Genomic DNA, 57,169 nt, shown 5'->3' on the forward strand with positions numbered 1-57,169 from the left:
GCGTCCGAGGGGTTTCGTCGTGGTGTTCGACATGCCTACATCGTACACCTGTTCGAATAGAGTTGGAATGGTGTGAACGGACGAATGTCGTTTGTGGACAACCGAATTGGTTACTCGCGGGTTGTGGAGAACGGGTGGTCGGGTGGCCGTGGATTGATGCCTTGGTTTCGGCGCGTACGCCCTCGTCCCTCGGGCGTTCGGCTCAACCAGCGGCGCCCTGTTGTGGAGAATGCGTGGTCGGGTGGCCGTGGATGGTGCCGTGGTTTCGACGCGTACGCCTTCCTTCGTCAGGGCGTTCGGCTCAACCAGCGGCGATGCGTGCGCCCTCGTCCCTCCGGGCGTTCGGCTCAACCAGCGGCGCTACGTACGCCTCGTGCCCCGGGCGTTCGGCTCAACCGGCGGTGCTCACGATCAAGGCCCGGACAGTACGGTGAGCGGGTGCGATTCGTCCTTGCTTCTGCCTCCCCTGCCCGCCTGGCAACCTTGCGCTCGGCCGGCGTCCAACCGGAAGTCCTCGTCTCCGACGTCGACGAGCCGGCGGCGACCGCCGAGGCCGAGAAGCGGTACGGCGCACTCGAACCCGCCGGTGTCGCGTTGATCCTCGCGCGTGCCAAATGCGAGGACGTTGCCGGTCGGGACGAAGCGGACGACGCGCTCGTGCTCGGCTGCGACAGCGTCCTGGAGTTCGAGGGGGCGGCCCACGGTAAGCCGTCCGACTCGAGCGATGCGATCGCCCGCTGGCAGCGGATGCGCGGCAAGTCGGGCATCCTGCACTCGGGCCACTGGCTGATCGACAACCGGGACGACGGCACGGGTGCCACCTTCGGTGTCACCGCGAGCACTGTCGTGCACTTCGCCGACATCGACGACGAGGAGATCGAGGCGTACGTCGCCACCGGCGAACCTCTGTACGTGGCAGGCGCATTCACCGTCGACGGACTCGGCGGTCCGTTCGTCACCAGCATCGAGGGCGATTACCACAACGTCGTCGGAGTCAGCCTGCCCGCTCTACGCGAACTGCTGCAGGAGATCGGCATCTCCTGGCACGAACTGCGCCCTGCACCAACAGAATCTGTGTGAGGTTCCACCCTTCGCGGGAGAACCTCACGCGGTCCACGGCTTCGTCGCGCCGCCCGCCGGAACGTGGACGACACCGAAGCTATGGACCCTCGGTCACAAAGTGAAGCTAGTCACCCGTCCAAGTTCCGATCGTCCCGCTGGCGGAACACCCGGGACGGCATCTCCTGGGTCTCGCCCTCGCGCAGTTGCTCTTCCTGGTCGGCTCGTCGGCGCTGCGCGCGTTTGACCTCGAAACTGACGTCGATCTCCTCGAAACCCTTGGCGCGCATCGATTTGGCCTGGCCGACGTAGGCCTTCTGGTCGCCCTCGGTGAGCTCGACGTCATCGGTGAACGGAGTGAGCAGCGCCCGCGGGTACAGATGCTTACGACGCACCACGTCGATCTCCAGGGACAACACGATCAGTGCGGCAGCCGCATAGATGAACGCGATCATGCCTAGCAGGAACGCGAAAATGCTGTTGATGGCAGACGCCTGCTTGATGACGGTGTTGACGTAGGTGGCTCCGTAGGTCTTCAGCGCCTCCCACCCGATCGCCGTGACCACCGCACCCACCCAGAGGTCAGCCAGACGCAACGAAGCGGCGGTGGCCATTTGGTAGGCGGCGAGGAACACTGCGGTCGACATCAGCACGCTGAGCAGGTGGATTGCGAGCGTCGCCGGTGTGCCCGAGATGTACCGCGTCACGAAGATCGAGGCTGCGGTGGTCAGCAGTAATCCGAAGCCGGCCGTGACCAGCAGGATGAACGAGCGGCCGCGCGCCGCAAACGGGTTGGGACGGCTGTTGCGCGGCACCTGCCAGACGACGTTCGCCGCGTACTGCAGAGCTTGTGCGGCGCCCAGTGCTCCATACAGCGCACCGAGCACACCGATGACCACGGCTCCCGTTCCGCCGTCCAGGGCTGCCGGTGCCTTGAGTTGGTCACCGATCACCGGGAACTCCCCCAATGCCGAGTTGAGCAGCGTGTCCTGCCACTCCGGTCGGCCACGCAGGATCCAACTGAGCACGGTCGAGGCGAGCAACAGCACGGGGAACAGGGAGATGAATGCGTAGTAGGTCAGCAAAGCCGCCAGGTAGGCGCCGAGATCGTCGAAGAACTTGTAACCGACCGCGATCGGGTAGCCCAACACCGGATAGCGGCGTTGGATCGCGTCGACCCGGTCGGAGAAGGACATGCTGGCAACCTATCCCGGGGACGCCACTGGCCTGCGCTGGGCGATCGGGTCGCGTAGCGTGTCCAACGAGTCGCACCAGGAGCGCGCTGCACCGCTCTCACCCCAGAAATGGTTTGGATTCCTCGATGCCTGATCTGCACGACCCCGACAAGACCGGGCCGGTCGACGACGACCGGCCCGGCATCATGGACTTCTTCGACTCCGATTCCGGTGATGACCAGGAGTACGCGGGCGAGCAGTACTACGCCGAGGACGACGACGCGCAGGGCGGCGGACGCTATTCCGCCGGCGGTGGCATCAGTCCGGCACTCGCCGCCGCTGCCGGCGTGCTGGCTCTGCTGCTCGCAGGATTCACCTGGTGGGCCGGGCGCGCGAGCGCGTCCGGGGACGGGGAAGCGTCCACCACCGTGACCCAGCCGGCGCAGACGGTGACGGTGAGCCCCTCCGGACCATCAGCCCCGACCTCCACGAGCGCCCCGTCGACCACCCGGCCGGGTGCCGCGCCGAATGCAACGACTGTGACCACGACGGTCGTGCAGCCGGGTGGCACCGTCACCCGTACCGTGCCGGCCCGCACCGTGACGCGGCCAGGTTCCGTGCGCACCGTGACCAGCAGTGCCGCCGCTACGACCGTCACCACGACGGCGACCGCTGCGCCTCAGGTGAGCACGGTGACCACGACGCAGACCGTCACCGCACCGGCGCCGCCACCACCCCCGCCGGCCAGCACCGTGACGGTCACCACGACGGTCGTCGTGCCCCCGGGGCAGAACTGACGCATACGTACGACGCCCCCGCTCGATCGAGCGGGGGCTTTCGTGCTTCGCCGGTCAGACCGGTGGGATCGAACGGCGCCGGGTGCTGAAGTGTCGGTCGCGGCCGGCCGCGTACCGCAACCGGTGCAGCAGTTCGGTGCGCAGCGAGGACGCCTCGACGACGCCGTCGATCACCAGATCCGCGGCCAGACGTTCGAGGTCGACGTCCTTGAGGTACTCCTCGCGGCGGGCTCGCACGAACGCCTCGCGCTCGGCCTCGTCCTCGATCGCAGCGATCTTGTTGGCGTAGACGGCGTTGACCGCGGCCTCCGGACCCATCACGGCGATGCGCGCGGTGGGAAGTGCGAGCGTGGCGTCAGGACCGAAGCCCGGGCCACCCATCGCGTACAGCCCTGCACCGTAAGCCTTTCGGATCACAACACAGAACTGCGGGACGGTCGCCGACGACACTGCGGACACCATCTTCGCGCCGTGCCGGATGATGCCACCCCGCTCGACCTCGGATCCGATCATGAAGCCGGGCACATCGGCCAGGTACAGGATCGGGATGTTGTAGGCGTCGCACATCCAGATGAATCGCGCGGCCTTGTCGGCGGAGTCGGTGAACAGCACGCCGCCTTTGACCGCCGAATTGTTGGCGAGGATGCCGACCGTGCGGCCCTCCATCCGACCGAACCCGACGACGAGCTCGGGGGCGAACAGCGGCTTGACCTCGAAGAAACTGTCGTCGTCGACCAGGCCGTCGATCACCTCGTGGACATCGAACGGCTGGCTCTCGACCTCCGGCACAGTGTCGTCGGTGAGCGGTTCGCTCGGCTCCTCCGGGTGGTACACCGGCCCCTCGGAGTGCCAGTTCAGCGGGAGGTAGGAGAAGAACAACTTCGCCAGTTCGATGGCCTCGGTGTCGTCCTGCGCGAGCAGGTCACCGACGCCGGACTGTGTGCAGTGCATCCGTGCGCCGCCCAGGTGTTCGAGTGAAACCTTCTCACCCACAACCATTTCGGCCATACGCGGCGAACCGAGGTACATCGAGGCGTTGCCCTCGACCATGATGATCAGGTCGGTGAAGGACGGGATGTATGCGCCACCGGCGGCCGACGGGCCGAACAGGCAGCAGATCTGCGGCACCTTTCCCGACAACGCGACCTGGTTGTGGAAGATGCGTCCGGCCCCGCGGCGCCCGGGGAACATCTCGACCTGGTCGGTGATGCGTGCACCGGCGGAGTCGACGAGCCAGAAGACCGGGAGATCCTCGCGCAGCGCCATCTCGGTGGCCCGGACGATCTTTTCCACGGTGCGCGAGCCCCACGACCCGGCCTTCACGGTGGGGTCGTTGGCGATGACGATCGCCGGACGCCCGTCCACCGTGCCGCGGCCGGTCACCACACCATCGGCGGGAAGACCGGTCGCCGTCGCGTTCGCATACCGCCCGTCCTCGACGAACGATCCTTCGTCGAAGAGCAGCGAGATGCGTTCTCGCACATAGAGTTTGTTCTGCGAGTCGAGCTTGGCCCGGGCTGCTTCCGAGGGCGCGTCGGACGCTTCGTACGCCGCCTTCAGCCGACCGCGGACATCCTCGACCCGTGCGTCCTTGGGGTGGGTCACGACGGCAGTCCCAGACCACGGGCGATCAGCATGCGCTGCACCTCGGAGGTGCCCTCACCGATCTCCAGGATCTTCGCGTCGCGGTAGAACCGCGCCACCGGGTACTCCTCCATGAAGCCGTTGCCACCGAAGATCTGCGTCGCGATGCGGGTCGCCGTCACGGCGGCCTCGGACGAGTAGAGCTTGGCGATGGACGCGGCCTGCTTGACCTCACCGAGGCTGCGACGTCCGGCCTCCATCTCGTCCTTCAGCCAGGCGGCCTTGTAGGTCAGCAGGCGCGACGCCTCGACCATCACGGCGAGATCGGCAACCTGGAACGAGACGCCCTGGTTGACGCCGATCGGACGGCCGAACGCGATGCGGGTCTTGGAGTATTCGGTGACCGCTTCCAGACACGCCTGGGCCAGGCCGACAGCGAGCGCCGAGATGGCGATGCGTCCATCGTCCAAGGTCTTCAGGAACTGCTTGAACCCGTGACCGCGTTCGCCGAGCAGGTTGTCTTCCGGCACCACGCAGTTCTCGAACGTGAGCCCGTGGGTGTCGGAGATGTGCCAGCCGAGCTTGTCGTACGGCGGCCCGACGGTGAATCCCGTTGTGCCCGAGGGGATCATGATCGCGCTGATCTCAGCCTTGCCGTCCGCGGTCTCACCGGTCCTGGCGGTGACGGTGACGACGGAGGTGCGGTCGGTGCCGGAGTTGGTGATGAAGGCCTTCGCACCGTTGACGGTCCATTGACCGTCGGCCAACGAGGCGCGCGTCTTGGTGGCGCCGGCGTCCGAACCTGCCTCGGGCTCGGTCAGGCCGAAGCCGGCGAGCGTCCTGCCGGTGACGAGGTCGGGCAGCCACTGCTGCTTCTGTTCCTGCGTGCCGTACGTGAGGATGGGGTTGATTCCCAGGCCGACTCCCGCCGACAGCGTGATGCCCATCGACTGGTCGACACGGCCGAGTTCCTCGATCGCCAGACAGAGGTAGGTGAAGCCGCCCTCGTCCAATCCGGCCCCGCCGAACTCCTCCGGCACCACGAGCCCGAACAGGCCCAGCTCGCCCATCTGCGGCACCAGCTCCGACGGAAAGTGGTGCTCGCGATCCCACTGCGCGACATGCGGCGCGATCTTGGCCTCGGCGAAGTCACGCACGAGGCGCCGGAAATCCTCGTGGTCCTTGGACAGCTCGAACATCGGGTGCGGCCTTTCACTTGTGGTGTGGGTCACGATTGCGCGGTGTCGTCAAGGTAACAGCGGTCCCTCGCCGCCTGCCCACCTGCCCGAGGGCTGCCGCCGACCGGACCAGTGCAACCGCAAGGGCGCGATACCCAGCAGGATGGGAGGCATGAGTGACACCTTCAGCAGCGTCGACGACTCCCGCGAGCGTCTGGCCGGCACCGGCTACCTGGCCTCGGACGCGATAGCGACCACCGTCTATCTCGCCGCTGCGCTCGGCCGTCCGATCCTCGTCGAGGGGCCCGCGGGCGTCGGCAAGACCGCGCTCGCGAAGGCCATGGCCACCGCGACGGGTCGTGACCTCGTCCGGCTGCAGTGTTACGAGGGCGTCGACGAAGCGCGTGCGCTGTATGAGTGGAACCACGCCAAGCAGTTGCTGCGCATCACCGCCGAGAAGGACGCCGATTGGGAGCACGTGCGCACGGACGTCTTCGGTGAGGAGTTCCTGCTGGAGCGGCCGCTGCTCAAGGCCGTGCGCAGCGACGCCCCCGTCGTGCTGCTGGTCGACGAACTCGACAAGGCCGACGAGGAGATGGAAGGCCTGCTGCTGGAGCTGCTCTCGGACTTCCAGGTGACAATTCCGGAACTCGGCACGATCGCAGCCCGCCATCACCCTCTGGTCGTCGTGACGAGCAACGCGACGCGTGAACTGTCCGAGGCCCTGCGCCGACGATGCCTGTTCCTGCACATCGACTACCCGAGCGCCGAGCTCGAACAACGGATCGTGGAACTGCATGCTCCCGGCATCAACGAGGCCACTCGTGACTCGCTGGTGCGCGTGGTGCGCGCGCTGCGAGAGGGCAATCTGCGCAAGCCGCCATCCGTCTCCGAGACCGTGGACTGGGCTCGCACCCTGCTCTCGCTCGGCGCCGACGAATTGGACGCAGAGTTCGTCGAGGCCACGCTGGGGGTGCTGCTCAAGCACCAGGACGACATCGAATCCGCCCGAACCGCACTGAAATTGTGAGCCTTCCGCGAAACCTCGTCGGCCTCGCCGAGGCGATGCGGACGCATGGTCTGCAGGTGGGTTCGACCGAGACGACGACCGCCGCACAGGCGATCGAGGTGCTCGGTCTGGACGACCGCCGCACACTGCGGGAGGCGCTCGCCGCGACGATGGTGCGCTCGGCCGACGGCCGCCCGGTCTTCGATCAGCTCTTCGACCTGTGGTTCCCGTCCGCCCCCGGCGCCCGCGCCACTGATCTCGCGGACGCCGACGTCGACGCCCTGCGCGAGGAGCTGACCCGGGCACTCGCCGACGCTGACGAGCGACGGATGGACGAGATCGCCGCGGCCACACTCGAACTGCTCGGCCGGGTCTCCCCCGACGACGAATCACGGGGCTGGTCATCGGCCCAGGCGGTCGACGCGCTCGCGCCGCAAAGGCTCATCGCGCCGGCCCAGGAACTGGGGCGCGGCAACGGGGACGAACAGGGCGAAGGGCAGGGGTCAGGTTCGGGCGGGTTCACCGACCGCATCGACCGCGATGAATTACGTTCTCGGGTCGCCGGATTCAAGCGGCGTGTGGAGTCGGAGGCGCGTCGACGGAATACCGCGGTGCGTCCGAAGGAGCGGATCGCGCGGTACGGCGTCGACGGGCCGGCCGACCAGCGCGACTTTCTCGCGATGTCCAGCAAGGACCTCGACGCCATGAAACGCGAGCTCGATCCGCTGGCCCGCAAGCTCGAAGCCAAGCTCAGCAGGAGGCGCCGGGCCCACCGGGGCGGCATCGACGTCCGGCGCACCCTGCGTACTGCGATGGCGACCGGCGGCGTCCCGCTCGACCCGGTGTACGAGCAACGCAAGCGGCACCGTCCGGACATTGTGCTGATCGCCGACATGTCGGGGTCCGTGGGCGGCTTCAGCGGGTTCACCATGCTGCTGATGCAGGCGATGCAGAACCAGTTCCGACACGTGAAGATGCTCGGTTTCGTCAGCAGCGCGGCCGACATCACGCACGTCGTGAAGGACGCGCCCCCGGGCGTCTCGCTCACCTCGTGGGCGTTGTCCCAGGCGGCTCTCACGGCGCGTGGACGCAGCAGCAGCTACGGCACCGCGTTCGCCGACGTCCTGGCCGAACACGGTGATGCTATCGGCCATCGCACCACCGTGCTCGTTCTCGGTGACGGACGCACGAACTACGCCGACCCCGGCGTGGACGCCCTGCGGGAGATCGGCCGGAAGTCACGAACCACGGTGTGGCTCAACCCGGAACGCAGTTCCTCCTGGGGCACCGGCGACTCCGCGGCCGATGTCTATGCACGGGTGATCACCATGCACGAGTGCCGCAATGTCGCGCAGTTGCGCCTGTTCGTCGAACGTCATCTGGTGTGAGATCCACGCGCCGGTCAACGGATCTCAGGCGTCCGCGGGTCATACTGTGCGCGTGCGTTTCCGGAAGTCTGCTGCCGCCGTTCTGACCAGTGCCGCCCTCGTCGCAACCGGCACTGCACCCGCGCATGCCGCGATCGAACCGCAGGCGTACGGCACGTCCGGCAAGCAGGTGACTCTCGCGACCGACAAGACCGGGGGCCCGGAACTCAAGGCGGGTCTCTACCAGGCCGAACTCCCCAACGACGGATCCCCGCGCACCTTCACGATCAACCGCAACCAGATGCGCACCTTCCTGGCGAGCGTGCTCACCGACGAACGCGAGGGCAAGGCGCTCAAGGCAACCGGTGAGCACAAGACCAAGGTGTCGATCCTCGACGCCAAGGGCGACGATTGCACCTCCGACACCGGCACGTTGAGCAAGGGCGCCGCGCTCACCTTCATCAACGTGAACGTCGGGGTGGACGACGACGAGGACCTGTCCCGCGGCAATTACCTGGGCGGCACCTGCCGCGAATCGACCAAGCTGTCGATATCGATCGAGCACACCGGCATTCCCGCGAACGGCAGGACGAAGGCCGAGATCCTGCTCACCGACGAGCCCAAGGGCACCGGCAGCGTCGGGTCACCCGCGACGGTCGCCCAGACAGCCACTTTGAAGGCACCGGACGGGACAGTCCGGGGCGAGGTCGCACCCGGAAAGGGTTTCGGCGACGCCGCGACCCTGGTTGCCGGCACGCATTCACTCAAACTCGGCGTCGGTACGCAAGCCTTCTACAAGGTCCGCCTCGACTGGGGACAGCGCCTGGCCGCCACCCTGCGCGTGCCCGGCAAGGACACCAACTTCGCCTCCCCGATCGCTGTCGAGGTCTCGACGAGGATCTGGACGCCCCAGCGGATCGCCCTGGACGCGAACCCGAAGGATTACCAGTACTCCGACTCCCTCTCGATGTCGGCCAACAGTTCCAAGGGCGCGACGATCGGCACCTACACCGCACCTGTGCTGTGGGCCAATCGGTCTGCGAAGTCGGAGTCGGGCAACGAGGTGCCGCAGGCCAGCCTGCAGTGGACGACCACGCCGGGCTGGTACTACGTGACGGTGTGGACCCGTCCGGCGTCCTTCTCATCCAGCGATGAGCCGATGCCCGACTCCGTGCCCCCGATCCCAGCCGACCTCAACATCGCTGTGGTGGGCGACGTCCAGCAGGGGCCGACCTTCGTGAACAAAGGCGGCGCAAAGCTTGCTCAGCCGGGCAAGGGCGAGATGAGCATCGGCCAGGGGGTGCAGACCGGGGCCCCGTTCCCGTGGGCGAAGGTCGCGCTCAGTGCGCTCGCCGTGTTGGCGGCAGCGATAGCAGTGTTGTGGGCCCTGCGTTCTCGGCGGCAGGCCTGAGCCTCAGCTCGTAGCGGTCCAGACGTACTTACCGTCCTGCTCCGAGCAGGTGCGCAGCACGCCGTTCTGGTCGCGTTCGGACGTGCCGACGTCCGACCAGATGCACTCGGCGCCGAGGCGGGCCTTGCCCGGCTCGTCCGTGGGCCCGTTGTCCTTGGGGACCCAGATCGCGGTCAGCGCCGCTGCGGCGACCAGGGGCGCACCGACGAGGACCGCAACGCGCTGAAGATTCTTGGCTCGTGCGGCACGATCGACCGCGCGGTGTGCACGATTCGTCGACTGCGCGGGCGCTGCGACATTGCCGGCCATCGGCATCGCCGCGGTCGGACGCCGCATGACGGTGTGATCGCCGCCGAGGGGCGCGGTGCTGCCGTCGATCGGTCGGAAATCACCGGCTGCTTCTCCGATGGGTGGCAGGTCGCTGCGGACGTCGATCGCCGACTGCTTCTCCCACGCCACCGGCTCGATGGCCCGGCGCGCTTCGGCCGCACTGGCCGGACGACGGTCGATGTCCGGGTCGGCAAGGCGAATCACTGTGTCCCACAAGGCATCCGGGACACCGTCCGGTCGCGGCGGCAGGTCGAGCGCGTCGGTGCGGACGTGTGCCCGCGGCTTGTGCCCGGTCAGCAACTGGATGCCCATCATGCCGACGGCGTACAAGTCGGACCTCGGGTCAGGGTCGTAGCCGCGCAGCTGCTCGGGGGCGAGATAGCCGGGGGTACCCATGACGATGCTGTGGCTGGTCAGACGGGGCGCGTCGACGGACACGGCCACGCCGAAATCGGTGAGCCACAGGTGCGGCTTGTCGGTGCCGGTCGCGGACAGCAGCATGTTGGCCGGCTTGATGTCGCGGTGCACGACGCCCTGCTCGTGGACGGCGGTCAACGCATCTAGCAACTGACGCAGCAACTCGGCCGCATACGGTGCGGGCAGCTTGCCGTGCCGGTGGGCCAGCCCCGAGACGGATCCACCTTCGACCAGCGGCATCGCGATGAGCACGCGGTCGTCGACACCGGCCCAGCTGAGCGGCGTCACCACATTGGGGTGGTGGATGCGCATACCCTGCTCGCGCATGAACCGCAGTAGCGAACCGGCGTCGGACTGGCGTAGCACCTTCGCTGCGACCACGGTGCCGTCGCGTAGGTCGTACGCGCGCCACACTCCCCCCATGCCGCCTTCGCCGATCATGTCGATCAGCTCATAGCGGCCCGCAATCACTTCTCCCACGAAGCAGAACCTTAGGCGAACCGCCGAGTGGCCGGGCTGTGAACCAGCGGCCGGGTCATACCCCGGCCACCGGTTCATAACCCGGCCACTCGGTGAGAAGAAGCAGAGATCAGGCGTTGAACTCCGCCGGATCCGGGCCGAGACGCTTGCCCGAATCGAGGGCTTCGATCGCATCCATCGCAGCCTTGGAGAGCTCGAAGTCGAAGACGTCCAGGTTCTCGGCGATGCGTTCCGGCGTCACCGACTTGGGGATCACGACATTGCCGAGCTGCAGGTGCCAGCGCAGGATGACCTGGGCGGGCGTCTTGCCGTACTGCGACGCGATATCGGTGATCGTGGCGTCGGCGAGGATGTCGCCGCCCTGACCGAGCGGGCTCCACGCCTCGGTGACGATGCCGAACTTGTCGTGGAACTCGCGCAACTGCTTCTGCTGGAAGTCCGGGTGCAGTTCGACCTGGTTGATCGCGGGATACTCGCCGACCGCGTCGTGCAGCTCCTGCAAGTGTTCGATGTTGAAGTTGCAGACACCGATCGCTCGCACCTTGCCCTGGTCGCGCAACTGCATCATCGCCTTGTACGTGTCGACAAAGGCTGCGTTGGACGGCACCGGCCAGTGGATGAGGTAGAGGTCGATCGGCCGGCCGAGGCGTTCCTGCGAGGCGTCGAACGCCGCGAGGGTCTTGTCGAAGCCCTGGTCGTCGTTCCACACCTTGGTGGCCAGGAAGACATCGGACGGCGCCAGTTCGCTGTCGGCGAGCGCGCGGCCGACGCCGGCCTCGTTGCCGTAGATGCGGGCGGTGTCGATGCTGCGGTAGCCAACGCGCAGGGCCTCGGCGACGGCCGGGGCGGCGGCGTCGTCCTCGACCTGCCAGACGCCGAAACCGAGCTGCGGCATCTCGACCGAGGTGTCGCCGGCGCGCAGGGAAATGTTGGGGATGGTGGGGTTACCAGTCATGCCCGGTGCAGCGATGCATCGCCTCCCGATATTTCCTACCATTCGGTTTTGCCCCTCGAATGTGGCCTCGCCCACATCCGGATAGGCTCAGGCCATGCCCGAACTGCGCAAGGTTCTCATCGCCAACCGTGGCGAGATCGCCGTCCGAATCGCCCGCGCCTGCAAGGACGCCGGCATCGAATCGGTCGCCGTCTACGCCGAGCCCGACCGTGACTCGCTGCACGTCAAGGTCGCCGACGAGGCATACGCCCTCGGCGGCTCGACACCGGCCGATTCCTACCTCGTGCAGGAGAAGTTGCTCGAGATCGCCGAGCAGTCGGGTGCCGACTCGGTGCACCCCGGCTACGGCTTCCTGGCCGAGAACGCCGACTTCGCGCAGAAGGTCATCGACGCCGGCCTGATCTGGATCGGTCCGGGCCCCGAGGCGATCGACAGCCTCGGCGACAAGGTGAAGGCGCGTCACATCGCACTGGCCGCCGACGCTCCGCTGGTGCCCGGCACCAAAGATCCAGTCGAGGGCCCGGACGAGGTCGTCGAGTTCGCCAAGGAACACGGTCTGCCGGTCGCGATCAAGGCGGCGTACGGCGGTGGCGGACGCGGGTTGAAGGTCGCCCGCACCATCGAGGAGATCCCCGAACTGTTCGACAGCGCGGTCCGCGAAGCGGTCACCGCGTTCGGTCGCGGCGAGTGCTTCGTCGAGCGCTTCCTCGATCACCCGCGCCACGTCGAGACCCAGTGCCTGGCCGACCAGCACGGCAACGTCGTGGTCGTCTCCACCCGCGACTGCTCGCTGCAGCGCCGCAACCAGAAGCTCGTCGAAGAGGCACCGGCTCCGTTCGTCACCGACGAGCAGCACGCCGAACTCGTCCGCGCGAGCAAGGAGATCCTGCGCAAGGCCGGTTACGTCGGCGCGGGCACCTGCGAGTTCCTGATCGGGCCGGAGGGCCACATCTCCTTCCTCGAGGTCAACACCCGCCTCCAGGTGGAGCACCCGGTCTCCGAGGAGGTCACCGGAATCGACCTGGTCCGCCAGCAGTTCCGGATCGCGGCCGGCGAGGCGCTCGACTTCGACGACCCCGAGCCGCACGCGCACTCCTTGGAGTTCCGCATCAACGGCGAGGACGCCGGCCGCAACTTCTTCCCCGCCCCCGGCACCATCACCAAGATGGTCGTGCCGAGCGGCCCCGGCGTGCGGTGGGACGCCGGCGTGGTCGAGGGCGACACTATCGCCGGCGCGTTCGACTCGATGATCGCCAAGCTGATCGTCACCGGCCGCACCCGCCAGGAAGCGCTCGAGCGGTCCCGCCGCGCGCTGGACGAACTCGTCATCGAGGGCATGCCGACGGTCGCGCCGTTCCACCGCGCGGTCGTCTGCGACCAGGCATTCGCACCGAACGACCCGGACGAGAAGTTCACGATCCACACCCGCTGGATCGAGACCGAGTTCGACAATCAGATCGAGCCCTTCGGCGGCGCCGCCGGCGAGGCTCCCGAGGCCGCACCGCGGCAGTCGCTGATGGTCGAGGTCGGTGGCAAGCGCATCGAGGTGTCGCTGCCCGGCGACCTGCAGCTCGGCGCTGGCGGCGGCGCAGCAGGCGGCCCGAAGAAGGCCCCGAAGCGCGGCCGGTCCAGCGGCGGCGGTCAGGCCGCGAGCGGCGACTCGGTCACCGCTCCGATGCAGGGCACGATCGTCAAGATCGCGGTCGAGGACGGTGCCACCGTCTCCAGCGGCGACACGATCGTCGTGCTCGAAGCGATGAAGATGGAGCAGCCGATCACCGCCCACAAGGACGGCGTCGTCTCGGGCCTCAAGGCCAACATCGGCGAGACCGTCAGTGCAGGCGCCGTGATCGCGCAGATCAAGGACGCCGAGTAACCACCTGCGCGACTCCGGTCGCTATGACGACCAGGTCTCTTGACTACGCCCGTAGTCAAGGGCCTGGTCGTTATTGCGCTCAGTCAGTCTCCAGGTCGGACATCGCCTTCACCAACAGCGAGACGGTGCTGGCGAGATAGGCCTCGCGTTCGTCCGCGGGCAGGCTCAGCGAACCGATCGCAACACCTTCAAGGGCCGCGACGACGGTCTGCGCGCGCTGGTGCGATGCGCCCTTGTGCTCACGTTCGACGACACTACCGACCAGGTCGACCAGCCCGCGCCGCCAGGCACGCATCGAATCCTGCAACGAGGGGGTGCGGACGGCTTCCAGGCTGAGCTCGCTGATCGTGAGCAACAGAGCCGGGTCGCGAACCCAGCCGAGCAGCAACTGCGTCGTGCCGTCGATCGCGCAGGTCGGGTCGTCCGTGCCCACCGGCAGTGAATCGGTGAGCTGCTGGACGTCGTGCATCAGACGTCCGGCGACGTGGTCGGTGAGAGCGGTGAGCAACGCCAGCCGGGTTCGGTAGTACACCGAGCAGCTGCCCTCGGGCAGGCCCGCGGCGCGGTCGAGTGCTCGGTGAGTCAGGCCACGCAATCCTGATTTGCCGACGACTCCGATCGCTGCGTCGAGCAGATGGGTCTGGCGGGCGACGGTTCCTTCAGGTCGTGGCGTGGTCACCGCAAGAGACTGTCACAATCGACGAGCCGACACCCGTCAGGGTGACCGGTCGAGACCGAGACGAGGTAGCCGATGTCCTGGGGCAACGTGATCCCACTTCTGTTGTTCACCGCTGTCATCGCGGCGGTGCTGTTCGTCGCCGTTCCCCGTGCCCGGCGCAACCGGCACAAGGTGTGGGAGGACGCCGGCCTGATGCCGCACCAGATCGACCACGAGGCACCGTCCGGCCGGACCGAAGACGCGGAGGCGGACGACCCCGGCCGGGACCGTCGATGAAGACCGTCACGACGACGCAACTGCGGTCGCGGCTGTCGATGCTCCAGGGACGCCCGAGGGTTGTCGTCAGCGGCAACCTGGCCACACCGTGGACGGCCGTCGAAGCCCTCGACCACGCGGTGCCGACCTACATCCTGAACATCCTCAACGGCGCCGAGGGGATCCCGACCCGCGAGGGCGTCATCGCCGAGACCTGCTTCGTCGGAGCCGGTCAGCGCCACCACCCGGCACTGTCCTACGTTCCCTGCCGCCTGTCGATGGTGCCGGACGCGACGCTGGCCGCACTGCGTGACCGTAAGGACCTGCGCGTCTGGACGGAGATGTTCTCCGACGGTGTCCTCGATCTGGAGGAACGCGGCGCCATGGACCACACCACGCCGATCATCACCTCGTTCGTCGCCGGTTCGCAGCGCTTGTACGACTGGCTGAACGGCAACCGTCGCGTGCTCATGCAGCGCACCGAGCGCACGAACGACCCGGCGCTCATCGCACGACAGCGCGCGATGGTCAGCATCAACACCGCGCTGCAGGTCGATCTGTTCGGCCAGGCCAACGCCTCCCGCATCAACGGACGTATCCATTCGGGGTTCGGCGGTCAGACCGACTTCATCGTCGGTGCGATGCACTCCACCGGCGGACACTCGTTCATCGCGCTGCGCTCCTGGCACCCCAAGGCGGACATGTCGACCGTCGTCCCCCGCCTCGCGGACACGACGACGAGCTTCCAGCAGAGTGCGATCGTGACCGAACAGGGCATCGCGTTCCTGCTCGGTAATGACGAGAAGCAGCAGGCGACCGAGATCATCGAGAAGGCAGCACACCCGGACGTTCGGGATGAATTGCGTTCCGTTGCAGCAGAATTCGGGCTGGATAACCCGACCTATTGACCGCCATGGCGAGTCCGCACCGCGCGTGACCGAGGTCACGCGCCGTTCGCTTCGACCTCGCTCACTACAGGTGTAGTGTTGTATGCAGATCGAGCACTACACCTGTAGAAAGGCAGTCGTCATCATGAACATGATCCCCGGCTTCTTCACCGGTTTCACCATCATCACCGCCATTGCGCTCGTCGCGATGATCGCCGTCCTGGGCACCTGGACGGTGCAGTTCTTCGCCCGCAACCGTCAGCAGCGCGTGGCCACCCGTCAGCCCCTGGTCCGCTACTACAGCAACCTCGGCCAGCACTCCTTCTCTCACTGATTCTCAGCTGACTCAACCACGGTAGGAACAACGAGAACCCAGCCACCTCCGCTGGTTGAAACAACGAGAACCCAGCCCGACGTGGCTGGGTTCTCGCGTTGTCGCACCTTGGTTTCGGCACCTGCGGATTCCTTCGTCATCCGTAGGGCTCAACCAGCGGCATTCGTCGGTTCTCGCCTTGTTCGTGCCTCCCCGCGGGACCGGCCTCAGATCTCCGACTGGTGCAGTCGGCGCGCGGCCTCGGCGATCGAACCGGTCATCGACGGGTAGACCGAGAAGGTCTGGGCCATCTGATCGACAGTCAGGCGGTTCTGTACGGCCAGGCCGATCGGGTAGATCAACTCGGACGCCTGGGGCGCCACGACCACTCCACCGACGATCGTGTTCGAGCCGGGACGGACGATCAGTTTCACGAAGCCGTCCTTGATGTTGCGCATCTTCGCGCGCGGGTTGGTCGACAGCGGCAGCGTGACCACGCGGGCCTCGATCCGGCCCTCGTCGACGTCCGCCTGGGAGTAACCGACCGTGGCGATCTCGGGGTCGGTGAAGATGTTCGCGCAGACACCGCGCAGGTTCAGCGGGGCGACCGCGTCGCCGAGTGCGTGCGCCATGGCAATTCGTCCCTGCATCGCGGCCACGGACGCCAGCGGCAGCACGCCGGTGCAGTCGCCGGCGGCATAGATACCAGGCACGGAAGTGCGGGAGACACGGTCGACGCTGATGTGACCCGACGGCGTGAGGTCGACACCGACCTCCTCGAGTCCGATGCCCCTGGTCTGCGGAATCGAACCGACGGCCAACAGCGCGTGCGAACCCTCGACCGTCCGGCCGTCCTCGAGGGTGACCGTCACCTTGTCGCCGTCGCGCACCGCGGACTGGGCACGCGAGCGGTTGAGCACCTGCATGCCACGGCGACGAAAGACGTTCTCGATGACCGTGGCGGCGTCGGCGTCCTCGCCCGGAAGCACGCGATCGCGGGAGGACACCAGCGTCACCTTCGAACCCAGGCCGAGGTAGGCGTGGGCGAGTTCGGCACCGGTGACACCGGAACCGACGACGATCATGTGCTCCGGCAGTTCCTTCAGGTCGTAGATCTGCTGCCAGGTCAGGATGCGTTCGCCGTCGGGCATCGCCGACTCCATCACCCGCGGTGTGGTGCCGACCGCCAGCAGGATGACGTCTGCCTTGATCTCCTCGGGTTCGGCGTCCTGCCGCACCAGGCGCACGGTGGAACTGTCGACGATCGAGGCCGAACCGTGCACGACGCGGCAGCCGACGCTCTCGACCTGAGCACGGATGTCGTAGCTCTGTGCCTTGGCCAGCTTCAGCACGCGGCTGTTGACCTCGGTGATGTGCGCCTCGGCGTGCTGGTCCTCCTCGTGCCCCTCGAAGTGCACACCCAGACGTCCGGCCGCCTTGAAGCGCGACATGAAGTCGGAGGTCGCGATCAGCGTCTTGCTCGGGACGCAGTCGGTGAGCACCGCAGCGCCACCGAGTCCGTCCCTCTCGACGATCGTGACGGCGGCGCCGAGTTGCGCGGCCACCAACGCGGATTCGTAGCCACCGGGACCGCCGCCGATGACCACCACTGACTTCTGTCGACCAGTCACCCGCCCATCCAACCACGCAGTAGGTCGTGTGTTCCGGGGGTCCGGCTGGGTACTGTGGCGGCCGTGACGAACATCAAGACGCAGACCGCCGACTTCGCCGACGTCGACCCCTTCGAGCTCGCCGATCAGGCGGCACGGCGGATCCGGGAGCTGTCCGGCGTCGACAAGCACGACGTGGCGCTGGTGCTCGGTTCCGGTTGGGGTGACACCGCCGACCGGCTCGGCGAAACCGTCGCCACGATCGACAACGAGCAGGTGCCCGGATTCGCCAAGGCCGCCGTCGCCGGCCACAAGGGCACGATGCGATCGATCCGCATCGAGGGCACCGACAAGCACGCGCTGGTCTACGGCACCCGCACGCACTACTACGAGGGACGCGGGGTGCGCGCGGTCGTGCACGGCGTCCGCACCGCCAAGGCCGCCGGGTGCGACACCGTCGTGCTGACCAACGGCTGCGGCGGGTTGAACCCTGACTGGACTCCCGGCACGCCGGTGCTGATCAGCGATCACCTGAACCTCACCGCGAACTCGCCGCTCGAGGGCGCGACCTTCGTCGATCTCACCGACCTGTACTCCTCGCGCCTGCGGGAGTTGGCCCGCACGGTCGACCCGGACCTGCCCGAGGGTGTGTACGCGCAGTTCCGTGGGCCGCACTACGAGACGCCCGCCGAGGTACAGATGGCCAAGGTGCTCGGCGCCGATCTGGTCGGCATGTCGACCGCGCTCGAGGCCATCGCCGCGCGCCACGTCGGCCTGGAGGTCCTCGGCATCAGCCTGGTCACCAATGCGGCCGCCGGCATCAGTGAGGTGCCGCTGTCGCACGAGGAAGTCATCGACGCCGGCAAGGCTGCAGCGAGTCGCTGCGCCGACCTGTTGTCGCAGATCGTCCGCAAGCTCTGAGCGAGGTTCCGTCATGACCCAGGTGCACGACGACGTCCGCGAGTGGATCGCCGACGACCCCGACGCCGAGACCGCTGCCGGCCTGACCAGCCTGCTGGAGCGCGCCCAAAGCGGCGATGAGAGCGCGGACGCCGAGCTTGCCGACCGGTTCTCCGGTCTGCTCGAGTTCGGCACCGCCGGGCTGCGCGGCGCGCTCGGTGGCGGACCGAACCGGATGAACCGCGTCGTCGTGCTGCGTGCTGCTGCCGGCCTGACCGCGTACCTGCAGGAATCGCAGGGTCGCCCCGACGTGACCGTGGTGATCGGATTCGACGCCCGCCACAACTCAGACGTCTTCGCCCGCGACACCGCGGCCGTCGTCGTGGCAGCCGGCGGACGCGCGCTCGTGCTCAGCCATCCGTTGCCGACGCCGTTGTTGGCGTTCGCGATTCGCCACCTGGGCGCCGACGCCGCAGTGATGGTGACCGCCAGCCACAACCCGCCGCAGGACAACGGTTACAAGGTCTACCTCGGCGACGGCAGCCAGATCGTTCCACCCGCGGACGCCGAGATCGCCGCTGCGATCGACCGCTTCCCGCGCGCGGCCGATGTCGCTCAGGCCGACGGCGGCTGGGAGACGGTCGACGACTCGATCATCGACGACTACCTGGCGTCGGTGACGTCGGTCGTCGAGGCGGGCGGCCCGCGCGACCTGCGGATCGTGCACACCGCATTGCACGGCGTCGGGTCGGCCACGATGATCGACGCCCTGCACCGCGCCGGCTTCACCGACGTCCAGCCTGTCGCCGAGCAGGCGGAGCCGGATCCGGAATTCCCGACCGTCAGCTTCCCCAATCCAGAGGAGCCGGGAGCGATCGATCTTGCGCTCGCCGAGGCGCGGAAGGTGGGTGCCGACATCGTCATCGCCAACGACCCCGACGCCGACCGGTGCGCCGTCGCGATCGAGGACGCCGGCACCTGGCGAATGTTGCGCGGCGACGAAGTGGGTGCGCTCCTGGGTCACCACTTGGTGCAACGCGGTGTCGCCGAAGGCTCGGTGTTCGCCAACTCGATCGTCAGCTCTCGTCTGCTCGGCGCAATCGCCCGCGCCGCGGGCATCGCCCACGAGGAGACACTCACCGGGTTCAAGTGGATCAGCCGCGTCCCCGGTCTGCGGTACGGCTACGAGGAAGCGCTCGGCTACTGCGTCGATCCCGCAGGCGTCCGGGACAAGGACGGCATCAGTGCCGGTCTGTTGATCGCCGAATTGGCTGCGGAATTGAAGGCCACGGGGCGTTCGATCCCCGACGTCCTCGCCGAACTCGCCCGCACCCATGGCGCCCACCTCACCGACAGCTTCTCGGTGCGGGTCGATGACCTGTCGATCATCGGACGCATCATGCAGCGACTGCGCGACAACCCGCCGGAAAACGTTGCCGGACAGTCGGTTTCCCGCAGGGAGGATCTTGCGGAAGGGTCGGACGCGCTGCCCCCGACCGAGGGCCTGCGCTACTACCTGGCCGACGACACACGCATCATCGTACGACCGTCAGGCACCGAACCGAAGCTCAAGATCTACCTCGAAGCCATCGGTGACGACGCTGCCGAGACCGCGCAACGACTCGCGGCCGTCCGGGCCGAGATGGAGGGTCTCACCACCGCCTGACCGGGACGGTTCTCGCCTTCCACCGAACCGCATAAGGCCTCGATCGCGGCGCTCGCACCTGCTCGACCCGCCCTCGTCCGAAGCGGCCGACTACAGGCTGAGGAAGCCGATCACGACGGCCAGCAGGCACGCGGCCCAGCCTGCTGCGGCCACCGGCGAGACGGTGCGGTGAATCTCGGGCTTCTGTTCGGCGATCGCACCCTTGGCGACGGCTCGCTCGTAGTCGGCCTTGGCCTCGTCGATGGCCGAGGCGACCGCGCCGGCGGACCCGGACCGGTGCTCCTGTCCCATCGGCACATCGGTGCCGGTGGTCGGGAGCAACTGTCCACCCGGCGTCGGGGTGACACCCCCGGTCATCTTCGGACGCTGCGCCGAGACCGCCCAGGAGGAGTACGCGTCGCCTTCCGGTGAAACCACCTTGAGGTTCCAGCGGGCCTCGGTCATGTCGACCGCCGGCCACGTCATCCGGATGTCACGGACGAGATTCTCCAGACGGACCCCGTCGGCGCTCAACCGCACTGCGGGACGGACGAGAATCAACCAGACCACCCCCGCCGCAGCCAACAGGAACGCGGTGGCACCCACCTCGAGCCCGGACGCGACCGCGAGCGCGACGAGCACGACCAGGAAGACGCCGACCAACACCCAACCGGTCACGTACGCACCCCGCTGGCGGAAAGTGCGGACGGGGTTGCCCGGATTCTTGTCCTGTGACACTGAGGTCAGGCGTCGAAACCGGCGAGCACGGACTCGGTGCCGGACAGACCGAGGCGGTTCGCGCCCGCCTCGATCATCTCGGCAGCGGCTTCAGGGGTGCGAATGCCACCCGACGCCTTGACGCCGAGACGGTCGCCGACGGTCTCGCGCATCAGCCGCACCGCGTGTGCGCTCGCGCCACCTGCCGGGTGGAAACCGGTGGACGTCTTCACGAAGTCCGCACCGGCGCGCTCGGACGCCTGGCAGCACGCCACGATCTGCTCGTCGGTCAGGGCGGCGGACTCGATGATGACCTTCAGGACGACGTCCGGAGCAGCCTGGCGCACCGCGGCGATGTCGGCCTGGACCGCGTCGAAGTCTCCGGCGTGGGCGGCTCCGATGTCGATGACCATGTCGATCTCCGCGGCGCCGAGCTTCGCGGACTCGGCAGCCTCGGCCGCCTTCACCGCGCAGGTGTGCTTCCCGCTCGGGAACCCGCAGACGACTGCGACGGGCAGCGAGGTCTCCAGCGGCAGCATCGACGGCGACACACACACCGAGTAGACGCCCAGCCGCTCACCGTCGGCAACGAGCGCACGCACGTCGTCCGTGGTGGCTTCGGGCTTGAGCAGGGTGTGGTCGACCATCTGCGCGACCTGGGAACGGTTCGGTTTCGTCACCCGGCCAGGCTACCTGGGGGCTGCCGTATTCTCATCGCGCCACCAGAACGCCCAAGCGATGCTCGAGGAGCAACCCGATCGATGTCCGAACGACGAGCACGCGTGCTGATCCTGTGCGGCCCCAGCGGATCCGGGAAGTCCCGCCTGGCCGAACGCCTGCATCGCTCGTACGGCTGGCCGATCGTGCGCCTGGACGACTTCTACAAGGACGGCGACGATCCGTCGCTGGCGATGTCGTCACTGGGCATCCCCGACTGGGACGTCGTCGGCTCCTGGAACATCGATGCCGCGTTCGCCGCGTTGCAGGATCTGTGCACGACCGGCCGGACCGTGGTGCCGGACTACGACATCTCCACCTCCCGGGCGGCCGGGCACTCGACCGTCGAACTGGCGAGCGCCGACACTGTCGTGGCCGAGGGGATCTTCGCCGCCGACCTGATCGCCCTGCTGCGAGATGCGGACTTGTTGCGCGATGCGTTCTGCGTCCGGCAGAACCGCTGGGTCACGATGGGACGCCGGTTCGTGCGCGACGTGTCCGAGCGGCGCAAGTCGGTGCCGGTGCTCGCGCGTCGAGGTTTGCGGTTGGCGATGGACGAGCCGCGGATCGTCGCCGCGCATGTACGGCGTGGCGCGCGTGCAGTCACCCCGAAGCAGGCGGAGCGGGAGGTTAGGGTCGGTGCATGACGAACTGGGCCAGTCCTTCGGGAGAACGGCAGCCTGAGCAGCCGGCGCACCACGGCCCGCCGCCACCCACTCCGCAGTACGGCCAGTACGCACCGGGACGCGGCCCGCAACCCGATCACAGCCAGAGCCCTCGATACGGCCAGCAGTATCCGCCGCCACAAACTGGTCCATACGGCGGTCCACCCTCGCCTCAAGCACCTCGATACGGCCCTGCCCCAGGCTTGTTCGCCCCCAAACCCGGCGTGATCCCGTTGCGGCCGCTCGTGCTCGGCGACATCTTGGAGGGCGCGTTCCGGACGGTCCGCGGCAACCCGATGGCGACCCTCGGCATGTCGCTGGTCATCTCGACGCTGTTCGCGATCCCGACGCTGTTGCTGACGTTGCTCATCACCAACACCGCGTTCGGTGCGGACAACACCGGCGATGCCCTGGTGTCGATCGCCAACTCGGTCGGTCAACTGGTAGGGGTCTTCGCCTCGATCCTGCTGTCGGGCATGTTGATCGTGGTCGTGGCCGAGGCCGTGCTCGGTCACCGCGCATCGATCGGCGAAGCATGGACCCGGGTGAAGCCGCGCATCTGGGCGCTGCTCGGCGCCACCCTGCTGTTGATGCTGGGCGGCATCCTGATCGTTGCGGTCCTGGTCGGCGTGACCCTGCTCGCCTACCTGGCCGGTGGTGAGATCGCTGCCGTGATCGTCGGCATCCTGGCCGTCGTCGCCGGCTTGGCACTGCTGATCTGGCTCGGCACCCGCACGATGCTCTCCCCCGCTGCGGTCACACTGGAGGGCATCGGCCCGGTCCGGTCGCTGAAGCGTTCCTGGGAACTCACCCGCGGCCAGTTCTGGCGGATCTTCGGGATCTCGCTCGTCACGCAATTGCTGGTCGGCATGATCGCCTCGATGATCCTGTTCCCCGCGGTGCTCGTCGGGATGGGCGTGCTCCTCGCGGGCGCCGACCCCGACGCGGGAATTGCGACGCCGTTGTGGTTCGTCGTCTTCATGCAGGTCATGACGATCATCTCCACGGCGATCACCGCACCGTTCAGCTCCAGCGTGACCGGTTTGCTCTACATCGATCAGCGCATTCGGCGTGAGGCGCTCGACCTCGAGCTGATGAAGGCCGCCGGGCAGAAGTGACTCGGATCCTGCACTGACGATGTTCGCCCGCCTCGAGCCGCCCCTGCAGCCGTCGTCCGACGACGCGCGTAGGCAACTCGAGCACGAGTTGAGCAAGCCCAAGTACGGCGACCGGCGCACGCTCCTGCAGAAGTTGATGGACTGGCTGAACGAACGACTGGCCGATCTCACCGACGGCGCCGGCTCGCTGCCGCCCCTCTGGCTGGGCCTGGTATTGATCATGCTGGCGGCTCTGATCGGACTCGGCCTCACCAGGATTCGACGTCGTCAAGGACCCGAACGCGGCTCGGACCACGACGTGGACGAGGTCATCTTCAGCGAACTCGACGCGGACGAACTACGCGCGGCGGGCGACCGCGCGCTGGCGGACGGTGACACTGCCCTGGCCCATGTGCAGTACTTCCGAGCGCTCGCCCGGCGGGGTGTCGACCGCACGATCGTCTCCGCACGACCCGGCGCAACAGCGCACGAGGTCGCGAACGAACTCTCGCACGCCTTTCCCGACCGCCGGGCCGATATCGACGCCGCCGCACGCACGTTCGACGAGGTGCGGTACGGCGGACGTGTGCCGCCACGTCCGGTCGTCGAGGCGATGCGTGACCTCGATGCGTCCCTCGCCCGTAGCCGTCCTGCGCACCCGGCGGTCACGCGGTGACCCGCCGCCGTCTGTTCGCTGCCGTTGCAGTCCTTGCACTCGTGCTGGTCGTGGCCGGCGTCATGTCGATGCTCAACCGCAGCAACGAGATTCCGCTCGATCCGCAGAACCCCGGCAAGGGCGGGTCCGAGGCCGTGGCGAGCGTGCTCGGCGCCAACGGTGTCGACGTGCATCGAGTGACCGATGTCGACGAGCTGCAAGACCGACCGCCGGGCAAGGGCACGACCGTGCTGGTGAGCGACCCGACGTCCGTCTCGGCCGACCGGCTGCGCGAGATCGCGTCTGCCCATCGCGACAGCGCACGACTCATCCTGATCGCACCACACCCGCACCTGCTGAAGGACGCGTTCGAGATCAACACCGAAGCCGGCGGGACGTCGAGCGCGACGGCCGCAGGCCGGGAATGCTCGCTGGCATGGGCTCGCTCGCTGACCATGTCGGCCGACTCGGTCAGCTACGCCGTTCCGGCGGGTGCGACTTCCTGTTTCGGTGACGACTCCGAGGGCGTCGTGTTCGAACTTCCGGCCGCCGACGGGCGTCCGGCACTGCTGATCATCGGCAGCACCGACATCCTCACCAACAGCACGATGAAGGCCGGCGACAACGCCGCAATCGGATTGCGAGCACTCGGACAGACCAGCGAACTCCTCTGGTACTCCGGCGGATTCGATCCGAAGTCGTCCAGTGCGCAGCAGGAGACGGTGTTCCCGAGGTGGGTGATGCCGGCGCTCTGGCTGATCTCGGCCTGCGTGCTGCTCCTGATGTTCTGGCGCGGTCGACGCCTCGGACGTCTGGTGACCGAACCGCTGCCGGTGATCGTCCACGCCAACGAGACCACCGCCGCGCGCGGGCAGCTGTACCGCAAGGCTCGCGACACCTCCCGCACGGCGGCGGTGCTGCGTTCGGCGACCCGCGACCGTGTGCGTCGCTACCTCGGCCTTCCGCCCGGCATCGACGACGAACACCTCGTCCACCAGGTGGCGCTGCACAGCGGACGCGAACCGCATGAGGTAGGCGTCCTGCTGGCCGACGACCCACGAACCATCGACGAATCGACGTTGAGCAAACTGGCCGATGAACTCTCGGCACTCGAAAGGCAGGTCCGCCGCTGATGACCGATCTGGACAAGTCCCAGTCCCCCGACCCGGATGCCGCTCACCCCGAAGCGGCCCGCGAGGCGTTGCAGCGGGTGCGCAGCGAGGTCGCGAAGTCGGTGGTCGGTCAGGATGCCGCCGTCACGGCGATCGTGATCGCTCTGCTCGCGCGCGGCCATGTCCTGCTCGAGGGTGTACCCGGTGTGGCCAAGACGCTGCTGATCCGCACCCTTGCGGCAAGCCTGGCGATCGACTCCAAGCGGGTGCAGTTCACGCCCGACCTGATGCCCGGCGACATCACCGGATCGCTCGTGTTCGACTCGCGCAGTTCGGATTTCACCTTCCGGCCCGGTCCGGTGTTCACCAACCTGCTGCTCGCCGACGAGATCAACCGCACTCCCCCGAAGACGCAGTCGTCGCTGCTGGAGGCGATGGAGGAGCGCCAGGTGTCGATCGACGGCACCCCGCGTGCGTTGCCGAACCCGTTCATGGTCGCCGCCACGCAGAACCCGGTCGAGTACGAAGGCACCTATCCGTTGCCGGAGGCACAGCTGGACCGCTTCATGATGAAGATTTCGATCCCGTTGCCCGAGCGCGACGACGAGGTGCAGGTGCTGCGCCGTCATGCCGAAGGATTCGATCCCAAGGACCTGCGCGCCGCGGGCGTCCGCGCCGTCGCGTCGCCTGCCGACCTGACCGCCGGCGCGCAGGCGGTGCGAACCGTCGAGGTGCGCCCGGACGTGCTGGCCTACATCGTCGACCTCGCGCGCGCCACCCGGCACTCCCCGTCGCTGTCGCTCGGGGTGAGCCCGCGCGGGGCGACGGCACTGCTGTCCACAGCCAGAGGTTGGGCGTGGCTGAACGGCCGCAACTTCGTGACTCCGGACGACGTCCAGACAATGGCCGTGCCGACACTGTCGCACCGTCTCGCGCTGCGCCCGGAGGCCGAACTCGAAGGCGTCACCACCGAGAACGTCCTGCGGTCGGCCATCGGCGCCGTCCCGGTGCCGCGCTGACGACCCGCTGACGACCTGCTGACGACTTGCTGAGGACCCACTGATGGCTGTCACCGGACGCACCGTGCTCCTGGCCCTGCTGGGCCTGGTGTTCGTCGTGCTGCGTCCGCAGCAGTCGTCGGTCTGGCTGTGGCTGGCGCTGGTCGGTGTGCTCGTCGCGCTCGACCTGCTGTCGGCGCCGTCGCCGAAGAAGCTCGCCCTGAGCCGGGAACCCGTCGAGTCGGTGCGGCTGGGCGAGAGCACGACGACGAGTCTGCTGGTACGCAACCCGACCGGTCGGACGCTGCACGCACTGATCCGGGACGCCTGGCAGCCGTCCGCCGGGGCCGGCCGCGACCGGCACGATGCCCGGATACCCGGCGGCGAGACCCGCCGACTGACCACCACGTTGTCACCGACCCGGCGTGGCGACCGGCGAGCCGACCGGGTGACGGTGCGGTCGTTCGGCCCGATGGGCCTCGCGGCTCGACAGCGCTCCTTCGAGCTGCCGGGGTTCGTGCGCTGCCTACCCCCGTTCGCCTCCCGCAAGCATCTGCCGAGCAAACTCGCTCAACTGCGTCAGATCGACGGACGCTCGGCGGTGCGCATCCGCGGCCAGGGCACCGAGTTCGACTCGTTGCGTGACTACGTCGACGGTGATGACGTGCGCAGCATCGACTGGCGAGCCACTGCTCGCCGCCAACACCCGGTCGTGCGCACCTGGCAACCCGAACGCGACCGCCGGATCATCCTGGTGCTCGACACCTCACGCACCAGCGCCGGACGCATTGACGACATGCCGCGGCTCGACTCGGCGATGGATGCTGCACTACTGCTGACCGCGGTCGCCTCCCGCGCAGGCGATCGCGTCGATCTCATCGCAGGCGACCGCACAGTGCGCGGACGGGTGATCGGAAAGTCGGACCGCTCGGAGTTGCTGCATTCGATGGTGACCGCGATGGCACCGCTGGAAGCCGTTCTGCTGGAAGCGAATTGGAACACGCTCGCCGGTGCGGTCAACAGTCTTACCCGCCGCCGGTCACTCGTCGTGCTGCTGACTCCGCTCGAACCGGCCGCCCTGGAGGAAGGCCTTCTTCCGGTGCTGCCCGGCCTCACCAAGCACCACCGGGTCGTCGTCGCCTCCGTGGCCGACCGCTCGGTCGTGCAGGCTGCAGCCCAGCGCGACGGAATCGCGCAGACCTACGAAGCCGCTGCCGCCGAACGCACGATGCAACAGCGTGCCCGCACCACGTCCGCGCTCAGCCGCCTGGGTGCGACGGTCATCGACGAGCCCGCCGACAAGCTGCCGGTCGCACTCGTCGACCACTACCTGCTGCTCAAACGTCAGGGGTTGCTGTGACCACACTGCGAGTCCGGTGAGGATCCTCGGTGCGGGCGTGCAGGCCGACTCCCCGACTGGGTGGCCCAGGCCGCCGAGTCCGCGAACCGCGGTACTCGGCTCTCGATCTGACTCAGCCGCGCGACGGCGCTTCGGCGGTGGCGTCGACCCCGGTGAGGTCGCCGGTGACACCGCGTCGTGCGGCGTCCCTGCCGAGGGTCCACACGTAGACGAAGAACAGCAGTTCGGCGATGACGCCGACGGCAATGCGCGCCCAGGTCGGTAGTCCGGACGGTGTCACGAAGCCTTCGATCAGACCCGTTACGAACAGCACGACGATGAGTCCGAGAGCCAGCGTCATCGTCGAACGCGCCTCGCGGGCGAAGTTGCTCGCCCGGCTGCGGTGCCCCGGCTCGACCCACGACCAGAACATCCGAAGACCGGCGCCCGCGGCGACGAAAACCGCTGTCAGCTCGAGCAATCCGTGCGGAAGGATCATCCCGAAGAACAGGTCGAGGCGGCCGTGATCTGCCATCAGTCCGCCGATGAGTCCGAGGTTGGAGATGTTCTGCCAAAGCATGTAGATGACCGGCAGACCGAGCGCTCCGGCCGCGAGGCAGACGGCGGCCACCCAGGCGTTGTTCGTCCACACACGAGCGGCGAAGTCGGCGTTCGAACTCTCGTGGTAGTAGTTCTCGAAGTCGTGGTTGACCAGTTGGTCGATCTCTTCTGCGGACAACATCGACGACTGGACGCCGGGGTGCGCCATCACCCACCACCCGAGCGCCAGGGCGACCGCGTAGTTGGCGAACATCGTGATCAGCCACCAGCGGCGGGAGCGGTACAACATCGCCGGGAACGTCTCGACGAAGAATCCCGCCACCGCCGTCCACGAACTCGACCGCGTGCCCATCGCCTTGGCCCGCGACTTCGCGAGAATCGTCGAGAGGTACTGGGTCACACCGGGATCGGGCGCGGTGGAGCGGATATGGGACAGATGGGTGGCGGTGCGCTGGTAGAGGTCGAGGAGTTCGTCGGACTCCGACACGTCGAGTCGACGCTTCGTGGTCAGCGCCTGCAGGCGGGCCCACTCGTGTCCGTGCGCCTCCACGTAAGCGTCCAGATCCACACCCGAACTGTACGCTGCGGGTGATGGCGAACTCGACGACTTCCCCCGCCGCACCGAAGCGTGCGCTACGCGGGTCCGACGTCGACTCGATGATCACCGGTGAGGGTGTGCTCATCGATGTGCCCGCGACTTCCGTGGCGTTGCTGATCATTGCCGCGATCATCGATTACATCGTGATCTTCTCCGGGTTCGTCCTCGCCACACTTGCACTCTCCTGGCTGGGCGGCAGCGTGACCGAAGCTCAGGCCGCGATCATCGGGATCCTGCTCACCGTCACCGGTTTCCTGGTGGTCCCGGTGGGTGTTGAGCTGCTCACCCGAGGCCGCAGCCTCGGCAAGCTCGTGATGAAGCTGCGCGTGGTCCGTGACGACGGTGGTCCGATCACCTTCCGGCATGCGTTCGTGCGTGGCCTTGTCGGCATCATCGAGATCTGGTTGCTGATGGGCGTGCCCGCAGTCGTCAGCGCGATGTTGTCCACGCGCGCGAAACGGATCGGCGACCTCGCCGCCGGCACCTATGTCGTACGCGAAGAGACCGCGATGCGCTTGCCGCCGGGCCCGTGGATGCCACCTGCGCTGATTCCGTGGGCGTCCGGAGCCGACATGGGCGCGCTGCCCGACGGCGTCGCCATGCAGATCCGGCAGTACCTCACCCGCACCGACATGCTGAGCCCGGTCGCACGCGAGCAGGTCGGACGCGCGCTGCTGGCCGAAGTGATGCCGCGGGTGTCTCCTGCCCCGCCCCCGGGCGCCCCGATGGACGCCGTGCTCGCCGCGGTGCTCGCCGAACGGCGCAAGCGTGACCGTGAACGCCTCCAGCGCGAAGCCGCCCTACGCGCCCGCGTCCTGCGCTGAGTCGCCATCGCTGGTTGAGCCGCGTGACTGAGGAACGAAGTCACGCGCGCCGAAACCAACGCAACCTGCGACGCCCACCCGACAACACGTGGACGAGCAGCCGTGAACCTCACCGGGTTTCGGCGCACGCTGATTCCTTCGTCATCAGCGTGGCTCAACCAGCGGAAACGTTCGGCACCCGCGGACGGACCTACGCTGCCAGGCTCAACCAGCGGAAACGTTCGGCTCCCGCGGACGGACCTACGCAGACCGGCTCAACCAGCGAAAACGAACTCAGCTCAGGGCGCCGCGGGCCGCCGCTTCGTAACCGGGCTTGATCACGTCGTTGATCAGGGCGAGTCGCTGTTCGAACGGCAGGAACGCCGACTTCATCGCGTTCACCGTCACCCAGCGCAGGTCGTCCAGGTCCCAGCCGGCTTCGTCGACCAGTTTCTGCATCTCCCACGACATCGAGGTATCGCTCATCAACCGGTTGTCGGTGTTCAGCGTGACCCTGAAGTGAAGGTCCTTCAGCATCGTGATCGGGTGTGCCGCAATGGATTCGGCGGCACCAGTCTGGATGTTCGATGACGGGCACATCTCCAACGGGATGCGCCGGTCGCGCACGAACGCCGCCAGCCGGCCGAGTTTCGGATCGGTCTCGGAAACATCGATGTCGTCGACGATTCGCACGCCGTGACCGAGGCGCTCGGCACCGCACCACTGGATGGCTTCCCAGATGCTCGGCAGGCCGAACGCCTCCCCGGCGTGGATGGTGAAGTGTGCGTTCTCTCGGCGCAGGTACTCGAACGCGTCCAGGTGACGGGTGGGCGGGTAGCCGGCCTCGGCCCCAGCGATGTCGAACCCAGCGACCTCCTGGTCGCGGTAGCGCACGGCGAGTTCGGCGATGTCGCGGCTCTTGGCAGCGTGCCGCATCGCGGTCAGCAACGCACGAACCCGGATCGGGTGGCCGGCCGAGGCGGCACGCGCCTCACCGTGGCGGAATCCCGCGTTCACCGCCTCGATCACCTGCTCCAGGGTCAGACCCTGTTCGAGGTGCTGCTCGGGTGCGTAACGCACCTCGGCATAGACGACTGCGTCGTCCGCAAGGTCCTGGGCGCATTCCGACGCCACCCGGAACAACGCGTCCCGGGTCTGCATCACGGCGACCGTCTGGGCGAAGGTCTCCAGGTAACGGACGAGCGAGCCGGAGTCGGCGCTATCGCGGAACCAATCCGCGAGTCCTTGGACGTCGTCGACCGGCAGACCGTCGTACCCGACTTCCCTGGCCAGTTCGAGGACGGTCTGCGGACGCACCCCACCGTCGAGGTGGTCGTGCAGCAGCACCTTCGGCAGGGCCTTGATCTTCGGACGAACCTCGTGCATCGCTCAGTCCTCCCGGTTGACGGTGTCGGGGCTGAACGCCGGCAGACAGACCGCGATGTACTCCGCACCTTGATGTCCACAGGAGTAGCGAATGCGTTCGCCGGCAACGGTTTTCACTGACTCACCAGCGTTGACCTCCAACCGGCCACCGTCGTGGTCGACGATCACGGTGCCCTTGAGCACGATCGTGTACTCGTCGAACTGCGGGGTCTGGAAGGGCTCGTCCCAACCGGCGGGCGCGACCATGTGCGCGACCGAGATCGACGTCTCGCCCGTGCTCGCCGCACCGATGTGCTCGTCGATGATCTTCCCGCCCGGGACGGGGATCCGGATTGCTTCGTCGTAGTGCTCAACCATGTCGTCGTCCTTCTAGGAAATTCGATCGATGATGAGGTCGGGGCGGTCGTCCGCCGACTCCCCGATGGCCCATTTGCCCTCGAGAGCCTCGGCCGCGCGCTCGAACTTCTCGGGGGTGTCGGTGTGCAGGGTCAGCAACGGGTCGCCCTTGCGGACGCGGTCGCCCGGCTTGGCGTGCATCTGGACGCCGGCCGCCGCCTGCACCTTGTCCTCCTTGCGGGCACGTCCGGCGCCGAGCCGCCAGGCGGCCACACCGACCGCAAGCGCGTCGAGTTCGATGACGACACCGTCCGCGTCGGCCTCGATGACCTGGGTCTCCTTGGCAGTCGGCAGTTCGGCGTCCGGGTCACCGCCCTGGGCGGCGATCATCGTGCGCCACACGTCCATCGCCCGGCCGTCCTTGAGTGCGTCGGCGGGGTCTACGTCGTCCTTGCCGGCGGCCTTGAGCATCTCGCGGGCGAGTTCGACGGTGAGTTCGACGACGTCGGACGGACCGCCACCGGCGAGGACCTCGACCGACTCCTGCACCTCGAGCCCGTTGCCGGCGGTGAGGCCGAGCGGCGTCGACATGTCGGTGAGCAACGCGACGGTGGTGACGCCTGCGTCCTTGCCGAGTTGCACCATGGTCGAGGCGAGCTCGCGGGCGTTCTCGACGTCCTTCATGAACGCACCCGAACCGACCTTCACGTCGAGCACCAATGCGCCGGTGCCCTCGGCGATCTTCTTGCTCATGATCGAACTCGCGATCAACGGGATCGCCTCGACCGTGCCGGTCACGTCGCGCAGCGCGTAGAGGCGCTTGTCGGCCGGTGCCAGTCCGCTGCCGGCGGCGCAGATGACCGCGCCTATCTCCTCCAGCTGATCGAGCATCGCCTCGTTGCTGAGCGAGGCTTGCCAGCCGGGGATCGCCTCGAGCTTGTCGAGCGTGCCGCCGGTGTGGCCCAGGCCGCGACCGGACAGCTGCGGTACGGCAACGCCGCACGCGGCCACGAGCGGCGCGAGCGGGAGCGTGATCTTGTCGCCGACGCCACCGGTGGAGTGCTTGTCGGCGGTGGGACGCGACAGCGAGGAGAAGTCCATGCGCTCGCCGGAGGCGATCATCGCGTTCGTCCAGCGGGAGATCTCCTCGCGCGTCATTCCGTTCAGCAGGATGGCCATCGCCAGCGCCGCCATCTGTTCGTCGGCGACCACCTCGCGGGTGTACGCGTCGACGACCCAGTCGATCTGTTCGTCGCTCAGCGTCTGCTTGTCCCGCTTGGTGCGGATCACGTCGACGGCATCGAAACGCTCACTCATGCATCGATCCAACCATGTGCAGCTGGACGCGGTCATCGCGGAACCATCAGGGCGGGGTCCGCGTCACACGCCCAGTGCGCCGAGTCATCGGGCTACAACTAGGACCATCAACGCCACTGGCCTGCCTCCCGGAGGAACACTATGTCCCGCAAGCGTTCTTTGTCGCTGTCTGCCGCCGCTCTGTTGCTCGCTGCTCCTCTCGGACTCACCGGGTGCGGCATGCTGGGCGACGATTCCAAGAACTCCGAGCCGGCGACGTCTTCGCAGGCAGACAACGGCGACAAGAGTGACGGTGGTTCGAGCGAGTCGAGGTCGCCTGAGTCGAGTGCTCCCGGCGAATCCAACGATCAGGCGGCCGGCAAGCCCTCCAAGGACGAGGTCAAGAACGGTCTGAAGCAGTACTACCAGGGCCAGCACATTCCCGGTCCCGCCGCCGACAAGCTTGCCGGGTGCATGGTGGACGAGGGCTACGACAGGTTCTCGGCCAAGACGTTGAACGCGATCAAGAACGGCAAGCCCGGCGAGGTCGATCCGGCCGACTCGCAGACGTTCACCCAGGTCAGCGGTACGTGCGCGTCCAAGAGCTTCAACGGCTCCATTCCGACCGACCTGCCACTGCCGAGCTGATCGGCTCTTCAGCGACCACGTTTCGAGTTCGCCGGTTGGAACGTTCGGTTCGACGGACGGTTTTGTATCCCCTTCCGGCCGTCGGCTTCTCGTGGCGTCCGGTCCTGAAGCGGCTTTGAAGTAACCGGGTTTGGGGCTTCCGCTGCTTTCTCGCCTTTGCCGTCGGCAACGATGCGCACCGTAGGTACAGATGCGCTGGTTACGTACAGGTGCCCGCGCTGCATCCGGATACGCACGTTATAACGTGCGCATCCGGACGTAACCCGGGCCTTTGTACGTAACTGCGCAAACTTCGAACTCCCCGTCCCAGGAAAGTGCACCGCCGGAAGGCGATACGGAACCGCCTGACAACGACCGGCCCTGGGCGGTCATCTCACCGGGTTTCGGCGCTTGCGGATTCGTTCCTCATCCGCAGGGCTCAACCAGCGGTCAGGTGAGGTTGTCGGGGCCGAAGGCCTGCGGCAGCACCTCAACCAGCGGTCAGGTGAGGTTGTCGGGGCCGAAGGCCTGTGGCAGTACTTCGGACATCGGCTTCACCCCGAGCGGGGTCTGCAGCAGGCACGCCGGCCCCCCGTGTTCCCACAAGAGCTGCCGGCAGCGTCCGCAGGGCATGAGCGCGGACTCGTCACCGCCGACGCAGTAGACCGCGGTCAGGCGTCCACCGCCGGTGCGGGCCAGTTCACTGACCATCCCGCACTCGGCACACAGGCCGACGCCGTAGGACGCGTTCTCGACATTGCAACCCGACACGATGCGCCCGTCGTCGACCAAGCCGGCGACGCCGACCGGGAAATTGCTGTACGGCGCGTACGCGCGGCGCATCGCCTCGATCGCCTTGCGGTGCAACACTTCCCAGTCGATGTCAGACATCAGCCGGCCTGTCCCTTCCGATAGACCTGCCCGTCGGCCGCGGGCATTCGTAATCGCTGCGAGGAGACGGCCATCACCAACAAGGTGGTCACGTACGGGGTCATCGAGGTGAACTGGGTGGGCACCGAGTCACTGGTGAAGTAGTAGTACAGCAGCGCGGCACCGAGCACCAGTCCGAGGACACCGGAGATGATCCGCTTGTTGCGGATCAGCTGCCACAGACCGATCAGGATCAGCGTGACGGAGACCGCGAGCAGCAGCGCGTGCAGCGTCGGGCCACCCTGACGCAACTGGATCGCGTCGGTGTAGCCGAACAGCAGTGCTCCGACGGCGAGGCCGATCGGCTGCCAGTTGCCGAAGATCATCGCGGCAAGGCCGATGTAGCCACGTCCACCGGTCTGTCCCTCGACGTAGCCGTTGCCGGCGACCATCGCCAGGAACGCGCCGCCCAGGCCGGCGAGGCCGCCGGAGATCAGCACGGCGATGAACTTGTACATCAGGACGTTGATACCGAGAGTCTCTGCGGCCCAAGGGTTCTCACCACAGGAACGCAGGCGAAGACCGAAGGTGGTGCGCCACAGCACGAAGATCGAGCCGATGACCAGTGCCACCGCGAGCACGGTGAGCATCGACAGGTTGGTGCCGAGGCCGCCGAGGATGCCGGCGACGTCGGAGACGAAGAACCAGTGTTTGGCCTCGATGTCCTTCAGCGCGTCCACCCCCGGGACGCTGAACGACCAGACGTCGTCCAAGGCCGGCGACTGCGTCGGACCGCCGCCCTCCATCGTGGAGAAGACACGGTCGGCGAGGTATTTGGCAAGACCCAGGCCGATGATGTTGATCGCGACGCCGGAGACGATGTGGTCGACGCCGAACACCACGGTCGCGAGGGCGTGCAGTGCGCCACCGAAGGCGCCGCCGAGGATGCCGCAGATGATGCCGACGACCACGCCACCCTTGATCGTGCCGAACGCCGCCGCCCAGGTGCCGAGGATCATCATTCCCTCGAGACCGATGTTGACGATGCCGGCCCGCTCCGCCCACAGACCACCGAGCGCGGCGAGCGCGATCGGGACGGCCAGAGCGAGGGCTGCGGCGATCGCACCGGAGGAGTCCATGTCGTTCGCGCCGGAGATGGTGCGCAGGATCGACAGCAGCAGGACGACCGCGAAGATCGCCAGGCCGGCCCGCGCCCACTTGCTCGTGGGCAGTGCGAAACGCGAAGGCGTACCGGTGTCGCGGCGCTTGCGGGTCAACGTTGCCGAGCTCATGCCGAGGCTCCTTGTGCTGCGACGGGCGACGGGGTGGCGGCCAACTGCTGGGCCACCTTCCTACGCTCGGCTCGAACACCGATGCGACGGACGATCTCGTAGGCGATGATCACGGCGAGCACCATGATGCCCTGGATGATGTTCACCAACGCCGGGCTCACTCCGGCGTTGATCTGCAGGCTGTTCGACTGCGCGTTCAGGAACGCCCAAAGGAACGCACCGAAGGCGATACCGACCGGGTGGTTACGACCGATCAGCGCGACCGCGATGCCCGCGAAGCCGAGGCCTGCCTGGCTGTTGGTCCCGTACGCGTAGTCATTGCCGAACAACTGCGGCATGCCGATCAGACCGGCCACCGCGCCGGAGATCACCATCGCGGTCAGCGTCATCTTCTTGACGTTGATGCCGCTGGCGACCGCGGCCGTCTCGGAAGACCCGGTCGTGCGCAGATCGAAGCCGAACCGGGTGCGTCCGAGGACGAACCAGTAGAGGACGCCGACCACCACCGCGAGCAGCGACAGACCGAACACATTGCTGAAGTCGGTGTTCCAGAACGGCAGTGCGGGCACGTGCGAGCTCTCCGGGATCCGCTTGGTGGACGTGGCGTTCGATCCCTCCACCGACGTGGCGGTGCGGGTGAGCAGCCAGGCCACCAGGCCGGTCGCGATGGAGTTCAGCATGATCGTCGAGATGACCTCGGAGACACCACGCTTGACCTTCAGGATGCCTGCGATCCAGGCCCAGAACGCGGCCGCGATCATCGCGACGACGATCGCGACGATCACGTTGAGGGGACCGGGCAGCCAGGCGTTGCCGGCGAACCACGCGGCCGCGAACATACCGACGCGGTACTGCCCGTCGACGCCGATGTTGAACAGGTTCATCCGGAACCCGATCGCGACCGCGGCACCGGACAGGTAGAGGACGGCGGTGTCGTTGAGGATCGTGGCCGGCATCCCCTCGGCGGGCGTCGACAGGAAGACCTTCCACACCGGCCCGATCGGGTCGCCGGAGATCAACAACACCAGCGAGGTGATGACGACGGCGACGGCGATCGCCAACAACGGCGCGAGGACGGCCAGTCCGATCTTCTGCCAGTCGACGGTCTTCCTTGACACGTTCGCCGGCTCGGTCTTCGTGCCGGTCTTTGCGTCGGACGTCGGGCTGTTGCTCACGAGGCCCTCTCTTCGTCGTGCGAGGCGCCGGTCATGGCGGCGCCGAGGTCTTCGGCGGTGACCTTCGAGGGCTCGAACTCACCGGACAGGCGTCCACGCAGGATGACTCGGATGGTGTCGGACAGACCGATCAACTCGTCCAGGTCGGCCGAGATCAGCAGCACCGCCAGGCCTTCGCGGCGCGCGTCGCGGATGTGGTCCCAGATCGCGGCTTGCGCGCCGACGTCGACACCGCGGGTCGGGTGGGCGGCGATGAGCACCTTGGGGTTGTGGCTCATCTCGCGCCCGACGATCAGCTTCTGCTGGTTACCGCCGGACAGCGAGCTCGCCATCACGTTGATCGAAGGGGTGCGGACGTCGTACTGCTCGACGATCCGGACGGTATCGGCCTGAGCTGCCTTGGGAGACAACATCATTCCCTTGGAGTTCGGTTCCTCGGTCTGGTGCCCGAGCATCCGGTTCTCCCACAACGGGGCTTCGAGCACGAGTCCGTGACGGTGACGGTCCTCGGGGATGAAGCCCACGCCCGACTCACGGATGCGGCGGGTGTCCCAGTCGGTGATGTCCTGGCCGAGGTAGGTGATGTGCCCGGCGCTGGGTTCGCGCATGCCCATGATGACCTCGACCAACTCCGCCTGGCCGTTGCCTTCGACACCCGCGATGCCGAGCACCTCTCCGGCGTGGATCGTAAGGTCGATGTCGCTGAGCACCGGCGCGACGCCGAGCTCGCGCAGGCTGAGGCCGCGGACGTCCAGGACGACCTTGTCTGTGACCGTCGACTCGGTGGTCTCGGGTGTCGGAAGCTCGGAGCCAACCATCATCTCGGCGAGTTGCCGCGAGGTGATCTGCTTGGGATCGGCGGTGCCGACGGTGGTGCCGCGACGGATGACAGTGATCTCGTCGGCGACCTTGCGCACCTCGTCCAGCTTGTGCGAGATGAAGATGACCGTCAGGCCTTCGCCCTTGAGCCCGATGAGGTTGTCGAAGAGTTCGTCGACCTCCTGCGGCACGAGCACCGCGGTCGGCTCGTCGAGGATGATGATCTTCGCGCCACGGTAGAGCACCTTGAGAATTTCCACCCGCTGGCGATCGCCGACGCCGAGCTTCTCGACCAGGTCACCGGGACGGATGCCGAGGCCGTAGGTCGCCGAGATCTCCTCGATCTTGGCGCGCGCCTTGGCGCCGATGCCGTGCAGCTTCTCGGCGCCGAGCACGACGTTCTCGAGCACCGTCAGGTTGTCGGCAAGCTTGAAGTGCTGGAACACCATGCCGATGCCGGCGGCGATGGCATCCGAGGGGCTGTTCAGCGGGACGACCTTGCCGTCGATGGCGATCGTGCCCTCGTCCTGTTTCTGCACGCCGTACAGGATCTTCATCAGCGTGGATTTACCGGCGCCGTTCTCACCGACGAGCGCGTGGATCGTGCCGCGGCGCACGGTGATGTCGATGTCCTTGTTGGCCACGACGCCCGGGAAGCGCTTGGTGACGCCGCGAACCTCGACGGCATTGTCGATCCCGGTGGACGGTGTCGGGGACGGACGGTCCTGCGGAGCGTCCTTGCTCAACTCGGCGATGATGCACTCTCCTGCTCGGTGCCCGAAGGCAGCCCGTGACCGGCCTCACAAAAGCCGAAGCCCGGTGCGCACCATATACGACGCACCGGGCCGCGGCCATTTGCTCATTAACTACTCGGACGACAGCTCGCAGGTCATCGTCCGAACGAGTCGTCTCAGGCGGACGGGACCTTGATGGAGCCGTCCTCGATGCCCTTCTTCAGCTCGTCGAGCTTGCCCTGGATGTCCTTGATGTGGCCACCCGTGGTCGACAGCGAAACGCCACCCTCCTTGAGGCTGTAGACGCTGTTGCCGCCCTTGAACTTGCCCTCGTGCACAGCCTTGAGGAAGTTGTACACACCGACGTCGACACCCTTGACCATCGAGGTCAGGATGATCGGCCGCACTGCTGCCGGGGCGGTCAACGCCTGGTCGGAGTCGACACCGATGGCCCACTTGCCTGCGCCGGCCGCCTTGGTCGCCTCGAAGACGCCGTCACCGGACTTGCCGGCAGCGTGGTAGACGATGTCGGCGCCGTTCTGGAACATGCCCTGCGCGGCGGTCTTGCCCTTCGCCGGGTCGGCGAAGCCGCTGAACTCCGGCGGCTGGGTCAGGTAGGTGCGGTCGATCTTGATGTTCGGGTTGACCTTCTTCGCACCAGCGACGTAGCCGGCCTCGAACTTCTTGATCAGCGGCACCTCGACGCCGCCGACGAAACCGATGTGTCCGCTCTTGCTCTTCAGCGCGGCGGCGGCACCGGCGAGGTAGGAGCCCTCGTGCTCGGTGAAGGTGATCTGGTCGACGTTCGCACCCTTGGAGTCGGGCGAAGCGTCGTCGACCATCGCGAAGCTGACCTTGGGGAACTGCTTGGCGACCTTGCCGATGGCCGGCGCATAGGCGAAGCCGACGGCGACGATCGCGTTGTTGCCCGACTGCGCAAGCTGCTGCAGACGCGAGACGCGTGCGGCGTCGTTCTCACCGTGGTTGGCCGAGACGTCGGAGGTGGTGAGGTTGAACTCCTTCTTCGCCTTGTCGACACCCGCGGCGGCGGAGTCGTTGAAGGAGTGGTCACCGCGGCCACCCACGTCGAAGGCGAGGGCGACCTTGAGGGCACCCTTCGAGTTCGAGGCCGAGCCGCTGTTCGAGCCCGCGGGGGCCGAGCTGTTCTCGTCGCTCTTGTTTGAGCCGCAGGCGGTCATGCCGAGCGACAACATCGTGACGGCCGAGGCGACCGCAAGCTTCTTCACCGTGCGCACGGTGTCTCCTTCTGGTTCTCGGGGGTTTCCCGGACGCGACGTGTCATCGCATCCCGGGACCGCCGGCCCGCATGATGTACCGGGCAAGCGGTCCGAACTCTACCCCCGGGTAGAAGCCCGGTCAGTCCGTTCCCGGGGAACCGTTACCGAACGGTCACCGGCCGTCCAACCAGGTCTGCTATCGCCGGTTCAGTGCTCGGTCGGACGCACCAGCGCGGCCCCGGCGAGCAGCCGAGCGCCGATCCCGATGGCCCGTTCGTCGACCACCAGATCACCCTGGTGCAGCTCGAACGTCTTGCCACCGGGAGTACGTGTGCCCAGGCGTGCCATGGCTCCGGGACGGTCGCGCAGCATCCAGCTGAAGTCCTCACCGCCCATCGACTGACGGGTCGGGACGACCGAGTGCGGCCCCACAGCGCGCAGGCTCGCCAGGCTCAGCGCGCTGACCGCGTCCGCGTCGTTGACGACCGGCGGGACGCCGCGGACGTGACGCACCTCGACCTTGACCTTGTAGGGCGCGGCGATCTCGTGGATGGTCGGCTCGATGAGCGCCCCGACCTCGTCCCACGCCTGGGCGTCCAGGATGCGCAGCGTGCCGTGTGCCTCGCCGACCGCAGGGATGACATTGCTGGCGTTACCAGCGTGCACCTCGCCCCAGACCAGGGTGGCCCCGGCGCGAGGGTCGATCCGGCGCGAGATGACGGCGGGCAGTTCGCTGATGATCTTCGCGAGCGCGAACACGACGTCCTGGGTCAGGTGCGGGCGGCTGGTGTGACCGCCCCGTCCGCTGACCATGACGTGGATGCCGTCGCACGCCGCGGTGATCGGGCCGGCGGCCAATCCGACCGTGCCGACGTCGATGTGCGGGTCGCAGTGCACGGCGAACACGCGGTCGACGCCGTCGAGTGCGCGCTCTTCAAGGACGGTGTGCGCGCCTCCGGGCACGACCTCCTCGGCCGGCTGGAAGATGAACCGGACCGCTGTGCCGAGCTCGGTGAGTTCGTCCTCGTGCTTCTTCATCGCCAGCGCCGCACCCAGCACCGCAGAGGTGTGGACATCATGACCGCACGCGTGGCAGATGTTCGCCGAGCGGGACGCGAACTCCAGACCGGTGCGCTCCGGGATCGGCAGCGCGTCCAGGTCGGCGCGCAGTGCGGAGCGGAAGGACGGCTGGGCCGGGCCGACCTCAGCGACCAGACCGGTGCCGTCGAACTCGCGGACGCAGATGCCCGCGGCGACGAGGGTGTCGCGCACCCGCTGGGTGGTGTGGTGCTCCTGGAACGCGATCTCGGGGTGCTGGTGGAAGTGGCGACGCACTTCGATCAGCTCGGGCTCGAGCGCGGTGACCTGCGCAGCGAGCCGGTCGATCAGGGTCGCGGTGGCAGAAGCAGTGGTGGTCACAACCGATGGAGTCTACGGCTTGTCGGTGTCGCGACCGGCAGCGCCCGAGGTCGCGACGACTACGAACGGCTGCGGACCGAGGTCCACCCGCTCGGTGAAGATCTGCCGGACGACCTCCAGATCGTGCTCGGCAAGGTGATGCGCACCGTCGAACACCACCAGGGTGCCGGGCTCGTGCTGGATGTCGTCGATGCAGTCGGCGAGGGCGTCCCAGTTGTGCCCGAACCAGTCCGGCAGGTCGAATGCGTCCGCGCACTTGTCGAGGAAGGCGGCCTTGTCGGTCGGTGCCTCCAGAGCAAGGCCGACCACGGTCCAGCCGGCCCGCTCCCCGACAGCCGCGATCTCCCGCACGCTGCGCTGCGAGCGCAGGACGGCGGACTCCTTGCGCGCCAGCGTGACGGTCAGGCTGCTCATCGGATGATCCTCCGGAAGCTGTCGTAGTGGTCGGACGTGTAGTACATCGTGCCGTCCCTGCCGGCCACGATGCGCCGGGCGCCCCGGTCGGACTCACCGGGCGTCCTGACCGTGTACTCCTTGTAGTAGCCGGCCTTCTGCTTGGGCAGGTGCCCTTCCAGATTGCGGTAGGTCTTGCCGTCGTCGCGGGGGTAGGGGAACGGGCCGCCGTCGTCGATGAGTTTGATCGTCGCCTTGGCCTGGGTGGGCAGCTCGGCATAGTCGACCGTGCGCAGGCCGTCTTTCGCGGTGGAGGTCGTGGACGTGCTGGTGGTGCGTTCGTAGCTGCGCGTCGAGGCCGCGTCCTTGCTGTCGCTGCCCTGGCAGTTGGTGAGCAGCGTCGCAGCAAGCACGAGCATCAGCAGACTCAAGCAGATCGCCATGAAGTGACTGCCGAAGAAGGACGCCCTACGTCGGGTGCCGCTGACCAGGTCTCGCATCAGAACTGTTCGCGCGGGACGTACATCCCCCAGACATCGCGCAGCGCGCTGCTGACCTCTCCCCCGGTGGCGCGGGCGGCGAGCGCCTCGCGCATCGGGAAGAGGACGTTGTCGGTGCCTTCGGCAGCCTTGCGCAGAGCGTCCAGACCCTTGGTGACGGCGGCGTTGTCACGCTCCTTGCGCAACTGTTCGAGGCGCGCAGCCTGCTCGGCCTCGATGGCCGGGTTCACACGCAGCGGTTCGTACTTGTCGTCCTTGTCGATGGTGAACCGGTTGAGCCCGACGACCGTGCGCTCCTTGCTGTCGATCTCGAGTGCTATCGCGTAGGCCGAGCGTTCGATCTCCGACTTCTGGAAGCCCTCCTCGATCGCCTTCACCGCACCGCCCTTGTCCTCGACCTGCTGCATGAGCGCGTTGACGGCGTCCTCGATGTCGTCGGTGAGCGCCTCCACGACGTAGCTGCCGGCGAACGGGTCGACGGTCTTGGTCACGTCGGTCTCGTAGGCGATCACCTGCTGGGTGCGCAACGCGAGACGAGCGGCCTTCGCGGTCGGCAGTGCGATGGCTTCGTCGTAGGAGTTGGTGTGCAGCGACTGGGTGCCGCCGAGCACCGCACCCAGGCCCTGCAGGGCGACCCGGACCAGGTTGACCTCGGGCTGCTGGGCGGTGAGCTGGACGCCGGCGGTCTGGGTGTGGAAGCGCAGCATCTGCGACTTGGGATTCTGAGCGCCGAACTCCTCCTTCATGATCCGCGCCCAGATGCGGCGGGCTGCGCGGAACTTCGCGACCTCCTCCAGCAGCGTGGTGCGGGCGACGAAGAAGAAGGACAGGCGGGGTGCGAAGTCGTCGACGGCGAGGCCGGCGGCCAGGGCGGCACGGACGTACTCCTTGGCGTTGGCGAGGGTGAACGCCACCTCCTGCACGGGCGTCGCACCAGCCTCTGCCATGTGATAGCCGCTGATCGAGATGGTGTTCCACCTGGGAATCTCGCTGTGACAGTAGGCAAACACGTCGGACGTCAAGCGCAACGACTCGGCCGGCGGGTAGATGTACGTGCCACGGGCGATGTACTCCTTGAGCACGTCGTTCTGGATCGTGCCGGTCAGCTTGTCGGCCGCGATGCCCTGTTGCTCAGCAGTCAGCTGGTACATCAGGAGCAGGGTGCTGGCCGGGGCGTTGATGGTCATGCTGGTGCTGACCTCATCGAGCGGCAGCCCGTCGAAGAGCAACTGCATGTCGTCGATGCTGTCGATCGCGACGCCGACCTTGCCGACCTCGCCATGGGCCAGTTCGGCGTCGGAGTCGTAGCCCATCTGGGTCGGCAGGTCGAACGCGACCGAGAGGCCGCCGGTGCCGTTGGCGACCAGTTCCTTGTACCGCTCGTTCGACTCCTTGGCGGTGCCGAACCCGGCGTACTGGCGCATCGTCCACGGGCGCCCGGTGTACATGCTCGGGTAGACGCCGCGGGTGAACGGGTACTGCCCCGGTTCCCCCAGCCTGGTCGCCGCGTCGAAGTCGGCGAGCGCGGACGCGTCGTAGAGCGCCTCGAACGGCAGATCGGACTCAGTCGTGGCCATGATCACAGCCTAGTCAGCGGGGTTCTTCGGCTGGATCGAGTCGAGGCGAACGGTCGGGACGGCTCGCCGAACGGAGTCCCCCTCACGAGTGTCAGACCGTTTGCGTCCCGCACGACGCAATGGGTCTGACACTCAGCACGGTCAGTCTGTCCATCCCCCAGCACGTAGTGCTCGAGCCAGTTGCTCGTAGAACTCATCGGCGCCCGTCCGCACAGCAAGCGTCGTGAACTTCAGAACGCGTTCGTCACGAAGCGTCGACTCGTTCTGCTTCAGCGCGTCCGAGGTCGCCCGTTCGGGAAGCTGATGCTGGACACCGTCCACCTCGACGACGACCCCGAACTCAGGCCAACGGACGTCCAGGAACCACCGACCGCCCGGACGCTTCAAGACCTGCTGTCGGACGGGTTCGGGTAGACCGCGGCGACGACACTCGCGCGCGAAGTCGATCTCACCGAGGGCTTCGCAGCCGCCGGCGATCTCGTCGACCAAGGCTCGGATGAAGCTGTTGCGACGGTGCCGCGGCAGGGACGCTGCTGGTTGCCGCAGGTCCTCGGCTCGTATGAGCCGCTGCTGCACGGACATGGCGAGGACGGTCGCGGCGGCACGGTCGCTGATGGCCCATCGTGCCGCACGCACCGCCGCGATCTCAGGAACTACGAGGCGTAGACCGTCGAGCTGGACGACGTCCACTGGATCCCAGCACCGAAGGACGTGGACGCATGAATCGCGCCGCCTGCGCACCTTCGCTCCTCGGGCAGCAGAGACATGTACCTGGCCGTCGTCGAAGTTCTCCAGGCCGAAGAATCGCAATGCGGTCAGCCCGTCCAGGGCACAGTCAGGAGAACTGTTGGACAGAAGCCGCCGCCATTCGCCGCGTTCGCTCAGCTGCTGGCCGACGACCCTGATCGCCCGCCCGTCGACGACTACTCGCCCTTGCGCCCGCTCTTTGCGGATCGCCTGGGCGTCCATCCCGAGTCGAGCGGCGTCCGCGCGTGTCAGAACTCCGTCCTGATCCTCCGCCATGCGAACGGCGCGGCGACGAGCGTCCAGATTCTTCGCAGTACCCATGCGTAGAACGTCGTGGTGTGGCGAGCGCCCCGAAACCCATGCAGCCGACCCTGTGGATGACCGCGTCCGACAAGCGCCCCTGTGGACACCGAGTGTCAGACGATGAACGTCGCCAACGACGCGAAACGCCTGACACTCGGGAAGCGGTCAGCCGAGAGCGCGGTTAAGGTCGCCGACCAACGCCGGACCGCCGTAGATGAAGCCGCTGTACACCTGGATCAACGACGCGCCCGCATCGATCAGGGCCTTCCCGTCGTCTGCGGTCATCACCCCGCCGACGCCGATCACTGGCAGAGACGATCGGGACGCGACCCGCTCGACGACGTAGCGGGCGCGGCGAGTGAGGGGAGCGCCGGAGAGGCCGCCGGCCTCGCTCGCGAGGGGCAGGTCGCCGTCCGCCAGTCCGTCGCGCGAAAGCGTGGTGTTGGTGGCGATGAGCGCGCTGACGTCGGCCCGCTGGGCGACCTCGAGGACGTCGTCGATCGCTTCGTCGGTGAGATCCGGGGCGATCTTGAGGAAGATCGGCGTCGGCTTGGCGCGCTTACGAGTCGATGCCAATCGCGTTGTCTCAGTGACGAGTTCGGCAAGCAGCTCCGCGAGCGGTTCCTTGTCCTGCAGCGTGCGCAGCCCGGGAGTGTTCGGGCTGGAAACATTGACGGCGATGTAGTCGGCGTACTCGTCGACCGCGCGCAGCGAGGTCAGGTAGTCCTTGACCGCCTCTTCCACCGGGGTGACCTTCGTCTTGCCGATGCTCACGCCCACCGGGATCGGAAGCTTGCCGGCGAGCGCCAGGGCGTCGGCGAGGTGCTGTGCGCCGAGGTTGTTGAACCCCATCCGGTTGATGATCGCTTGGCTCTCGGGCAGCCGGAACAGGCGCGGCTTGTCGTTGCCGGGCTGCGGCTGTGCGGTCACGGTGCCGAGTTCGGCGTGCCCGAAACCGAGCGCACCCCAGGCCTTCGCGCCCACACCGTCCTTGTCGACGCCGGCTGCCAGACCGACCCTATTGGGGAACCGGATACCGGCGATCGTCACGGGCGCCGTCTGCACCGCCGTCGCCCGGGACAGTGCCTTGAGCGCCGAGGGACGGCTGCTCAAAGCCTGGATCTGCTTCAGCGTCGCGTGGTGGGCAGTCTCGGCGTCGCCGTCACCCATCCGGAACAGCACCGGACGCATCAGCTTGCGATAGCCCAGATCGAACACTCGCGCGCGTGTGTCAGCCATGGTCACCGAGCGTACGACGCGTACCGGAGGGATCGGGAAGTGGTGGCTACTGCAACCACTTCCCTCGACTACGGGTGTAGCTCAGGTGAGGTCTTCGCGGCCGGACAGTTTCAGCTTCTCGACGATCTTCTTGACGTCCTGGGCCCGGTCACGGGTGGTCACCAGGACGGCGTCCGGGGTGTCGACCACGACGATGTCGTCCAAACCGAGGGCCACAACCGTGCGCCCCGATCGGGGGGCGACGACACCGGTGGAGTCCTGCATGAACACGAGTTCGCTCTCGCCGAGCACCTTCACGCCGGGCGCATCGGCCGATTCCACCAAGACCGAAGCGAGAGAGGCGAAATCGCCCACGTCGTCCCACCCGAAGGCGCCTGGGACCACCGCGACCTTGCCATCGACGGCGGCCGGCTCGGCGATGGCCGGGTCGATCGCGATCTTGGTCAGGCGCGGCCAGAGCTCGTTGAGGCGCATCGGGTTGTTCGCGATTGAACGCAGATGGTGGGCCATGACCGGCTGGTACTGACCGAGCATGTCGAGCAACACGGACGCCTTGACCACGAACATCCCTGCGTTCCAGCGGTATTCGCCGCTGGCGACGTACTGTTCCGCAGTTTCTCCGTCGGGCTTCTCCACGAACGCCTTCACACTCAGCGCAGACGGCGCGCCCTCGATTCCGAGTGCCTCACCGGTCTGGATGTAACCGAATCCCGTTGCCGCGTGGGTGGGCTCGATCCCGATCGTCACCAGCTTGCCGGTGCGGGCGACCTCGACCGCCTCACGAACGCACTGGTGGAACTCCTCGTCGTCGGTGATGACATGGTCGGCCGCGAACGAACCGATCACCGCTTCGGGATCCACCTGCTCCAGCAACGCCGCGGCCAGCCCGATCGCAGGCATCGACTCACGCGCAGACGGCTCGACCAGTAGGTCGTCCGGCCCGAGTTCGGGCACCTGCTCACGCACCGCCTCGGCGTGCCGCGCCCCGGTCACGACCATCATCCGCGGACCGCACAACGGCGTCAGCCGGTCGACCGTCGACCTGATCAGCGACTTGCCCGATCCGGTCAGGTCGTGCAGGAACTTCGGCGAACCGGCACGCGACAGCGGCCACAGGCGCGTCCCGGACCCCCCGGCCGGAACAACAGCGAAAAAGCCCGGGATCTCGCCGGGGCTCAGGTCAGTCATGCCCGAACGCTAACCCATCCCGTTCACCTGACTCTCACCTAGCCGTCGACCCGTCTGCGTTGTGAGTCCACTCACGTCCAGCACTGTGTAAGTCGTGCGAGTTGCGATCGTGACCGAGTCGTTCCTGCCCAGTCTCAATGGCGTGACCACAAGTGTCTGTCGGGTGCTGGATCACCTGGCCGACCGTGGCCACGAGGCCGTCGTCATCTGTCCCGGCCCGGCTCCGGAGTCGTACCGCGGTTTCCCCGTACGCACTGTCCAGGGCCTCACCCTTCGCCAGTTCCGCGTCGGCCTACCGACGACCGATCTGGAGCGCATCCTGCACGAGGTCCGGCCGGACGTCGTCCATGCGGCATCCCCGTTCGGCCTCGGCTGGCGAGGGCTTGCTGCCGGACGCAACCTCGGAATTCCCACGGTGGCGATCTACCAGACCGACATGCCGAGCTATCTCGCCCAGCACGCAGGCCCGTTGCGTGGCAGGATCTCCAACGTCTCCTGGCGCTGGATCCGCCACCTGCACTCACTCGCCGACATCACCCTGGCGCCTTCGTCGGCGACCCTCGCCGAGTTGGTCAAGCACGGCGTTCCCCGCGCCGCGTTGTGGAGTCGCGGTGTCGATACCGCGCTCTACTCCCCCGAACTCAAGACGTCGGACGAGGTACGCGCGTTGCGCGCTTGCGTCGCAGCGAACGGAGAGACGATCGTCGGCTATGTGGGACGGTTGGCGCAGGAGAAGCAGGTACACCGCCTCGCTGAAGTCGCCGACCTACCGAACACGTCGCTTGTCGTCGTCGGCGACGGTCCGTCACGGGAGAAGCTCGAGCAACTGCTGCCGAAGGCGCACTTCCTCGGTTTCCGCCAGGGACTGCCTCTGGCACAGGCGTACGCCGCGCTCGACGTCTTCGTCCACACCGGCGTGAACGAGACCTTCGGGCAGACGCTGCAAGAAGCGATGGCTGCCGGGCTCCCGGTCGTTGCTCCTGCAGCGGGCGGTCCGCTCGACATCGTGAAACCGGGCGTCACGGGGTACCTGTTCGACCCTGACGCAGCAGGAGCACTACGCGCGAGCGTGAACAGCCTGGTGATCGACCCTGCCCTACGCGAGCGGATGGGTGACAGCGCACACCGCAAGATGGAAGCCCGATCCTGGTCCGGAGTGGTCGATGAACTGATCGGTTACTACGGAGCGGTCGTGACGCCGTCCTACTCTCGTCCGGCTGCCTGACACGAAAAGCAACCGGCCGGCAGATCGATCTGCCGGCCGGTCAAATGCGCAATCGTCAGGCGTGCTTCTTGGCCTTGCGGAAGTCCGCGTTCAGCTGGCTGATGACGTCCAGCGGGATCTCCTTCGGGCACGCAGCGGCGCATTCACCGATGTTGGTGCAACCACCGAAACCGTCATGGTCGTGCTGATTGAGCATCGACACCACGCGCGAGTCGCGCTCGGCCTGGCCCTGCGGCAGCTCACCGAGGTGGGTGACCTTCGCACCGAGGAACAACATGCCGGACGCGTTCGGGCAGGCCGCCACGCACGCGCCACAGCCGATGCAGGTCGCGGCGTCGAACGCACGGTCGGCGGCGACCTTCGGCACCTGCATGTTGTTGGCTTCGACGGCAGCACCGGTTTTGACCGAGATGTAGCCGCCGGCCTGGATGATGCGGTCGAACGCGGAACGGTCGACCACCAGGTCACGCACCATCGGGAACGCGGACGCGCGCCACGGCTCGATCGTGATGGTCTCGCCGTCGCGGAACGAGCGCATGTGCAACTGGCAGGTCGTCGTGACCTCCGGCCCGTGCGCTTCGCCGTTGATCATCAACGAGCACGCGCCGCAGATGCCCTCGCGGCAGTCGCTGTCGAAAGCGATCGGCTCCTCGCCCTTGGCGATCAGTTCCTCGTTGAGCACGTCGAGCATCTCCAGGAACGACATGTCCTCGGAGATGTTCGTGACCGGGTAGGTGACGAGTTCGCCCGCGGTGTCGGGGCCGTCCTGGCGCCAGATCTTGAGAGTCAGATTCATTACTTGTAGCTCCGCTGCTTCAGCTCGATCGAGTTGTAGACAAGGTCTTCCTTGTGCAGGATCGGCGCGTTCGGGCCGCCGGAGGGCTCGCCCTCGAACTCCCAGGCCGCGACGTACAGGAACTCGTCGTCGTGACGCAGCGCCTCACCGTCCTCGGTCTGGCTCTCCGCTCGGAAGTGGCCTCCACACGACTCGCGTCGGTGCAGGGCGTCGATGCACATGAGCTCACCCAGCTCGAGGAAGTCGGCGACACGGCCGGCCTTCTCCAGCGACTGGTTGAGCGTGTTGGCCGAACCGAGCACCCGCACATTGCGCCAGAACTCCTCGCGCAGACCGCGGATGAGGTCGATCGCCTTGCGCAGACCTTCCTCGGAGCGCTCCATGCCGCAGTACTCCCACATGATGTTGCCGAGTTCCTTGTGGAAGGAGTCGACGGTGCGCTCGCCGTTGATCGACAGCAACTTCTGGATTCGACCTTCGACCGACTGACGCGCCTCGACGACTGCGGGGTGGTCTTCGGTGACCGGCTCGAAGGGTCCTTCCGCGAGGTAGTCGCGGATCGTGTTGGGCAGCACGAAGTAGCCGTCCCCCAGGCACTGCATCAGCGACGAGGCACCCAGCCGGTTTGCACCGTGGTCGGAGAAGTTGGCCTCGCCGACCGCGTACAGACCCGGGATCGAGGTCTCGAGGTCGTAGTCGACCCAGAGGCCACCCATCGTGTAATGCACAGCCGGGTAGATACGCATCGGCACCTTGTACGGGTCCTCGCCGGTGATGCGGGCGTACATGTCGAACAGGTTGCCGTACTTCGCCTTCACCGCAGCCTCACCCATCCGCGAGACGGCATCGGCGAAGTCGAGGTAGACGCCGCGACGGAAGTCACCGACCATCGGGCCGACGCCGCGTCCCTCGTCGCACATGTACTTCGCCTGGCGCGAGGCGATGTCACGCGGGACGAGGTTTCCGAACGCCGGGTAGATGCGCTCGAGGTAGTAGTCGCGGTCTTCCTCGGGGATGTCGCGCGGGTCCTTGTCGCAGTCTTCCTTGCGCTTGGGCACCCAGATGCGCCCGTCATTGCGCAGCGACTCCGACATCAGCGTCAGCTTCGACTGGTGGTCGCCGGAGACCGGGATGCAGGTCGGGTGGATCTGCGTGTAACACGGGTTGGCGAAGTAGGCACCCTTGCGGTGCGCGCGCCAGGTGGCCGTGACGTTGCAGCCCATCGCGTTGGTCGACAGGAAGAACACGTTGCCGTATCCGCCGGTGGCGAGCACGACCACGTCGGCCAGGTGGGTCTCGATCTCACCGGTGACCATGTCGCGCGCGATGATGCCGCGAGCCTTGCCGTCGACAACGATCAGCTCAAGCATCTCGTGGCGCACGTACTCCTTGACCGTGCCGGCCGCGACCTGACGCTCCATCGCCTGGTAGGCACCGATCAACAACTGCTGACCGGTCTGACCACGGGCGTAGAACGTGCGGGCCACCTGCACACCACCGAACGAACGGTTGTCGAGCAGGCCGCCGTAGTCACGCGCGAACGGAACACCCTGCGCCACGCACTGGTCGATGATGTTCGTCGACACCTCGGCCAGGCGGTAGACGTTGTTCTCGCGGCTGCGGTAGTCGCCGCCCTTCACGGTGTCGTAGAAGAGTCGGTAGACCGAGTCGCCGTCGTCGTTGTAGTTCTTGGCTGCGTTGATGCCACCCTGGGCGGCGATCGAGTGGGCACGACGCGGGCTGTCCTGGTAGCAGAACGCCTTCACGTTGTAACCGGCCTCGCCCATGGTGGCGGCGGCGGAGGCTCCGGCCAGGCCGGTGCCGACGATGATCACCGACAGCTTGCGTCGGTTGGAGGGGTTGACGAGCTTGTTCTCGAACTTCGCCTTCGTCCACCGATCCCCGATCGGAACGTCGGTGGGCGCCTTGGTGTCGGCGATGTTGTCGCCGAGGCGGTACATGTCGTCGATGAGCGTGTCAGTCATATGAATTCGAAGTCCCTTAGTCGATCACGCCGAAGAGGATGAACAGCGGCGGCAGCGCGAACCCGACGGCGACGATCAGCGCGATCGCGGTGGCCGCGGTCTTCGCGATCTTGCGAGCCTGCGGGGTGCTAGTGAAGCCGAGCGTCTGGCAGGCGCTCCAGATGCCGTGGTGCAGGTGCATGCCGAGCGCGACCATCGCGAGGATGTAGATCAGCACCATCCACCAGGCGCCGAAGCTGTGCACGACGAGCTGGTAGGGGTTCTGGGTGATCGCAGCGGCCTGGCCGCCCTCGCCCACGTTGATCTTGCCGATCGTGAAGTGCAGCAGGTGCCAGATCACGAACAGCAGCAGCGCAACGCCGCCCCAACGCATCCATTTGGAGGAGAAGGAGGCAGCGACGGTCTTCTTGACCGCGTACTTCTGCGGACGCGCCTGGTTGGCGCGCTTCCACAGCTGCGAGGCGCTGTAGACGTGCGCGATCAGAGCGAGCAGCAGGACGACGCGGAAGATCCACAACAGGCCGCCGTACGGGAGCATCGGCTCACCGAAGGTACGCAGGTGGTGGGCGTAGGTGTTGAAGGCCTCTTCGCCCGAGAACACCTTGAGGTTGCCGTACATGTGCAGCAGGACGTAACCGACGAAAATCAGCCCACTGACGGCCATCAAGGTCTTCAGGAAGATGGTGCTGCCGGCCTTGCCTGTGCGCTTCGCAGGAAGGGTTTGAGTTGCCACGATGGCAGGGTATCGCCAGGCTGAACGTGTCGTCGGGTAAGGGGCACCTTTCATCGCGGCGCTGCGCCGGGACAATGCTGGAACGCCGAGTGGCCCGCAGCGGCGATGGACTGATTGGGGCTCAACCTGGCGTCCGAAGAAAGCGGACCGGGCCGGCGCACCCTCACCGCGTGCGTGGGCGGCTCCCACCATCGCGTTGACCGGGGCCGCTCCTGCTTTGTGGCGTCGGCGTACCCCGCAGGTCAGACTGCAGTCGTCTCAGCCACCCTGCGGTGCCGAGCCGAACTCGAAGCGGTCGACCGAGCGCCAGACACCGTCCGGGCCGTGCTCGTACAGGTCGAAACCGACGACGTCGAAGGTCGCCTTGAAATCGGCCAGTTCGTCGAAGGCCTCGTCCAGGGCGACGTCGTTCAGGTGGTGCGCGATGGTCACGTGTGGGTGGTACGGAAACTCCAGCTCGCGCTCGACGGGTCCTTGACGCACTCGCGACTCGAGTTGCTCGCACTCGCCGATTCCGCGCGCCACCTGTACGAAGACGACCGGTGAGATCGGGCGGAAGGTGCCGGTGCCGCGCAGGATCATGCGGAACGGTTTCGAGGTCGCAGCCACCGTGCGCAGGTGCTCACCGAACGCCGGCAAATCGATCAGGCGCACGTCGGTCGGCGGCATCAGTGTGATGTGCGGGGGGACGGCGTCCGCGAGTGGATCACCCACTGCCTGGCGGACGGTGCGCAGCTGGCTCGCGTACGGAGTGGGAATCGGGATGGAGACGCCGATGGTCTTCATGTCTGCGGCTCGAATCATCGGGTTTGGATGAATCCCACCGCGTCGTAGACACGTGAGAGGGTCGGAGCAGCGATCTCACGGGCCCGCTGTGCGCCACGCGCAAGGATCTCGTCGAGTTGAGCCGGATCATCCATGTAGGTGTCGACCTTGTCCTTGAACGGCTCCTGCACCGAGCGGAAGAGGTCGGCGACGTCGGTCTTCAGCGCCCCGTACTTGTTCTCGCCTGCGTAGCGCTCGACGAGCGCGTCGATCGACTCGCCGGAAAAGGCATGGTGGATGCGCAGCAGGTTGGCGATACCGGGCTTGTTCTCGGGGTCCCAGCGCACCGCGTTGTCGAGGTCGGTGACGGCCGACTTGATCTTCTTGCTGTTGGCCTTCGGCTCGTCGAGCATCATCAGGTTGCCGCGCTGGTCGTCGGCCGACTTGCTCATCTTCGCGGTCGGTTCCTGCAGGGACATGATCTTCGCCGAGTCGGCCGGGATGTGCGGCTCGGGCACGACGAAGAGGTCTCCGTATCGCGCGTTCATCCGCTGCGCGAGGTCGCGGGTCAGCTCCAGGTGTTGACGCTGGTCCTCCCCCACCGGCACCTTCTGCGCGTCGTACAGCAGGATGTCGGCGGCCATCAGCATCGGATAGGTGAACAGGCCCACGTTGGTGCCCTCGGCGCCACGCTTGCCCGACTTGTCCTTGAACTGCGTCATCCGGCTGGCTTCGCCGAAACCGGTGAAGCAGTTGAGGACCCATGCCAGCTGCGCGTGCTCGGGCACCTGCGACTGCACGAAGACGGTGGAGCGCTCGGGATCGATGCCTCCGGCGAAGTACTGCGCCGCGGTCACCCGGGTGCGAATACGGAGCTGTTCCGGATCGGGTACGACGGTGAGTGCGTGCAGATCGACGACGCAGAACAGTGCATCGAACTCTTCCTGCATCTTCACCCAGTTCACCTGCGCGCCAAGGTAATTACCGAGGTGAAGTGAGTCGTGGGTGGGCTGCATGCCCGAGAGGATGCGGGGTCGAGCGGAGTTCATGCCGAGCATTGTGTCAGGCATTTCGAGTGCGTTACTCCGACGGTCGATCCTCGGCGGGGGCGAGTTCGTCGACCAGCGGAACGACGTCGGCGATCGAGTCACAGATGAGCGTCGGCACGAAGGGATACCGGTCGACCTTCTCCGGACGTGTCGAACCGGTGAGCACCAGGATCGTGCGCAGGCCCGCTTCCAGTCCACTGCGAATGTCGGTGTCGAGTCGGTCGCCGATCATCACCGTCGTCTCCGAGTGCGCCTCGATCTGGTTCAGGGCGCTGCGCATCATCAGCGGGTTCGGTTTACCGACGTAGTACGGCTCGACGCCGGTCGCCTTGGCGATGAGCGCAGCGACCGCACCGGTAGCCGGCAGCTTGCCCTCGGTCGACGGTCCGCTGGCGTCCGGGTTGGTGCAGATGAACCGGGCACCGTTCTCGATCAACCGAATTGCCCGGGTGATCGACTCGAAGGAGTAGGTGCGGGTCTCCCCCAGCACCACGTAGTCCGGGTCGCGGCTCGACATCACGTAGCCGATGTCGTGGATCGCAGTGGTCAACCCCGCCTCACCCACGACGTACGCGGATCCACCCGGACGCTGGTCGTCCAGGAACTGTGCGGTCGCGAGGGCCGATGTCCAGAGCGCGTCCTCTGGCACCTCGATCCCACTGGCGCGCAAGCGTGCCCGGAGGTCGCGGGGCGTGTAGATCGAGTTGTTGGTGAGGACGAGAAAGCGGCGTCCGCTGTCCTGGAGCGCCTTGATGAACTCGGCCGCGCCAGGAATCGCGTGTTCTTCGTGCACGAGCACGCCGTCCATGTCGGTGAGCCACGTCGCCACAGGCTTGTCGTTCGTCATGCGTCCAGTATCCCGACGCCGACGCTGGCGGGACAGCTTGTGCTGTGGTGAGTCAGTTCACGAGTTCGTCGACGGCTCGGCGGATCGAGGCGATGAACGCTTCCTCGCTGAAGGTCGCGGCATGGTCGGTCACGTGGGCACGGTCGAGCGGCAACGAGGCGTGTCGACGGACCGCATCGACGATCTGGTCAGCTTCGGCCACTGGGAAGAAGTAGCCGCTCACCCCCGGCATCACCGTGTCGAGATAGCCACCCGATTGCAGCGCGAGGGCAGGCGTGCCGAACGCCGCGGCCTCGATCACCGTCAAGCCGAAGTCCTCGTGGCTGGGCGCGACCAAGGCCCTCGCGTGAGCGTAGAGCCACCTCAGCTGGGCGTCCGGAATTCCCTCCAGCAGAACGCAATTCGCACCCATCGACGAACGGAGTCGATCGGCGATCGGTCCGCGCCCCACAATGACCAGCCGTTCGTCCGGCATCGAATTGAAGGCGTCGATGGCCTTGTCCACGTTCTTGTACGGAAGTAGCCGCGACACGAGCAGATGGAAGTCGGGCCATCCACGCTGGACCACTTCAGCGGCGGGCTCCTGCAGACCGTCGGTTTCGACGCGATGCGGTGGAAACACCACGTCGGCGCTGATCCCGTACACCTGCTTGATGCGCTCCTGCACAACATGTGAATTGGCCAGGTAGCGATCAGCGGTCTTCGCGGCCAGCGCGTCCCAACGTTTGAGGGCCGGTGTCATGGCCGAGAGCGCAGGCTTGATCACCCCGGCCTTCGTACCTAGGTATTCCTCCGGCAGATAGAGCCACCGAGCCGGCGAGTGACAGTAGACGAGCTTCTTTCCGGTGGTCGGGAATCCATGGGCCCACCCGCTGGACGATGCGACGACGACATCAGCGTCGATCATCACCTGAGAGGCGGCAGGGGCGAGAAACGGAAGCGCAATGCGGTGGTTGGTTCGCAGTGCCCCCACCTTGTTGAGTGGAGACACGCGCACATCGGCATCTCGGAACTCAGGGAAGGTGGTGTCGGGGTCGTAGAGCGTGGTGTGCACCGGCGCTCCCGGGAAGGCCTTCATCAGTGAAAGGACGACGCGTTCGGCTCCGCCGAGCTGGGTCAGGTAGTCGTGTGCGATGGCAATTCTCATCGCCGTTCAGTATGCCCGGACTGTCGCAGTACTGGTGCGTCCGGTTCGAGGTTGCCGACGCCTGAACCCGATCCCGTAGGCTCACGCCGGGTCAGACCATCAAGGGGGTTGGCGAATAAGTATGCGCATCGGGGTCAATACCGCGCTCCTGTCTTCGGCAGGCGATTTCCGTCAGGCCGGAGTGAGCAGGTACATCCGCGAGTTGTTGGCCGCCATGGGACCGCTCACCCGCGACGACGAGGACATCGTGTCGATCAGTCCCGGCGGATCCGGTCCGCTTCGGCACCCTGTGGGCCGCATCGCTTGGGAACAGACCGCGCTCGCCGCACGGGCGCGAATGATGGATGTTGATCTGCTCCATGGGCCGGTGATGGTGGCTCCCCTGCTCGGGCCGCCGAGCGTCGTTACCGTGCACGACCTCGCATTCGTCCGATACCCAGAACACGCGCCCAAGTCCCGCACGGCCTATCTGGCGGCGGCGACCCGGCAATCCGTGCACCGAGCGCGCCGCGTGATCACGGTCTCGCATGCCACTGCTTCGGACCTCATGGACTGGACGGGCCTTCCCGCCGACCGAATCGAGGCAATCCCGCTTGCGGCCACGCCGACGATTCAGCGCCCACCAGCCGATCGCCTCCAAGCCTTCCGACGCGACACCATGGCTTCGCCGTACATCCTTGCCGTCGGGACGATCGAACCGCGCAAGAACCTTCTCACCCTCCTTAACGCCTTCGCGTCCATCGCCGACCGCATCCCGCACACCTTGGTCATCGTCGGCGGCGAAGGATGGAAGAACGCAGCGTTCGAAACCGCTGTCGGCGAACTCGGGCTCGCGTCCCGTATCCGTTTCACCGGACATGTTCCTGACGCAGAACTCAGTTGCTGGTACAGCGCCTGCGACTGTTTCGTCCTCCCGTCCGTGTTCGAAGGATTCGGCCTTCCTCCGCTCGAGGCGATGAAATGCGGCGCGCCGGTGGTCGTCAGCAACACCTCATCCATCCCGGAAGTCGTGGGCGATGCGGGCCTCACTGTGGCGCCACTGGATGTCGTGGGCTTCGCGAACGCGCTGCTCCGGGTGATCGAAGACCGCGGTCTGCGAGCCGAGCTATGTGCGCGAGGTGTCGAGCGGGCCGCGGAGTTCAGTTGGACGCGCACCGCGGAGGCGACGCTGGAGGTCTACCGGGACGCGGAAGGGCGTTGAGCGTCACCACGAAACGCGCTGGCGAAACGGCGGTCCTTCAGACGCAGAAACGGCAATTCGACGAATCGGTAGGAGAAGGCGACGACGGCCAGCGTGACCGCCAGGCCGGCGCAAGAGCGCAGCCAGTCGGGTCCGACCCGGAGTTGATGGGCGAACATGCTCAGAATCGGGAAGTGGTAGAGGTACAGGCCGTACGACCGACGTCCGAGCCAGACGAGAACGCGGTTCGCCCACACCTCGCCCGCGCCGCCCGGCGACACCGCTATTCCCAGCACGATCACCACAGTGAGGAGCCCTGCGACGCCGAACGCTCCGGTGACCCAACCGAATTCCCACGGCACTACAAGCAGGCCAAGCAGGAGGAGCGATGCGACAATTTGAAGCCACCGCAGCGGGCGACCTACCCGTCCGAAGTCCCAGCGGCGCATGGCGACGGCCATTAGGCTCCCCCAAATGATCGGCACCCCACGTACGTATGACGCGCGTACAGCAGCTATCGAGCTAGGCCAGGAAACCATCACCGCGACGACTGCAGCTATTGCGATCCCGATGCCGAGCACGCGGAACAACCCGCGCCGCGACCAAACGAGCACCAACGTGATCGGCCAAAGCAGATAGAAGTGCTCTTCGATCGACAATGTCCACGTGTGTTCGAGTAACGGGGCCGCGTGGCCGAGATAGATCCACCAGTTGGCGACGTAGGCCAGCGCGGCGAGAGATGCTCCGGCCACCTCACCGGACTCGCCGGTGAGTGTTCCGAGCAGCAGCACTCCGGCACAGGTTAGGACGAGTGCCGGGTATAGGCGGAGGAGTCGCCGCAGGTAGAACCGGCCGAGTGCCACGGAACCCGTGGCGGCGTGCTCCCGCACCAGCAGCGAAGTGATGAGGAACCCGCTGAGCACGAAGAACACGTCGACGCCCGCGAATCCGTTCGCCGCCGGACCGAGCGACATGTGGAAAATGACAACGGCCATCGCGGCAACGCCCCGAAGGCCGTCGAGGCCCGGAAGATGCCCCGGACGTGCGGCCCTGACATCTTCATGCATGACACCCTCCAAGCCGAACCGATGTCGTTCCACCCGCAGGCTGCGTT

The 57,169-nt window shown here is 66.9% G+C and carries 54 protein-coding genes; 21 read left to right on the top strand and 33 right to left on the bottom strand.

Annotated features, from left to right (window positions below; translation table 11 throughout):
* The first annotated feature begins 438 nt into the window (after window positions 1-438).
* Window positions 439-1,080, top strand: coding sequence for a Maf family nucleotide pyrophosphatase (locus tag EU513_RS10545; protein WP_240796021.1), 642 nt, complete (start codon window positions 439-441; stop codon window positions 1,078-1,080).
* A gap of 110 nt (window positions 1,081-1,190) precedes the next feature.
* Here EU513_RS10545 and EU513_RS10550 read toward each other — a convergent pair whose 3' ends face one another.
* Complete coding sequence (locus EU513_RS10550) at window positions 1,191-2,255, bottom strand: YihY/virulence factor BrkB family protein (protein ID WP_129625862.1); 1,065 nt, start codon at window positions 2,253-2,255, stop codon at window positions 1,191-1,193.
* A 125-nt stretch (window positions 2,256-2,380) separates the two neighbouring features.
* Between EU513_RS10550 and EU513_RS10555 the strand changes: the two genes are divergently transcribed.
* The gene (locus EU513_RS10555) at window positions 2,381-3,031 is read left to right on the top strand and encodes a hypothetical protein (protein ID WP_129625863.1); all 651 of its coding nucleotides are present in this window, start codon (window positions 2,381-2,383) and stop codon (window positions 3,029-3,031) included.
* A gap of 54 nt (window positions 3,032-3,085) precedes the next feature.
* Here EU513_RS10555 and EU513_RS10560 read toward each other — a convergent pair whose 3' ends face one another.
* Both EU513_RS10560 and EU513_RS10565 read right to left on the bottom strand, forming a co-directional pair.
* Window positions 3,086-4,636: an acyl-CoA carboxylase subunit beta gene (locus tag EU513_RS10560; protein WP_129625864.1), complete on the bottom strand. Its 1,551-nt coding sequence runs from the start codon at window positions 4,634-4,636 to the stop codon at window positions 3,086-3,088.
* Window positions 4,633-5,814, bottom strand: a complete 1,182-nt coding sequence (locus EU513_RS10565; protein WP_129625865.1) for an acyl-CoA dehydrogenase family protein — start codon at window positions 5,812-5,814, stop codon at window positions 4,633-4,635. Before EU513_RS10565 ends, EU513_RS10560 begins: the two co-directional genes overlap by 4 nt.
* A 151-nt stretch (window positions 5,815-5,965) precedes the next feature.
* Here EU513_RS10565 and EU513_RS10570 point away from each other — a divergent pair, with 151 nt between their 5' ends.
* From EU513_RS10570 to EU513_RS10580, 3 genes are read left to right on the top strand one after another with little or no spacing between them, the layout of a single operon-like run.
* Window positions 5,966-6,823 carry a MoxR family ATPase gene (locus EU513_RS10570; protein ID WP_129625866.1) on the top strand — a complete coding sequence of 286 codons (858 nt, stop codon included), beginning with the start codon at window positions 5,966-5,968 and terminating at the stop codon, window positions 6,821-6,823.
* A complete protein-coding gene (locus EU513_RS10575; RefSeq protein ID WP_240796022.1) occupies window positions 6,820-8,190 on the top strand; it encodes a VWA domain-containing protein in 1,371 nt (456 codons plus the stop codon). Before EU513_RS10570 ends, EU513_RS10575 begins: the two co-directional genes overlap by 4 nt.
* Before the next feature lie 52 nt (window positions 8,191-8,242).
* Complete coding sequence (locus tag EU513_RS10580; protein ID WP_129625867.1) at window positions 8,243-9,580, top strand: hypothetical protein; 1,338 nt, start codon at window positions 8,243-8,245, stop codon at window positions 9,578-9,580.
* Between the two features lie 3 nt (window positions 9,581-9,583).
* Here EU513_RS10580 and EU513_RS10585 read toward each other — a convergent pair whose 3' ends face one another.
* Both EU513_RS10585 and EU513_RS10590 read right to left on the bottom strand, forming a co-directional pair.
* A complete protein-coding gene (locus tag EU513_RS10585) occupies window positions 9,584-10,807 on the bottom strand; it encodes a serine/threonine-protein kinase (protein ID WP_129625868.1) in 1,224 nt (407 codons plus the stop codon).
* 109 nt (window positions 10,808-10,916) lie between these two features.
* On the bottom strand, window positions 10,917-11,762 hold the full coding sequence (locus tag EU513_RS10590) for an aldo/keto reductase (protein WP_129625869.1): 846 nt from the start codon (window positions 11,760-11,762) through the stop codon (window positions 10,917-10,919).
* A 94-nt stretch (window positions 11,763-11,856) separates the two neighbouring features.
* On the opposite strand from EU513_RS10590, the gene EU513_RS10595 reads away from it, so the two are divergent.
* Window positions 11,857-13,638: a biotin carboxylase N-terminal domain-containing protein gene (locus EU513_RS10595; protein WP_129625870.1), complete on the top strand. Its 1,782-nt coding sequence runs from the start codon at window positions 11,857-11,859 to the stop codon at window positions 13,636-13,638.
* Between the two features lie 79 nt (window positions 13,639-13,717).
* Here the strand turns inward: EU513_RS10595 and EU513_RS15915 are convergent, their stop codons facing one another.
* Window positions 13,718-14,317, bottom strand: coding sequence for a TetR/AcrR family transcriptional regulator (locus tag EU513_RS15915; protein ID WP_168990237.1), 600 nt, complete (start codon window positions 14,315-14,317; stop codon window positions 13,718-13,720).
* 72 nt (window positions 14,318-14,389) lie between these two features.
* Here EU513_RS15915 and EU513_RS10605 point away from each other — a divergent pair, with 72 nt between their 5' ends.
* From EU513_RS10605 to EU513_RS10615, 3 genes are all read left to right on the top strand, one after another.
* Window positions 14,390-14,593 carry a hypothetical protein gene (locus EU513_RS10605; RefSeq protein ID WP_129625871.1) on the top strand — a complete coding sequence of 68 codons (204 nt, stop codon included), beginning with the start codon at window positions 14,390-14,392 and terminating at the stop codon, window positions 14,591-14,593.
* Complete coding sequence (locus tag EU513_RS10610; protein WP_129625872.1) at window positions 14,590-15,480, top strand: acetyl-CoA hydrolase/transferase C-terminal domain-containing protein; 891 nt, start codon at window positions 14,590-14,592, stop codon at window positions 15,478-15,480. The genes EU513_RS10605 and EU513_RS10610 overlap by 4 nt, the downstream gene beginning before the upstream one ends.
* An 82-nt stretch (window positions 15,481-15,562) precedes the next feature.
* On the top strand, window positions 15,563-15,793 hold the full coding sequence (locus EU513_RS10615) for a hypothetical protein (protein WP_129625873.1): 231 nt from the start codon (window positions 15,563-15,565) through the stop codon (window positions 15,791-15,793).
* Between the two features lie 206 nt (window positions 15,794-15,999).
* On the opposite strand, the gene EU513_RS16145 is transcribed toward EU513_RS10615, so the two are convergent.
* Window positions 16,000-17,403: an NAD(P)H-quinone dehydrogenase gene (locus EU513_RS16145; protein WP_205744749.1), complete on the bottom strand. Its 1,404-nt coding sequence runs from the start codon at window positions 17,401-17,403 to the stop codon at window positions 16,000-16,002.
* Window positions 17,404-17,466: 63 nt separating this feature from the next.
* Here EU513_RS16145 and EU513_RS16150 point away from each other — a divergent pair, with 63 nt between their 5' ends.
* Both EU513_RS16150 and EU513_RS10625 read left to right on the top strand, forming a co-directional pair.
* The gene (locus EU513_RS16150; RefSeq protein ID WP_240796023.1) at window positions 17,467-18,303 is read left to right on the top strand and encodes a purine-nucleoside phosphorylase; all 837 of its coding nucleotides are present in this window, start codon (window positions 17,467-17,469) and stop codon (window positions 18,301-18,303) included.
* A 13-nt stretch (window positions 18,304-18,316) separates the two neighbouring features.
* A complete protein-coding gene (locus EU513_RS10625; protein WP_129625875.1) occupies window positions 18,317-19,948 on the top strand; it encodes a phospho-sugar mutase in 1,632 nt (543 codons plus the stop codon).
* Between the two features lie 90 nt (window positions 19,949-20,038).
* Here EU513_RS10625 and EU513_RS10630 read toward each other — a convergent pair whose 3' ends face one another.
* Window positions 20,039-20,665 (bottom strand): PH domain-containing protein, encoded by a 627-nt coding sequence (locus tag EU513_RS10630; RefSeq protein ID WP_168990238.1) that lies wholly within the window; start codon window positions 20,663-20,665, stop codon window positions 20,039-20,041.
* A 5-nt stretch (window positions 20,666-20,670) separates the two neighbouring features.
* Window positions 20,671-21,324 carry a deoxyribose-phosphate aldolase gene (gene deoC, locus EU513_RS10635; RefSeq protein WP_129625877.1) on the bottom strand — a complete coding sequence of 218 codons (654 nt, stop codon included), beginning with the start codon at window positions 21,322-21,324 and terminating at the stop codon, window positions 20,671-20,673.
* An 81-nt stretch (window positions 21,325-21,405) separates the two neighbouring features.
* Here deoC and EU513_RS10640 point away from each other — a divergent pair, with 81 nt between their 5' ends.
* From EU513_RS10640 to EU513_RS10665, 6 genes are all read left to right on the top strand, one after another.
* Complete coding sequence (locus tag EU513_RS10640) at window positions 21,406-22,008, top strand: AAA family ATPase (RefSeq protein ID WP_129625878.1); 603 nt, start codon at window positions 21,406-21,408, stop codon at window positions 22,006-22,008.
* A gap of 221 nt (window positions 22,009-22,229) precedes the next feature.
* On the top strand, window positions 22,230-23,144 hold the full coding sequence (locus tag EU513_RS10645; protein WP_168990239.1) for a glycerophosphoryl diester phosphodiesterase membrane domain-containing protein: 915 nt from the start codon (window positions 22,230-22,232) through the stop codon (window positions 23,142-23,144).
* Window positions 23,145-23,163: 19 nt separating this feature from the next.
* Complete coding sequence (locus EU513_RS10650; protein ID WP_129625880.1) at window positions 23,164-23,799, top strand: DUF4129 domain-containing protein; 636 nt, start codon at window positions 23,164-23,166, stop codon at window positions 23,797-23,799.
* Window positions 23,796-24,911, top strand: coding sequence for a DUF4350 domain-containing protein (locus tag EU513_RS10655; protein ID WP_129625881.1), 1,116 nt, complete (start codon window positions 23,796-23,798; stop codon window positions 24,909-24,911). The genes EU513_RS10650 and EU513_RS10655 overlap by 4 nt, the downstream gene beginning before the upstream one ends.
* Window positions 24,911-25,909 carry a MoxR family ATPase gene (locus EU513_RS10660; protein ID WP_129625882.1) on the top strand — a complete coding sequence of 333 codons (999 nt, stop codon included), beginning with the start codon at window positions 24,911-24,913 and terminating at the stop codon, window positions 25,907-25,909. Before EU513_RS10655 ends, EU513_RS10660 begins: the two co-directional genes overlap by 1 nt.
* A 43-nt stretch (window positions 25,910-25,952) precedes the next feature.
* Window positions 25,953-27,248 carry a DUF58 domain-containing protein gene (locus EU513_RS10665; RefSeq protein ID WP_129625883.1) on the top strand — a complete coding sequence of 432 codons (1,296 nt, stop codon included), beginning with the start codon at window positions 25,953-25,955 and terminating at the stop codon, window positions 27,246-27,248.
* Window positions 27,249-27,360: 112 nt separating this feature from the next.
* On the opposite strand, the gene EU513_RS10670 is transcribed toward EU513_RS10665, so the two are convergent.
* A complete protein-coding gene (locus EU513_RS10670) occupies window positions 27,361-28,356 on the bottom strand; it encodes a stage II sporulation protein M (protein WP_129625884.1) in 996 nt (331 codons plus the stop codon).
* 23 nt (window positions 28,357-28,379) lie between these two features.
* On the opposite strand from EU513_RS10670, the gene EU513_RS10675 reads away from it, so the two are divergent.
* Complete coding sequence (locus EU513_RS10675; protein ID WP_129625885.1) at window positions 28,380-29,210, top strand: RDD family protein; 831 nt, start codon at window positions 28,380-28,382, stop codon at window positions 29,208-29,210.
* Between the two features lie 273 nt (window positions 29,211-29,483).
* On the opposite strand, the gene EU513_RS10680 is transcribed toward EU513_RS10675, so the two are convergent.
* From EU513_RS10680 to EU513_RS10690, 3 genes are read right to left on the bottom strand one after another with little or no spacing between them, the layout of a single operon-like run.
* Window positions 29,484-30,575, bottom strand: coding sequence for an adenosine deaminase (locus EU513_RS10680; RefSeq protein ID WP_129625886.1), 1,092 nt, complete (start codon window positions 30,573-30,575; stop codon window positions 29,484-29,486).
* 3 nt (window positions 30,576-30,578) lie between these two features.
* On the bottom strand, window positions 30,579-30,932 hold the full coding sequence (locus tag EU513_RS10685; protein ID WP_129625887.1) for a cupin: 354 nt from the start codon (window positions 30,930-30,932) through the stop codon (window positions 30,579-30,581).
* Between the two features lie 12 nt (window positions 30,933-30,944).
* The gene (locus tag EU513_RS10690; protein ID WP_129625888.1) at window positions 30,945-32,228 is read right to left on the bottom strand and encodes a thymidine phosphorylase; all 1,284 of its coding nucleotides are present in this window, start codon (window positions 32,226-32,228) and stop codon (window positions 30,945-30,947) included.
* A 141-nt stretch (window positions 32,229-32,369) separates the two neighbouring features.
* On the opposite strand from EU513_RS10690, the gene EU513_RS10695 reads away from it, so the two are divergent.
* On the top strand, window positions 32,370-32,855 hold the full coding sequence (locus EU513_RS10695; protein WP_129625889.1) for a hypothetical protein: 486 nt from the start codon (window positions 32,370-32,372) through the stop codon (window positions 32,853-32,855).
* Between the two features lie 480 nt (window positions 32,856-33,335).
* Here the strand turns inward: EU513_RS10695 and EU513_RS10700 are convergent, their stop codons facing one another.
* The 12 genes from EU513_RS10700 to EU513_RS10755 all read right to left on the bottom strand — a co-directional run bounded on the left by EU513_RS10700 (window position 33,336) and on the right by EU513_RS10755 (window position 46,328).
* Window positions 33,336-33,725, bottom strand: coding sequence for a cytidine deaminase (locus EU513_RS10700; protein WP_129625890.1), 390 nt, complete (start codon window positions 33,723-33,725; stop codon window positions 33,336-33,338).
* On the bottom strand, window positions 33,725-34,996 hold the full coding sequence (locus EU513_RS10705; protein ID WP_129625891.1) for an ABC transporter permease: 1,272 nt from the start codon (window positions 34,994-34,996) through the stop codon (window positions 33,725-33,727). Before EU513_RS10705 ends, EU513_RS10700 begins: the two co-directional genes overlap by 1 nt.
* Complete coding sequence (locus EU513_RS10710; protein WP_240796024.1) at window positions 34,993-36,171, bottom strand: ABC transporter permease; 1,179 nt, start codon at window positions 36,169-36,171, stop codon at window positions 34,993-34,995. The genes EU513_RS10705 and EU513_RS10710 overlap by 4 nt, the downstream gene beginning before the upstream one ends.
* Complete coding sequence (locus EU513_RS10715) at window positions 36,168-37,736, bottom strand: ABC transporter ATP-binding protein (RefSeq protein WP_240796025.1); 1,569 nt, start codon at window positions 37,734-37,736, stop codon at window positions 36,168-36,170. The genes EU513_RS10710 and EU513_RS10715 overlap by 4 nt, the downstream gene beginning before the upstream one ends.
* 164 nt (window positions 37,737-37,900) lie before the next feature.
* Window positions 37,901-38,980, bottom strand: coding sequence for a BMP family protein (locus EU513_RS10720; RefSeq protein WP_129625893.1), 1,080 nt, complete (start codon window positions 38,978-38,980; stop codon window positions 37,901-37,903).
* Between the two features lie 189 nt (window positions 38,981-39,169).
* Window positions 39,170-40,381 (bottom strand): amidohydrolase, encoded by a 1,212-nt coding sequence (locus EU513_RS10725; RefSeq protein ID WP_239701258.1) that lies wholly within the window; start codon window positions 40,379-40,381, stop codon window positions 39,170-39,172.
* Between the two features lie 12 nt (window positions 40,382-40,393).
* On the bottom strand, window positions 40,394-40,795 hold the full coding sequence (locus EU513_RS10730; RefSeq protein ID WP_129625894.1) for a barstar family protein: 402 nt from the start codon (window positions 40,793-40,795) through the stop codon (window positions 40,394-40,396).
* A complete protein-coding gene (locus EU513_RS10735; RefSeq protein ID WP_205744750.1) occupies window positions 40,792-41,274 on the bottom strand; it encodes a ribonuclease domain-containing protein in 483 nt (160 codons plus the stop codon). Before EU513_RS10735 ends, EU513_RS10730 begins: the two co-directional genes overlap by 4 nt.
* A complete protein-coding gene (locus tag EU513_RS10740; protein WP_129625895.1) occupies window positions 41,274-42,851 on the bottom strand; it encodes a methylmalonyl-CoA mutase in 1,578 nt (525 codons plus the stop codon). Before EU513_RS10740 ends, EU513_RS10735 begins: the two co-directional genes overlap by 1 nt.
* 141 nt (window positions 42,852-42,992) lie before the next feature.
* Window positions 42,993-43,919, bottom strand: coding sequence for a type IV toxin-antitoxin system AbiEi family antitoxin domain-containing protein (locus EU513_RS10745; protein WP_129625896.1), 927 nt, complete (start codon window positions 43,917-43,919; stop codon window positions 42,993-42,995).
* Window positions 43,920-44,066: 147 nt separating this feature from the next.
* Window positions 44,067-45,140: a quinone-dependent dihydroorotate dehydrogenase gene (locus EU513_RS10750; RefSeq protein WP_129625897.1), complete on the bottom strand. Its 1,074-nt coding sequence runs from the start codon at window positions 45,138-45,140 to the stop codon at window positions 44,067-44,069.
* An 81-nt stretch (window positions 45,141-45,221) separates the two neighbouring features.
* On the bottom strand, window positions 45,222-46,328 hold the full coding sequence (locus EU513_RS10755) for a mannose-1-phosphate guanylyltransferase (RefSeq protein ID WP_129625898.1): 1,107 nt from the start codon (window positions 46,326-46,328) through the stop codon (window positions 45,222-45,224).
* 142 nt (window positions 46,329-46,470) lie between these two features.
* On the opposite strand from EU513_RS10755, the gene EU513_RS10760 reads away from it, so the two are divergent.
* A complete protein-coding gene (locus tag EU513_RS10760) occupies window positions 46,471-47,553 on the top strand; it encodes a glycosyltransferase family 1 protein (protein ID WP_239701251.1) in 1,083 nt (360 codons plus the stop codon).
* Window positions 47,554-47,608: 55 nt separating this feature from the next.
* Here EU513_RS10760 and EU513_RS10765 read toward each other — a convergent pair whose 3' ends face one another.
* The 7 genes from EU513_RS10765 to EU513_RS10795 all read right to left on the bottom strand — a co-directional run bounded on the left by EU513_RS10765 (window position 47,609) and on the right by EU513_RS10795 (window position 54,875).
* A complete protein-coding gene (locus EU513_RS10765) occupies window positions 47,609-48,349 on the bottom strand; it encodes a succinate dehydrogenase/fumarate reductase iron-sulfur subunit (protein ID WP_129625900.1) in 741 nt (246 codons plus the stop codon).
* Window positions 48,349-50,334 carry a fumarate reductase/succinate dehydrogenase flavoprotein subunit gene (locus EU513_RS10770; protein WP_129625901.1) on the bottom strand — a complete coding sequence of 662 codons (1,986 nt, stop codon included), beginning with the start codon at window positions 50,332-50,334 and terminating at the stop codon, window positions 48,349-48,351. The genes EU513_RS10765 and EU513_RS10770 overlap by 1 nt, the downstream gene beginning before the upstream one ends.
* 16 nt (window positions 50,335-50,350) lie before the next feature.
* Window positions 50,351-51,067 carry a succinate dehydrogenase cytochrome b subunit gene (locus tag EU513_RS10775; protein WP_240796026.1) on the bottom strand — a complete coding sequence of 239 codons (717 nt, stop codon included), beginning with the start codon at window positions 51,065-51,067 and terminating at the stop codon, window positions 50,351-50,353.
* Between the two features lie 258 nt (window positions 51,068-51,325).
* Complete coding sequence (locus EU513_RS10780) at window positions 51,326-51,853, bottom strand: 2'-5' RNA ligase family protein (RefSeq protein ID WP_129625903.1); 528 nt, start codon at window positions 51,851-51,853, stop codon at window positions 51,326-51,328.
* 14 nt (window positions 51,854-51,867) lie between these two features.
* Window positions 51,868-52,881 carry a tryptophan--tRNA ligase gene (gene trpS / locus EU513_RS10785; protein ID WP_129625904.1) on the bottom strand — a complete coding sequence of 338 codons (1,014 nt, stop codon included), beginning with the start codon at window positions 52,879-52,881 and terminating at the stop codon, window positions 51,868-51,870.
* A gap of 31 nt (window positions 52,882-52,912) precedes the next feature.
* A complete protein-coding gene (locus tag EU513_RS10790) occupies window positions 52,913-53,728 on the bottom strand; it encodes an HAD-IIA family hydrolase (RefSeq protein WP_129625905.1) in 816 nt (271 codons plus the stop codon).
* Window positions 53,729-53,780: 52 nt separating this feature from the next.
* On the bottom strand, window positions 53,781-54,875 hold the full coding sequence (locus EU513_RS10795) for a glycosyltransferase (protein ID WP_129625906.1): 1,095 nt from the start codon (window positions 54,873-54,875) through the stop codon (window positions 53,781-53,783).
* 181 nt (window positions 54,876-55,056) lie between these two features.
* Here EU513_RS10795 and EU513_RS10800 point away from each other — a divergent pair, with 181 nt between their 5' ends.
* Window positions 55,057-56,076 carry a glycosyltransferase family 1 protein gene (locus tag EU513_RS10800; protein WP_168990240.1) on the top strand — a complete coding sequence of 340 codons (1,020 nt, stop codon included), beginning with the start codon at window positions 55,057-55,059 and terminating at the stop codon, window positions 56,074-56,076.
* Here EU513_RS10800 and EU513_RS10805 read toward each other — a convergent pair.
* Window positions 56,052-57,122 carry an acyltransferase gene (locus EU513_RS10805; protein WP_168990241.1) on the bottom strand — a complete coding sequence of 357 codons (1,071 nt, stop codon included), beginning with the start codon at window positions 57,120-57,122 and terminating at the stop codon, window positions 56,052-56,054. The genes EU513_RS10800 and EU513_RS10805 overlap by 25 nt on opposite strands.
* Window positions 57,123-57,169: the final 47 nt, after the last annotated feature.

Source organism: Yimella sp. RIT 621 (assembly GCF_004146205.1).
Classification (GTDB): Bacteria; Actinomycetota; Actinomycetes; order Actinomycetales; family Dermatophilaceae; genus Yimella; species Yimella lutea.

What these genes read in the sequence shown, in the direction of transcription:
- EU513_RS10550 (WP_129625862.1), bottom strand. Translation starts at nt 2,255, where the DNA reads ATGTCCTTCTCCGACCGGGTCGACGCGATCCAACGCCGCTATCCGGTG.
- EU513_RS10555 (WP_129625863.1), top strand. Translation starts at nt 2,381, where the DNA reads ATGCCTGATCTGCACGACCCCGACAAGACCGGGCCGGTCGACGACGAC.
- EU513_RS10565 (WP_129625865.1), bottom strand. Translation starts at nt 5,814, where the DNA reads ATGTTCGAGCTGTCCAAGGACCACGAGGATTTCCGGCGCCTCGTGCGT.
- EU513_RS10570 (WP_129625866.1), top strand. Translation starts at nt 5,966, where the DNA reads ATGAGTGACACCTTCAGCAGCGTCGACGACTCCCGCGAGCGTCTGGCC.
- EU513_RS10590 (WP_129625869.1), bottom strand. Translation starts at nt 11,762, where the DNA reads ATGACTGGTAACCCCACCATCCCCAACATTTCCCTGCGCGCCGGCGAC.
- EU513_RS10595 (WP_129625870.1), top strand. Translation starts at nt 11,857, where the DNA reads ATGCCCGAACTGCGCAAGGTTCTCATCGCCAACCGTGGCGAGATCGCC.
- EU513_RS10605 (WP_129625871.1), top strand. Translation starts at nt 14,390, where the DNA reads ATGTCCTGGGGCAACGTGATCCCACTTCTGTTGTTCACCGCTGTCATC.
- EU513_RS10610 (WP_129625872.1), top strand. Translation starts at nt 14,590, where the DNA reads ATGAAGACCGTCACGACGACGCAACTGCGGTCGCGGCTGTCGATGCTC.
- EU513_RS10615 (WP_129625873.1), top strand. Translation starts at nt 15,563, where the DNA reads ATGCAGATCGAGCACTACACCTGTAGAAAGGCAGTCGTCATCATGAAC.
- EU513_RS10625 (WP_129625875.1), top strand. Translation starts at nt 18,317, where the DNA reads ATGACCCAGGTGCACGACGACGTCCGCGAGTGGATCGCCGACGACCCC.
- EU513_RS10640 (WP_129625878.1), top strand. Translation starts at nt 21,406, where the DNA reads ATGTCCGAACGACGAGCACGCGTGCTGATCCTGTGCGGCCCCAGCGGA.
- EU513_RS10650 (WP_129625880.1), top strand. Translation starts at nt 23,164, where the DNA reads ATGTTCGCCCGCCTCGAGCCGCCCCTGCAGCCGTCGTCCGACGACGCG.
- EU513_RS10660 (WP_129625882.1), top strand. Translation starts at nt 24,911, where the DNA reads ATGACCGATCTGGACAAGTCCCAGTCCCCCGACCCGGATGCCGCTCAC.
- EU513_RS10665 (WP_129625883.1), top strand. Translation starts at nt 25,953, where the DNA reads ATGGCTGTCACCGGACGCACCGTGCTCCTGGCCCTGCTGGGCCTGGTG.
- EU513_RS10675 (WP_129625885.1), top strand. Translation starts at nt 28,380, where the DNA reads ATGGCGAACTCGACGACTTCCCCCGCCGCACCGAAGCGTGCGCTACGC.
- EU513_RS10680 (WP_129625886.1), bottom strand. Translation starts at nt 30,575, where the DNA reads ATGCACGAGGTTCGTCCGAAGATCAAGGCCCTGCCGAAGGTGCTGCTG.
- EU513_RS10685 (WP_129625887.1), bottom strand. Translation starts at nt 30,932, where the DNA reads ATGGTTGAGCACTACGACGAAGCAATCCGGATCCCCGTCCCGGGCGGG.
- EU513_RS10690 (WP_129625888.1), bottom strand. Translation starts at nt 32,228, where the DNA reads ATGAGTGAGCGTTTCGATGCCGTCGACGTGATCCGCACCAAGCGGGAC.
- EU513_RS10695 (WP_129625889.1), top strand. Translation starts at nt 32,370, where the DNA reads ATGTCCCGCAAGCGTTCTTTGTCGCTGTCTGCCGCCGCTCTGTTGCTC.
- EU513_RS10700 (WP_129625890.1), bottom strand. Translation starts at nt 33,725, where the DNA reads ATGTCTGACATCGACTGGGAAGTGTTGCACCGCAAGGCGATCGAGGCG.
- EU513_RS10705 (WP_129625891.1), bottom strand. Translation starts at nt 34,996, where the DNA reads ATGAGCTCGGCAACGTTGACCCGCAAGCGCCGCGACACCGGTACGCCT.
- EU513_RS10730 (WP_129625894.1), bottom strand. Translation starts at nt 40,795, where the DNA reads ATGAGCAGCCTGACCGTCACGCTGGCGCGCAAGGAGTCCGCCGTCCTG.
- EU513_RS10735 (WP_205744750.1), bottom strand. Translation starts at nt 41,274, where the DNA reads ATGCGAGACCTGGTCAGCGGCACCCGACGTAGGGCGTCCTTCTTCGGC.
- EU513_RS10740 (WP_129625895.1), bottom strand. Translation starts at nt 42,851, where the DNA reads ATGGCCACGACTGAGTCCGATCTGCCGTTCGAGGCGCTCTACGACGCG.
- EU513_RS10745 (WP_129625896.1), bottom strand. Translation starts at nt 43,919, where the DNA reads ATGGGTACTGCGAAGAATCTGGACGCTCGTCGCCGCGCCGTTCGCATG.
- EU513_RS10750 (WP_129625897.1), bottom strand. Translation starts at nt 45,140, where the DNA reads ATGGCTGACACACGCGCGCGAGTGTTCGATCTGGGCTATCGCAAGCTG.
- EU513_RS10755 (WP_129625898.1), bottom strand. Translation starts at nt 46,328, where the DNA reads ATGACTGACCTGAGCCCCGGCGAGATCCCGGGCTTTTTCGCTGTTGTT.
- EU513_RS10765 (WP_129625900.1), bottom strand. Translation starts at nt 48,349, where the DNA reads ATGAATCTGACTCTCAAGATCTGGCGCCAGGACGGCCCCGACACCGCG.
- EU513_RS10770 (WP_129625901.1), bottom strand. Translation starts at nt 50,334, where the DNA reads ATGACTGACACGCTCATCGACGACATGTACCGCCTCGGCGACAACATC.
- EU513_RS10780 (WP_129625903.1), bottom strand. Translation starts at nt 51,853, where the DNA reads ATGAAGACCATCGGCGTCTCCATCCCGATTCCCACTCCGTACGCGAGC.
- trpS (WP_129625904.1), bottom strand. Translation starts at nt 52,881, where the DNA reads ATGAACTCCGCTCGACCCCGCATCCTCTCGGGCATGCAGCCCACCCAC.
- EU513_RS10790 (WP_129625905.1), bottom strand. Translation starts at nt 53,728, where the DNA reads ATGACGAACGACAAGCCTGTGGCGACGTGGCTCACCGACATGGACGGC.
- EU513_RS10795 (WP_129625906.1), bottom strand. Translation starts at nt 54,875, where the DNA reads ATGAGAATTGCCATCGCACACGACTACCTGACCCAGCTCGGCGGAGCC.
- EU513_RS10805 (WP_168990241.1), bottom strand. Translation starts at nt 57,122, where the DNA reads ATGCATGAAGATGTCAGGGCCGCACGTCCGGGGCATCTTCCGGGCCTC.